This is a genomic window from Halogeometricum sp. CBA1124 (assembly GCF_009741955.1).
Taxonomy (GTDB): Archaea; Halobacteriota; Halobacteria; order Halobacteriales; family Haloferacaceae; genus Halogeometricum; species Halogeometricum rufum.
This window is the reverse complement of the sequence record NZ_WPCD01000004.1, coordinates 1-57671: the sequence shown is the minus strand read 5'-3', so window position 1 is coordinate 57671 and position 57671 is coordinate 1. Positions and strand designations below refer to the sequence as shown.

The window sequence follows — 57671 nt, the reverse complement described above, 5'->3', positions numbered from 1 at the left end:
TCGCTCGACGGTTATCTCCGCGCCCGCCTCCTCGCGCACCGCGTCCAGGGCCGTCTCGATGTCGCCGCGTTCGCCGGCGAAGCACACCTTCCAGTACTCCCTGCCGTTCTCGATGCGCGTGGGTGCGCTGTGGACGAACCCCTGTCTCAGAAGCGTCGGACAGATCATGTCGCCGGGGTCGTACTCGAGGAAGAACTCGCGCGCGACCCGTCCCGGTGCCACCCGTGCGGCGGTCCTGCCGAACCGCTCCTGTAACTCCTGCACGTCGCCGCCGTGTTCGGACGCCGCGATGGTGTCGAGCAGCGTCTCCACCTCCGCCGCGGTGTCGCCGTAGGCGGTGAACAGGCCGTTCACCGTCGTCGCCCCCGTCTCCGGCGCGTGGTAGATTGCGTGCGCGAGGATGCCCCCGGGGTGTCGCTCCGTCGCCTCTATCGCCCAACAGTTCGGGTGCCACAGGTCGAGCGTCAAGCGCGTCCCCGCCCGAGTCGCTTCGCGTACGGCCATGATACGACGGAGTTAGTCCGCTCCCGAATATAGTGTTTGTCTTTACCACGCCGCGCAGTCGCTCGGTTCGTCGGCGGCGATGACGGCCGCCGACGCGGTCCACTCGGCCGACGCCCCGGGACGACGACGACGCGCCGACCCGGGAGCCGTCCATGGGAGGGTCAGCGACTATTAAGTGACCATCGAGAATATTGCCAGTATGACGAACGGCGAAGTGTACCAACACTACATCGGCGGCGAATGGACTGACGGGACCGGAGACGAGACGTTCGAGAGCGAGAACCCGGCGACGGGCGAGACGCTGGGCGAGTTCCGACGCGGGACACCCGAGGACGTGGACGCCGCACTCGCGGCGGCCGACGAGGCCGAGGAGGAGTGGCAGGCGCTCTCGCACATCGACCGCGCGGAGTACCTCTGGGACATCTACCACGAACTGAAGGACCGCCACGAGGAACTCGGCGAAGTCGTCACCAAGGAGTGCGGCAAGGAGATTTCTGAGGGGAAAGCCGACGTCACCGAGGCGTGGCACATGGTCGAGTGGGCCGCCGGCGACGCCCGCCACCCGAAGGGCGACGTGGTGCCCTCGGAGATTCCCGCGAAGGACGCCTACATGCGCCGCAAGCCGCGCGGCGTCGTCGGCTGTATCACGCCGTGGAACTTCCCCGTCGCCATCCCGTTCTGGCACATGGCCGTCTCGCTGGTCGAGGGCAACACCGTCGTCTGGAAGCCCGCCGAGCAGACGCCGTGGTGCGGGCAGATAATCGCCGAGATGTTCGAGGACGCCGACATCCCCGACGGCGTGTTCAACATGGTGCAGGGCTTCGGCGACGCCGGCGAGGCCATCGTCGACGACTCGCGCGTCGACACCGTCCTCTTCACGGGGTCCGCCGAGGTGGGCCACGAAATCGCCTCGAAGGTCGGCGGCGAACCCGGCAAACTGGCCGCCTGCGAGATGGGCGGTAAGAACGGCATCGTCGTCACGGAGAACGCCGACCTCGACATCGCCGTCCACTCGGCGGTCATGTCGTCGTTCAAGACCACGGGACAGCGCTGTGTCTCCTCGGAGCGCATTATCGTCCACGAGTCGGTGTACGACGAGTTCAAGGAACGGTTCGTCGAAGCGGCGGAGAACGTCGCCGTCGGCAACCCCCTCGACGAGCAGACGTTCATGGGCCCCCTCATCGAGGAGGGCCACGTCGAGAAGGTGACGAAGTACAACGAACTGGCAAAGCGCGAGGACGTGAACGTCCTCGTCGACCGGACGGAACTGAACGACGACGAGATTCCCGACGGACACGAGGACGGCCACTGGGTCGGTCCGTTCGTCTACGAGGCCGACGCACACGAGAACCTGCGCTGCACCCACGAGGAGGTGTTCGGCCCCCACGTCGCCCTCCTGCAGTACTCCGGCGACATCGAGGAGGCCGTCGAGATTCACAACGACACCGACTACGGACTCGCGGGCGCGATTATCTCCGAGGACTACCGCGAGATAAACTACTACCGCGACAACGCCGAAATCGGACTCGCGTACGGTAACCTCCCGTGCATCGGCGCCGAGGTTCACCTGCCGTTCGGCGGTGTGAAGAAGTCCGGGAACGGCTACCCGAGTGCCCGCGAGGTCATCGAAGCCGTCACCGAACGGACGGCGTGGACGCTGAACAACTCCAAGGACATCCAGATGGCGCAGGGTCTCTCGGCGGACATCAAGACCAGAGACGACTGATTAGCCGTCTCCCCGCCTCCAGACGCGATAGATTCAATCGAGCGCGCCGAACCCTTCGTCGCGCATCAGCTCGGCAACGCGCTCTGGATGTTGAAACGCGGCTAGCAGGGCGAACTCACGAGCGTCCGTTTTCGATACCTCGTTCGTACCAAGTTGCTCTGCCAGTTCGTTTCGGAATTTGCCTTCTCGATCTGCGACTTTATCTCTGACGTGGATTTCGAGACGCGTATCGCGTTCGTCACCGACGTTATTTCGCCGGACAAAGTACGGGTAGCTTGTTGTAGAGGGGGCCGATGCAGTCATCGACGGGTCATCCTCTGACGTCTCTGATGCCTCTGTGTTGTGTATCGTGGTATCTGGTTTATCAGAGGTAGTTGGCTCGGACTGCTCGGACGCAGTCGAGTCTGTGGGTTGCTCATTGCCGTTCGGGTCGCCTGACTCGTTTTCTCCTCCGAAGTCCAGATTCCCAGACCCGGATTTGAAGTTGCTCATGCTGTCGTCACCTCGTGTTTCTCGTCCGTTTGAAGATCGATAACTCGGCTCTCGTGGTCCTGAATGTTGAGTTCTAGGATCGGTTGCACCTCGGCGTCGAACGTGACTGTCGCGATGAATAAGGCTAGTTCGTAGAGTTTCCGAAGGGTGTCGATTTCCCTCTCACGTATTCGTCGCTGTCCTGGTTCGCTCACCATCTGTCCGTCTCGCTCGAACGTCTTCCACCGTTCTTCTACGACTCTGAATGCGGAGCCTCTGGCCTCCCACATTGCGTCCATGAGACTCTCACGGTTTCCGATCGTGACGGGAGTTGCGAATGCATCTGTCTCTCTGAACTGCTGTTGATACTGTTGGTGAGCGTTCGTCTGTCCGACTCCGGAGGGAACGACACATGAGAGCCCGATTTCGATATCGAGCTGTCTTTCCATGTTTCCGACGAGTTCGTCTAGGCCTTCGAGGCTCAAATTACCCTTTCCAGCCGGTTTTACGGGTGCTACGAGCGTACGTAGGGCGAAGATGGCATTATATAGGAGGTCTTCTGCTCTTGCATTCGGATCGATGAGGATAGCATCGTACTTTTTGTGTAGTTCCTGCTCGTTCCAGAGCAACTCGTAAAGCAGTTCGAACCGAGGGTAGTCCTCTCGGTTCATGTTCTTCATTCCCGTTTCGTAGGAGATCTTTTGCTCTAGATTCGAGGTGAAGTCTCCGAGCATGTCGTGACTCGGAATGATGTCCACGCCCTCGTCCGTCGATTCGATGAGCGCTTCGAACTCTCCGTCTGGCATATCGAGAATATGCTTGACCAGATTGTCCGCGTCGGGATCGCTGCGGCGTGAGCCGACGTCGAAGAGACTGGTAAGATTCCCTTCTTGGGGATCGAGATCCAGTACGAGCGTATTCAGTCCCATCCGTTCTAACGCGACGGCGAGGTTCGCTGTCATCGTCGTCTTGTACGTCCCGCCGGATTCGGAGTACACGACAGCCGTAATCATCGATTTCGGTATCATCCTCCTTACTCATAAATCTGTGTCAGACATACAAGCCAGATATCTGTTACAGATACTTGTAACAGATGCCTGCTACAGAACTCAAATTGCACTCGCGCCAGTTCACGTAGCCTTCATGGCAGATATCTGTCAAGACGTCAATTACAGACTTCAGTTACAGATATCTGGGGATATTATACCAGGAAGGAATCTCCCCGAGAACCTGTCGAAGGCCATCTTAGGGGACAAATTCTCGTGAAATTTATCTGTAACGTAACTCTGTTACAGATGAGTATCTGTAATAAGTTTCTGTACTAATTCGTCGGGACGGGCCGGCATTTGCGCGATAAATCGGATACGTCCGGTAGGCCGATGTCAAATCGTCTGTCACAGATCTCTGTAACAGGTATACTGAACAGACATCCATGGCGGACTTCGATGCAAAGTTACTTCGTAACGACCGAACCCAGCGTGCCACGTAACGGTCGCACAGTCTCAAAGTAGACGGCGGCCGCAGCGAGGATCTGGCCGACACCGGTTTCGCGGTCGCGTTCGACACTCCCGGAGACGAGCGGCTAGCCAAAGAGGAAGAACACGAGTGTCGCGATCCCGGCGACGACACCGCCGAACCACGCGGCGTTAGGCGTTCCAGTGTGCGAGTTGGCGACGTAGAGGGCCGAGTCGACTGTCGCGAGCTTCGCGAAGTACGCGATCAGAATGGGGACGACGAGCAACGTCAGAGTGCGAGAGCGCTCACGAAAGTCTGCGAGCGCGACGCCAAGAATCGCTCGACCGCTCGTCATCCGTCCTCGCCCTCCGTGAGGAGAGGAGGTAGGCGTCTTCGAGCGTCGGATCAACGGCGACAGCGTCCGGTGTCGGGCGGGTCTGGGCTACTGCACGGACGCGGACCCCGTTTCGACGATGGCTCGTACTACTGACCGTGTACTCGCGCCGGAGTGTCGGCAAGTCAGCGTTGTCATCCGTCCACTCCCAGATGCGACCACTCCTCGATCATCTCGTTGGGACGAGCGTGCATGCGCAGGCGGCCGTTATGGAGGACTGCGACGTCCGTGGCGGTCGCCTCGACGTCGGGAACAATGTGCGTCGAGAGGACAGTGATGCGGTCATCAGCGAGGTCGGCAAGAACGTTGCGGAACCGAACGCGTTCGGCCGGGTCAAGACCGACAGTCGGTTCGTCGACGACGAGGAGGGCGGGGTCACTGAGGAGCGCCTAGGCAATGTCGACGCGCTGGCGCATTCCGCCGGAATACGTCTCGAGGCGGTCGTCGCGAGCGTCCTCGGGGTTCACGAGCGCAAGCAGGTAGTCAATACGATTGTCGGGAGCGCGGAGGCCGCGGACAGACGCGAGATATAAGAGGAACTCGGCCGCTGTCAGGTGCGGGTAGACGCCGAAGTCTTGCGGGAGATAACCCACAGCCGCACGAACAGCGGCTGGTGTCTCGACGATATCTGTTCCGTTCCAGAAGACCTTCCCTTCGGCGGGGTCGGTGATGGCCGTGATGATCCGCATCAGGGTCGACTTCTCCGCGCCGTTCGACCCGAGGAGTCCAGTCACGCCGGGGGTGAGCGTGAGCCCGACATCACGAAGCGCCCAGAAGTCGCCGTATCGTTTCCCGATGTCATCGATTCGTAACTCACGTTCGGTCGTGGATCCGCGTTGCGTGGACGGACAGGGCATCCCGCCTCACCAGGGTAGCCTGTCGAGTTAGTATCGGAGCCACAGTTTCAGGCCTAGAAACTCTCGGCTCTCAGAATAGAGATGGCGGTTTGGCGAACTCTCTTGCGACTCGCCGCTGATCTTCACGATACCGGAGTCTCCGGGTCTGAACTAGAGGATGCTGGCATGAGCATCGGAATGGTTCGGGGTACAGCGCCGACCCCGTGCTATCCACTTGACTTTATTGAACTAAAACAAAGTGCAATTGCCCAACCCTGATTCGCCACAGAGAACATCTGAAACGCCAGTATTCGAGATTTCAAGAGAAAACCACTACTGAATATATCATATAGCGCTATACAAAATACTGTCTCTCAAAGTTGACAGAGATTCGGCATGCTCTGAGCTACAAACCACCAACTGCCCGATACTAAACCGGCTCAACCAGAGCGTATTGCTATGATTTTGGTTCTAAGCCTGAACCGTATCAGAAATTGGAACAAAGATGCTCAGCTTTTCACGGCGATATCTCGCTCAGACGTTCGCCCACCATTTCGATGCGGCAAAGAGCAATCCTACCGAGATCGTGATTGCATGAGAGTTGACATCCTCCTCCGCCTGAAGGCGGAGGAATCCCACGGCACCGCACCGCTGGGTTGGGATATTAGGGTTTGCAGTCTACCACTTGTTCCTGCGGTTGGAATCCGCTGGACAAGTCATATAGGTAGACTCCGGGCTGTGCCAACCAGCCGGTACTCCTATCCCCACCCAAACCGAGTGCAGACTCGGAGTTACTTTCTGTGTTGTTGATGTCGAGACGGATGTTCTCCGCCCCGTTCACGTCCGCGTTGAACGCATCGTTGTGTTCCTCACACACGTATAGGCCGCGTTCGACACGCTGATTGTCGTCTTTCCTACCGCAGACGCAACACGTTTTGCTCGTGTTGCTCTCCGACACTTCCACGACCTCGATGCCCTTGACTTTCGCCTTGTATTCGAGTATCGACGTGAACCGGTCGAACGCCCACCCGTGCAGGTCAAGTTCCCGTGCCGCCCCCAATTCTTCGACTCACCGTTCTCATCTTCTCGAACACCAGCAAGTTCCCCGACGTTGATGCGACCCACTTCTTGCTCGACACATCGTTCAACGATGTGTTTCGCTAAGGAGTGGAAGAAGTGGGTGCGGCGCTCTGACCACTTCGCATGGAGTCGAGTGGCTTCTTCCCCACCGGAGTCATCACACTTGGCGATTTCCTTCGGGAAGTAGTAGCCATCCTGCTTCAAGCGATTACCGGGGTACAGGTCGGCCTGTTCGGTACTGTACGCGACTGCCGCAAAGTTACAGATACCGAGGTCAACACCCGCCGTCTCTTTACCGGGAGCGTCGGGTGTCTCCACTTCATGCTTACACACAAGGTGGAGTTCCCATCGCCCCTTTGCCTTGTCGTAGACGGCTCTGACCTGTTGTAGGTTTTCGACGGTGACGCCGGGACGAGTCTCGTAGTCAACAAGGATGTATTCCCACGCTCTCGGATGTTCCTTGTGGTTCGCGCCTTTCGACAGGCGGACTCGCCCGTTTTTGGTGTCGTGACGGATACCTTTCTGCTTCCACGTCACGGTCGAACGGGGGTGTTCTTCGTGGACGCGACGGCCTTCTGAGTCGTAGTAGTTGCGTTTGCGGTAGCCGGGCGGATTCGCACGAGAGTCGGTCTTGCGTTTGCCGTACCACGAGTTGAAGGCTTCAGCGAGTTCCTCCAGAACGCGCTGACTGGACTGCGAGTGCAGTCCCTTGTATTTGGGGAGAGTCTTCAACTCGCCTTTCAAGTCCGAGTCGTCGGGAATTTCGCCCGTGTCCTCCCACACTTGGCGGGAGTGGTAGTTCGCAACGTTCCACAGTTTCGATGCACTCCACCCGTGTCGGTCGAGCGAGTCCTCTACCTGCCGGTGGTTGAGGATTTTCGCCCGGTAGGTGCGGTGGATATGCATCGTGGAACGCCTCCATAACTGGTTATGTAGCGTTCTATTGTAAAAGTTTGGATTCAGGCGTGGAATATCCAGCCGAGCGTTTGTACGGTTGACTGTGTAGGAAGTGTCGGATTCATCCCGCGCCTAAAGGCGCGGGTATTCTCCTTGCTCTTTATAAACAGCCAGTTTTTGATAGTATTATCTCCCTGAAAATATACAATAGAGAATGATTGAGTCTCAGTCGGACGGCGGAAGTCCTGAAGAGACCAGTTTGACGAACTCGCTAGCAGTCTACTCGTTTCAGGTCGGACGCAATCGTGTATGTAGCGAGCAATGGTCAAGATATGGTGTAGTGACTTGCGGCAGCCTCCTCCAGTTCTTCGGATCGAATCAAGTCTGCTATCGTAGTCAGATAAGTGAGTTTTCTTTGACTACGTAATGCGATAAGATGAGCGTCGGTATCCATGTCCCCGCACGCCGTACTCTCCGTAAGATTCCGGTTACCGCAAACAGGCCCGTCGAAGATTTTGTATACAATCGACTCGGCGCGCGAGGGCAGCTAACCCGGGATACCTGAAGTCACAGTCGTGGTAGAGATAGTCAGGGAGAGCGACGCGTCTCCGCTTGGACCTCACGGTCGGCCCGTCATGTAAGACGCGCTGCCGTTCACCGTTCAGGTTTCGACAGCGGGTTTCTAGGGTCTCAAGTCGGTCGTCGACGACGGAAAGCTGAGTACTCGGCGCGGATTCAGTTATCTTCGGCGCAAGCTCGTCTACTATACTGTCAATCTCGTTGAGCGAGCGGCCGAGAGCTGACAACGACTCTCGTTCGTTTCGGAGGCTTCGGCAGAAACTCCCTCGCTTCGACCGCACGTCGGTCACGGCCGACGCTATCGCCGACTTCAGTTCTGGTGACAGCGAGGAGGCGTTCACGAGCTGAGTCGCGATATCCGGTCCGAGCTCGGCGGCCACGTTCTCCGCAAACGTCTCGTCGTAGTCCGACTCGAAGTGGGCCACGCTCATCACAGTCTGACGGTACGCCTCGCAGACGGCCTCGAGTCCCGCACTCCGTTCGCGGTCGATGTCGAGGAGGACGCCACGCCCGTGACCGTCGGACGCTGTTCTCGGTCGTGTTGGCGACGGCTGGATATCGCCGAGTCGGGTGAGGAACCGGCCGAGAGCCCGGCGTTCGGCAGAAATAGCATTCACCTCCTTGTCGACGATTGTTAGTGCTTCGGTGATGTGTGTAGGTGGCATGATTCTGAGCATCCGATCGGTCGCTACGATACGACGGCAAATCCGGACGGACGGTTAGATGGTTGTTACCATCTACCACTCCAGATTCGAGTAAAAATCTTGCCATTGGACAGTGACAGGCTGTCCGAACACGGACAGTCGCTCGCCGTTCCTTCGCTACCCTGCTGAACGGAGGAAACGTATATATCCGCGGCCCCGAGAGTTCGTTGCGAGGCAACACTAGTCATGACTGGCAGCGACGACCGAACGGTAGTATTCACCTGCGGGACGCTGATCGACGGGCTCGACGACCAACCGATCTCTGATGCGTGTGTCGTCGTACGCGACGGCATCATCGAGTCGGTCGGAGGAGTCGGTGAGATTGCCGTCCCGGAGGAGGCGGAGGAAGTGGATCTGTCGGACGAGATCGTGCTCCCGGGTCTCATCGACGCGCACCTGCACATCAACGGTTGGCGGTCGCTTCGACCGTTCGACATGCTGACTCTCGATGTCGCCCTGGGGACGGCACGAGCCACGAAAGATCTGCGGACGCTCCTCTCGTCGGGGTTCACGAGCATCCGCGACTGCGGCGGTCCGACAGGACTCGGTCTTCGTCAGGCCGTCGAGGAGGGGGAGATTCCGGGACCGCGTATCTATACGGCCTGGAAATCGTTCTCGCAGACGGCCGGGCACGCCGACTCGCACTACCTGCCGTACGAGTGGGTGGAGAACGATCCGCACGCCGGACACGTCTTGACCGATGGCGTAGACGAGGCTCGCAAGGAGGTCCGAAAACATCTCCGCGAGGGGGTCGACCTCATCAAGATAATGACGTCCGGGGGAATGCTCTCCGAGAAGGACCACCCCGATCACGCGCACTACACTGAAGCGGAGATTGCTGCGTTCACCGAAGAAGCGCACCGGTGGGACGTTCCCGTCGCCACGCACGCCGAAGGGACCGAAGGTATCAACCGGGCGCTCCGAAACGGCGTCGACACGATCGAACACGGTATCGGAATCGACGACGAGTCGATCGAACTGTTCCACGAGACGGGTGCGATTCTCGTGCCGACTCTCCAAGCGATCTACCGCAACGCCGTCGCCGGTCCGGAGAGCGACGTCCCCGAGTGGTCTAAGCAGAAATCTGCGGCCGCGCACGAGGAACATATCGAATCGATTCGACGGGCGTACGAGGCGGACGTCCCCATCGCACACGCGTCTGATTGTGGTGGGACCGAGGACCACCCACTCGGGACCTATCTGGAGTTCGAACTCCTCGTCGATGAGGTAGGGATGTCGGAGATGGAAGCCATCAAATCAGCCACCTCGGTCGCCGCGCAAGCGCTTCACGACGATTCGATCGGAGCGGTCGAACCGGGACGGCATGCAGACTTGATTGCTCTCAGGGAGGACCCACTCGAAGACATCTCCGCGATCAGCTCGGTTGAGGAGGTGTACAAGGGAGGAGAGCGGGTAATTCTGTAAGTCACGGTGATGCGATCGGCGCCGACCATTCGGCTGGACCCGAAATCGGACGACTCGACACCCACGGCGTCGAGCAACATTCATGTCCCCCCCAGTTGATACGCTGGTATGGCGTACCACGTCGTCGATTTCGACGCTATCGAACCGCATCCAGATCACGAGTCTGACAGACGGACGCTCCAGTCTACGCTCGACTTAGAGCACGTGGGGATGAGCATCTACACGGCCGCACCGGGCGAACAGATCCCGCAGATGTATCACTCCCACGATACACAGGAAGAACTGCTCTACGTCGTTGAGGGCGAGATGCACGTCGAGACGCCGGACGAGGTGTTCGTCGTCGCCGCGAACGACGTGTTCGTCGCGGAACCGAACTCCCCACACCGTGCGTACAACGCCGAGTCAGCTGACCGGCCGCTTCGCGTCGTCGCGGTGGGCGCTCCGATGATCAAGGACGGCCATCGGTACGAGCCGTAACGGACGGAACCGACGCCGAACGACGATCCAATACGTCGGCACCGAAACTATGTCGGGGTTCCCTCGCTCACCGAGACGATGTCGCCACGGCGGTGAGACGTTCGACATCGGAACGAACTTCGGATGACACCCGTGACCGTGACCCAATCATTTTTATACTCGACCTCCGAGCATTGATACGCCTATGAGCACGGTAAAATATGCGGTTCGAAGACTCATCCAAGCCGTGCCGGTCATCCTCGGTATCGCGACGATTACGTTCTTTCTCATCAACGCGATTCCCGGTGACCCGGCTCGCATCCTGATCGGGCCCGGTGCCCCGGCCGACGCCGTCGACGCCGTCCGGGCGAAATACGGTCTTGACCGACCGCTCTGGGAGCGCTACCTGACGTACATGTTCGGCGTGATCCAAGGTGACCTCGGGAGAAGCATCCACTACGGCGGAGCGCCGGTCCTCCAGAAGATCATGGAGCGTCTTCCGGTGACGCTCCTCCTCATGGCGTCGAGTTTCACGTTCGCCATCGGCACCGCGATTCCGCTCGGGATGCTCTCGGCGAAACGACGGAACCAAACCTCCGACCACGTCTCCCGCCTCGTCGCACTGTTCGGCGTGAGCACCCCCATCGTTCTGGATCGGCCTCATGCTGATAATCATCTTTGCGTTCCACCTCGACGTCCTCCCGGCGACCAGTCTCGTGATGCCGTGGGCTGATCCAGCGACGGTGAATAACGCGTCGACGCAGCTCGAGGTGGTCCAGAAGTCGGCGATCCACCTGATCATGCCCTCCATCACGCTCGGGACGCTCTACATGGCAGCCGTGATGCGAATCGAGCGCTCCTCGATGTTAGAGGTACTCAAAAAAACCCTACATCGAACTCGCGCGAGCGTACGGCATCCCCGAGCAGAAGATCGTCCGCAAACATGCGTTCAAGAACGCCCAACTCCCGGTGATCACCGTGCTCGGACTACAGCTCACGTCTGCGCTCGGCGGCGCAGTGCTCACCGAGACGGTCTTCAACATCAACGGTATGGGCCGACTCATCATCACGGCAATCAACAACCAAGACTACCAACTCGTGATGGGGACGACACTATTCTTCGGTGTCACGTTCGTCGTCGGGGTCATCCTGACCGACCTCGCGTACGCGTGGGTAGACCCCAGAGTGAGTTACGACTCGGAGGCGAGCTAATATGAGTACGAAAACCAGCGACACGAAGAAGATACTCACCGACCGGCCAGAGAGCGGTTCGAGCGGTGGAACCGAACCAGCAGACGATCAAGAGCAGATTGAAGCGCGAGTCGGATGGCGGTACACGCTCGAACAGATTCGACGTGACCGGACCGCTCGGATCGGCCTCTACGTAGTCGGGTTCATGACGGCGCTGGCGACGTTCGCCTGGGTCGACGCTGCCATCCTCGACTACACTATCGCAGAGCGGTTCCTGTACCATCCCGAGACCGACCCCGCATCGACGACCACGCTCTTGCCCCCGCCCGGGTTCGAGAACACGTTCGGGAAGGGGACGTGGGCGCACCCCCTCGGGACGGACCACCGGGGTCGAGACATCCTGATTCGACTCATCTACGGGTCCCGGATCGCCATGACCGTCGGTATCGTCTCGACGGGTGTCGGTATGGCCCTCGGTACTATCATCGGTTCTGTCGCGGGGTACTGGGGTGGCTGGGTCGACGACGTCCTGATGCGCATCGTCGAGACGCTGTACGCCATTCCGTTTCTCGTCCTCGTCATCGCGTTCATGGCCGCGTTCGGACGCGACCTCACCTTCGCGATGGTTGGCGTCAGTATCGCGACGGTGCCCGTGTTCGCTCGCCTCATCCGCTCCCGGGTCATCAGCGTCCGAGAGGAGGTGTACGTCGAAGCCGCACGCGCCATCGGCGTCCGCGACAGGAACATCCTCTCCCGACACATCATCCCGAACTCGTTCGCTCCCGTAATCGTGCAGGCGACTCTGCAGGTCGGCGTGAACATCCTCACCGTCGCCGGCCTCTCGTTCCTCGGGTTCGGTGCGCAACCGCCGACGCCGTCGTGGGGACAGATGCTCGCCCAGTCGAGAGGGTTCATGCTCCCCGACCCGTGGTTCAGCGTCTGGCCGGGACTGGCTATCCTCGTCACCGTCGTCGGATTCAACCTGGTCGGCGACGGCCTCCGTGACGCACTAGACCCCAACCTGCGGAACTGACCCCGGGCGACGCACCGTCTCGTCCACCCTCTTTTGCGTTCCTCCCTTCTCGCTTCCTTCGAATCCGCTTTTCGTCTCTCTCGGGCCGTTCGATTCAATAGCCCTCTCGGACACGCCGCCGCCGACGAGTACCTGTATATTTAATAAGGTCCGTGGTGGAGATATGTGGTAGCCACACTCGCACATACTATGACAGACACAATTCTCGAGGTCGAGAACCTCAGGACGCAGTTCTTCACCGAGGAAGGGGTCGTCCAGGCCGTCGACGGTGTCTCCTTCAACGTCGAACGCGGCGAAATCCTCGGTATTGTCGGAGAGTCGGGTGCAGGGAAGAGCGTCGCCGCCCGGTCGATCCTCCGACTCATCGACTCCCCCGGCGCCATCGTGGGCGGGAGAATCACGTTCAACGGGCAACTGCTGTTCGGCGTCAAGGAAGAGGACGACGGCGAGGTTCGCCACCACCCCGACATGTTGTCGGAGACGGAGATGCGCGAACAGGTGCGAGGTCGAGACATCGCGATCATCTTTCAGGACCCGATGGAGTCGCTGAACCCCGTGTTCACCGTCGGAGAGCAACTGCAGGAGTTCATCGAGTACAACCGAGATCTCGGGAGCAAAGCCGCGAATGAGGTAGCGATAGAGATGCTCCGGGAGGTGGGCATCCCGAAACCCGAGAACCGGTTCCACAACTATCCGCACCAGTTCTCCGGCGGGATGCGCCAGCGCGTCTTGATCGCGATGGCCCTCGCCTGCGAACCCGAACTCATCATCGCGGACGAACCGACCACGGCCCTCGACGTGACCGTCGAGAGCCAGATTCTGGACCTCGTCTCCGACCTGCAGGACCGGTACGACACGAGTTTCATCTGGGTGACGCACGACATGGGAGTCGTCGCGGAGATATGCGACCGAGTGAACGTCATGTACCTCGGAGAGATCGTCGAACAGTCGGCCGTCTCAGACCTGTTCAAGAATCCCCAACACCCGTACACCGAGGCATTGCTCCGGTCGATACCCCGCCCCGACGAACGCGTCGAGGAACTCGAACCCATCGCCGGCGTCATGCCGGAGGCGATCAATCCCCCGTCGGGGTGTCGGTTCCACACGCGGTGTCCGGAGGCGCGGGCAGTCTGTCGCGAACACAATCCGGCGGCGCGCAACGTCTCCGAGGAGGGCGCAAGACGGCACCGTGCCGCCTGCCTCAAACACGAGTCGGTGTTCGGCGCCGGCTACGAGGGGAGCGAGCCACTCGAGAGACACGTCGGCGGCGGGTTCGGAGTTGGTCTCACCGGTGAGACCGACCCCGCCGAGGAGGTGACCAATGAGTAGCGACGCCCGACCCGGCGTGGAACTCTCGGACGCCGACGAGGTGGACTTCGGCGAAACGCTCGTCTCGCTCGACGGCGTCGTGAAGCACTACGTCAACGACGGCGGGCTGTTGAGCCTGACGTACGACGACGAGCACGACGGCTTCCCGATACAGACACGAAAGGAACGGGTCAGGGCCGTCGAGAACGTTTCGTTCGACATCAGAAAGGGAGAGACGTTCGGACTGGTCGGCGAGTCCGGATGCGGGAAGTCGACGCTCGCCCGCACCGTCCTTCGGCTGACCGAACCCACTGAGGGGGCGATATACTTCCGAGGAGAGAACCTCGCGGAGATGGGCAAAGAGGAACTCAGAGACAAGCGACGGGACATGCAGATGATCTTCCAGGACCCCCAGTCGTCGCTCAACCCACGGATGAAGGTCGGTCCCATCGTCGAAGAACCGATGAAGACTCACCAGCAACTCGCTGCCGACGAACGGGAGTCCCGAGCCCGTGAACTCCTCGAACGGGTCGGTCTCGACCCACAGCACTACAATCGGTATCCCCACGAGTTCTCGGGCGGCCAGCGCCAGCGCGTGAACCTCGCGCGTGCGCTCGCCGTGAATCCCGACTTCATCGTCTGTGACGAGCCGGTGAGCGCGCTCGACGTCTCCATCCAGGCCCAGGTCCTCAACACGATGAAACGGCTTCAGAAGGAGTTCGGTCTGACGTACCTCTTCATCGCCCACGACCTGAGCGTCATCCGTCACATCTCTGATCGCGTCGGCGTCATGTATCTGGGGCAGCTAGTCGAACTCGCCGATACCGAGGAGCTGTTCAAAAACCCGCAACATCCGTACACGCGGGCGCTCCTCGAATCCATTCCCGTCCCGGACCCCGAGGTGAGGGGGCAGCGGGCGGTTCTGGAGGGAGACGTTCCAAACCCGATCGACCCGCCGTCGGGGTGCCGGTTCCGGACTCGCTGTCCCGACCTCATCGCACCGGAGGAGTACCGCATGACGGAGACGTCCTGGGCGGCCACCCGCGAGTTCATTCGCGAGGTGAAACGACAGGGCTTCGTCGCCGACAGTCGCGCCGACGTCGAAGAGCAGTTCTTCACCGACGGCGTCCCGGACGGCGCCGCCGGCGACCACGTTTCGAGAGCGGTCGACTACGTCGTCGAAGACGACTGGGTGGCCGCAGAGCAACTTCTCGACGAACAGTTCGCTCAGAAGAGCATCTGCGCCCGCGAAGTCCCCGCGTACGAGATAGACGCTGCACACGGCGACAGCCGACACTTCGCCGCGTGTCACCTCCACAAGAACGGCGTCGCAGACGCGGCATCCGAGACATCGAGTTCCGACTGACTGCTACGCCTCCCGGTCTACTATCTCTATCGTCGCTCGCGCACTCGGTCGTCGGTTCCCGGTGGCGACGAACACGGTGAGTTCGTAACTCCCGACGGGCGCGAGTGACCACGTGTCGCCGTCCTTCAGTCGTCCGTCCCAGCTGAACTCGACGACTTTCCGCTCGCCGCCCTTGAACTCGAACACGCCCTGCGAGTCGGGGAAGACGCGGGGTTCGTCGTGCGTCGGCGTTCGTCCGTCGACCTCCCAGTCCCAGAGGAGTAGGCCCGCCGTCCTGACTCCGACGGGGACCGGGAGCCTATTGCGGAATTCGACGCGACAGTCGACCGAGGTCCCCTGGACGTACCGGTCGTAGTCGGTCGTGAGATCGACCGTCAGCGCGGCCCTGGCGAGGGGTTGTGGGACGAACCGCCGCACGGCCTCCCCGAGAAAGTCGTTGCTCTCTTCGAGACCCGTGTCGGCGCGTCTCGGGTTTGGGTCGGAACTCATAGTGGGTGTGAATGAGGGTACGAGCGACCAATAAGTGTCGGTTCGGGCATCGGCTCGAAACCGTGCTTCACTCGTCACACCGGTCAACGGAGCGACGGTCGACCTCCTCACGGCGTTCCTCGAAACCGAATCGAGCGACGGGTAGGTGCTCTGACGCCGCTCACCCGTCCGTCTCGACGTAGACGTTGTTCGACTCCGTGAGCAGTCGGGGGTTCTTGTCGGTCAGGGGCGAGACGGCGAAGTCCTTGACGAAGTCCTTCACCCCCCAGACGGATTTCATCGAGTACGCCGGCATCTGGACGCGTTGTTCGATGACCATCCGCTGGATGTCGGCGTACAACTGACGACGCTCGTCGCGGTCCGTCGACCGCCTCGCCTGTTCGATCATCTCCATCGCCTCGTCGTCCGACCAGTAGTGTCCCTGGTTCGCACCCGCACCGGACTCGTGGTACATGTTGTATATCTGGTAGTCGGGGTTCGGAGAGAGGCCCCAGTCGAGGGAGTAGATGTTGTAGTCGTTCGGGTCGCCCGTGGTGAACCGTTCGAGGAACGTCCCGCGGTCGAGTGTCACCACTTCCGCGTCGTACCCCGCCTCTTTGATACCGTTCGCGATGGAGACCATCATCTGTTTGATGGGCTCCAGCGGTTCGTAGATCATCCGGCAGGTCCAGTCGTCGGGGACGTTAGCCTCCTCGAACAGCGATTTCGCCTTGTCGATATCTTTACCCACCGCCATGCTCTCGAACTCGTCGAGCGGCATATCCCAGGACTTCGCCAGCGCGGTCGGCATCGGCTGATACTGACGGACGCCTACGGGTTTCCAGAATTTCTCGGCGACCTGGCTCAGGTCGACGCAGTGGTCGATTGCCTCGCGAACCTCGGGCTTCGTCGTCTCTCCCGCCTTCAGATTGAACGAGACGAAGCCGTAGTTGAGCGCCTGCGCAGACTGGATAGTGCCATCGGAGATATTCTGGACGGTATCGTACAGTTTCGTGGGCACGTCCTTCATCAGGCCGGCCTCGGTGGTCTTGAACTCCGTGACGCGCGTCGTCGACTCTTTGACGGGGACGAACTCGACGACGTCCAAGTTCGGTGTGCGGTCGCCCCAATAATCGTCCCAGCGTTCGAGACGGGTTATCTCGCCTTCGTTGAACTTGGTGATGCGGAACGGACCCGATCCGATGGGTTGTTCGACCGCGAACTTCTCTGTGTCGCGCTCGCGGACCGCTTTGGGGACTATCTGCATCGCCGCCAGCGCGTGACCGAACGCTCCGTAGGAGAACTGGAGGTCGAACTGGACTGTCGTCTCGTCCACGGCTTCGACCGTGTCCACCATACTCCAGGTCGAAGCCACCCACGACCCCTCCTCTCTCGGAGCGGTGAACGAGTAGACGACGTCCTCGGCGGTGACGGGGTCACCGTTGTGGAACGTCGCGCCGTCGACGATTTCGACGATCCACCGCTTCCCGTCGTTCTCCGTATCGGGCATCCCCGTCGTCAGTTGATCGGAGACGAGATTCAACTCGGAGTCGTAGTTGTAGAGCGTGCTGAACGCTTTCTCTCCGATGATGGCCGAGGAGATTCCGAGGCCCTTCACGGGGTCGAAGTCCGGCGGGGAGTTGCTCTGCAACACTCGCAGCGTCCCGCCCTCTTGCGACTGCGGTTCGTCTGTCGAAGTCTGCGACGTTTCTCTGCCGTCCTCGTTCGGGGTCGCTCCGCCGTCTGAAGCGGTCGTATTCGTAGTCTGCCCCCCGTCTCCCGAGCAACCTGCCACGACGACGGTCGCCCCCGCCCCGAGCGACTGCAAGACACGCCGACGTGGGATGCTGTTCGACTCCCAGTATGAGGTGCTATTACTTCTCATGACTTCAATTAGTATTTGAGTTGCATCTTTTTAATCTTCCTACTGGACGCGAACCGGTTGGCGGTCGACGTACTCGATGCTAACAATTTTATAGCTAGTGGCTGCGATACCTGTGTACGATGCCAGATCGTGAACTCGTTAGAGAGAAAGTCAGACAAACCGTCGACGTGTTACAGGAGACCGACACAGATCTCTGGCTGACGTACTGCCGTGAGACGACCGAGATTGACGAACCCTGCCTCCCACTGCTTCTGGGCTTCGACGTCGTCTGGCCGACGATGGTGTTGATCACCAAGGAAGGGCAGAAGGCAACGATTATCGGCAGTCACGACGCACCGAACGTAAACTCACTCGGCGTCTACGACGTCTATCCCTACGACACCTCCCTGGAGGACGCTTTCGTCGATTTGCTCAAAGAGATCGACCCCAATGAGATCGCCGTCAACTACGCCGAGGACAACACGATTGCCGATGGTCTCACCCACGGAATGTACCGCCGTCTGGAGGGACTCATCGAAGGAACTGGCTACGAGGACCGGTTGGTCAGCGCGGACGAAGTCGTCACTCGTCTCCGAAGCGACAAATCGTCCGTCGAACGCAAGCGGATGGTCCGAGCGGGGGAACTCACCACGAGTCTGCTCGATGAGGTGACGGAGAAGTGGGAACCTGATTGGACCGAGGCAGACGTCGCCGACTACGTTCACAACCGGATGCGCGAACAGGACCTCGGAAGCGCCTGGTCGTGGGACTACTGTCCGACGGTTCACGCGGGTGCCGATTCGGAGATGGGCCACACTATGGCGGGCAACATCACGCTCAGACCCGGACAGGTCCTACACATCGACTTCGGCGTCAAGTACCAAGGGTACACGACGGACATCCAGCGACTGTACTACTACCCGACCGAGTCCGGCGAGCCGATCCCCGACGACCTGCAGGCGGCCTTCGAGGACGTTCGGGCGGCGATAGACGCGGCCTTCGAGGCCCTTGAACCGGGTGCCGTGGGGCACGAAGTGGACGAGGCCGCTCGGACGGAGATCACCGACAGGAACTGGCCCGCGTACTCGCACGCCGTAGGGCATAACGTCGGGCGGAACGCCCACGATGGCGGAACGCTGCTGGGACCGCTCTGGGACCGGTACGGCGACTCTCCGAAAGGCGTCGTCCGAGAGGGGGAGATATACACGCTCGAACTCGGTGTCGAAACCGAATACGGCTACCTCGGCCAGGAAGATATGGCTGTCGTAACAGAAGATGGCGCCGAGTGGTTCATCGAACCGCAGACGGAGTTACGTCGACTGACCGCGTGAGCGGTGCGTGAAACGGAGTACGACGACGCCCGTACGGAACGCTTCTTTCGACATCCTCTGACGTTCCTTGCTTCGAGATGATGGTACGCGGGTTCCCGGTCGTTCGAGAGGCAGAAACCGGCTTCTACGGGGTCAAAGCGGGCCTCTATCTGCATCTCTTGGATATGACACGAAAATATAACATATACATTCGTTTCCCGATAGCGAACAGTTTAGATGGCACGTCGAAACTCTAGTTTGAGAGGGTGTGAGGGAACCCGGCCGGTCTGTCGCTCACGACCGCGCTTCTCGCGTTAAGGGAGACTCGCCTGTGAGACGCTCAAGCGAACCCCAGGGAAACTGATGTTGATTACGATCCTAAATATGTAATGGAAGCGATTCTGGTAAGGCATGCACTCTCCTGAACGGCATCTCGATGGGGCGTCAACGCCCCATCCTCTCTCGTCTCTGGGGTAGTTGGCCACTCAGTCACTCGGCCGAATAACGGTCTTGTACTTGTTACATTTACAGTCCTATGATCGTAAAGTAAAGACTCCGTGATTGTTCTCTGCTTTGGTCGAGAGTTACACTCGAAGACGCGATTCAGAGGACTGTAGGTCTTCGCGGCAGGATCGGTCGGTTCTACCGGTGGCGGCCTTCGTTCTCACGCCCCGTTCGTTATTAAGAAATAATCTAGCTCGACTATTCGCTCTACTTCACTCAGCGCGTGATGAACTAGGGACGAGAATATTGCCCTCTCAAACCCCGAGACCAATACTTCAGGCACTTTGCACCCCTGAATTATGTTTCTTATTATCTATTCTCTGTTCGTTATAGTAAAACACAAGACCGAGAACGGCCGTGTCACGCCGCGAGGCCATCGAAACAATCATGTGCGCGTCGGAATACGTACGCATATGTCCGAGCTGTTGAGTGGCATGACAGCAGTAGTAACCGGCGCAGCGAGCGGAAACGGCCGAGAAATCGCGTTGACGTTCGCCGAACACGGCGCGGACGTCGTTGTCACAGATGTACGCGAAGAACCCAGAGAGTCCGGGCAGCCCACGCATGAACTAATCACCGAGACGACGGACCGCGACGCGGTCTTTGTCCGCTGCGACGTGACGGACCTATCGGACGTCCGCGAGGCGGTCAACGCCGCGGATGCGTTCGGCGGCATCGACGTGATGGTGAACAACGCAGGCATCCTGAAAATGGGGCACATCACCGACCTCAGCGTGGACGAGTACGACGCGGTGATGGACGTCAACGCCAAGGGCGTATTCCTGGGCTGTAAGGCCGCGGCCGAGAAGATGCTCGAAGGCAAGGGTGGTAGCATCGTGAACATCTCCAGTACCGCCGGAATCGTCGGCGGCGCGGAGAACAGTCTCTACTGCGCGTCTAAGGGAGCGGTCCGTCTGCTCACGTACGCCCTCGCCGCGGAACTCGGTCCGAGCATCCGCGTCAACGCGATCCACCCCGGAACGACAGAGACGCAGATGGTGACCGAAGACATCGAGATCATCGGTACGGAGAAGGGCGAGAAGCAACAGGAGGACATCCCCCTCGGTCGGTTCGGAATGCCTGAAGACATCGCCAACGCGGCGGTCTACCTCTCGAGCGACCTCGCCGACTACGTGACGGGCGAGAGCCTACTGGTCGACGGCGGCGTTCTCCACGGCGGTCGCTGAAGAACGACGACCGACTGCCCCGTCAGACCCCTCTACATAGATTTATCACCAACGCACGATAGCGACAAGACATGCCCACGGCAATCATCACCGGGTCGTCTCGAGGTATCGGAAGCGCAATCGCAAAGCGGTTCGCCGTCGACGGATACGACATCGTCGTCAACTACCTCCAAAATGAGGAGGCGGCCGAACGAACGGCAACGGAGATACGCGAGACGAGCGGCGTCGAGGCGCTCGTCGTCCAAGCGGATGTCTCGGACGCCGACGCCGTAGAACGGCTCGTCGACGAGACGGTAGACGCCTTCGGCGGTGTCGACCACGTCGTCAACAACGCGGGAATCGAGGAGTCTTGTCCGCCGCTGGAACTTAGTCAGGCCGAATTCGACCGCGTGATGGACACGAACGTCAACAGCGCGTTCTCCGTGAGCCGACGCGCCGTCCCACATCTCGTCGAATCGAACGAACCCTCTCCCTCGATCACGAATCTCTCGACGTTTCTCGCGCTCAGGGGGTACCCGAACGAACCCCACTACGTGTCGTCGAAGGCGGCACTCCTCGGACTGACCGGGAGCCTGGCACTCGATTTTGCGCCCGACGTTCGCGTGAACGCGATCGCACCGGGGCACGTCGAGACCGATATGACGGATCAGTCGAAAATGGCGGAGAACAAGGCGTCCATTCCGCTGGGACGGTACGGCGACGTCGACGAGATAGCCGACGCCGCCGCCTACCTCCGTGACGCGTCGTACGTCACGGGCGAGACGCTCCGCATCGACGGCGGCGCGTCGCTCCAGTAACGCGCTCGAAACGCCCCTCTCGTTACCGACTTCGGTATCTTCATTAGCGTATCGGCGTACTCACAATTATGCGAATCGCAATTGTAGGCGGGACTGGGGATATCGGCGAAGGACTTGCGCTCAGGTGGGGCCTTGAGACCGATCACGAACTCGTCGTCGGGTCGCGCGACTCGAAGAAAGCGCGTCGACGCGCCGCCGAGTATCGAGATCGAATTGAGGAACGCAGCGCTGAGGCCGCCGTTTCGGGGGCGTCGAACGATGCGGCGGTCGAGGGTGCCGACGTGGCCGTCTTTTCGGTGCCAGCCGCTCACCTGACAGAGACGCTCGATGCCGTCTCGGAGCGGCTGGCGGAGGGGTGTATCGTCGTCGTGCCCGCTGTCTCGATGTCGCGCGACGGCGACGGCTTTCACCTCAATGCCGCCGAAAGAGAGGACAGTACGACTCTCGCGGCCGCCACGGCTGCACCGGACCGCGTCTCCGTCGTCGGCGCTTTTCACAACATCGCCGCCGGTCGCTTAGCCAATCTCGACGCGGCGCTCGAGGTCGATACACTGGTCGTCGCAGACGACTCTTCGGCCGCGGAGACCGTCTCCGAACTGGCTGAACAGATAACCGGCATCCGCGCCTTGGACGCCGGACCACTCGCGACGCGCGCGAAATCGAGGGTATCACGCCGCTTCTCATCAATATCGCCGTCAACAACGACGGGATGCACGACCTCGGCGTCAGGTTCCAGTGACCTCTCGGGTGCCAGCAGGGCCGGGGAGTTCGACGGCGCGGCGGTCCTCGTGCCCCTGGTGAAAAGATAAAATAGACTCACCCTCAACGTAGCTACCGATGACGAAAGAGACAGATACGAATACGGCCATCGCCGAGGCCGTCGACGACGGGGACAGCGTTTATCTCGGCGGGTTCACGCACCTGATACCCTTTGCTTCCGGTCACGAGATGATTCGGCAGGGCTACGAGGACCTGCATCTCATCCGCGCGACGCCGGACCTCGTGCTCGACCAGATGATCGCTGCGGGATGTGCTTCTGCGGTGACCTTCTCCTGGGCGGGCAACCCCGGGGTCGGAAGCCTCCGGGCCTTCCGCCGGGCGGTCGAGGACGGCGTCCCGAACGAAATCGATATCGACGAGTACTCGCACTTCGGTCTCGTATCACGTCTCTTCGCAGGCGCTCGAGACATGCCGTTCGTCCCGGTCCGGACCTTTCTCGGATCGAGCCTCCCGGAGCACAACGAACGCATCCGGACCGTCGCGAACCCGTACGAACCGGACGACGAGGTGGCCGTCGTTCCGCCGCTTCGACCCGATGTCGCTATCGTACGGGCGCAGCGAGCGAGTCCAGAGGGCGACGCTCACTTGTGGGGCATCACGGGCGACGTCGTTGATGCCGCTTTCGCGGCCGAGACCGTCGTCCTCTCAGTCGAGGAGGTCGTCGACACGGAGACGCTTCGGAGCGACCCGAATCGGACCGAGATTCCGGGTACGATCGTCGATTACGTGGTCGAAGAGCCGTACGGGTCGCACCCATCGTACACGCAGGGCTACTACGGCCGCGACAACGAGGCGTACATCGACTGGAACGACGTCTCCGAGACTCACGAGTCCACGCTCGAGTGGCTGTCAGAGTGGGTCCACGGAGTCGATAACAGACGCGAGTACGTCGAGAAACTAGGGGTCGACCGGTTGCTCGATCTCGAACCGACCCGCGATTACGCCGAACCGATCGACGTGGGGCGATACGCATGAGCGACCTCTATTACACCGACACGGAGCTGATGATAACCCGAGCAGCACTGGAATTGGGGAACGACGACACCGTCCTCGTGGGTGTGGGAGTGCCGAATCTCGCGTGTAACCTCGCGAAACAGACGCACGCGCCGGATCTCGAGATGGTGTACGAGTCGGGGACGGTCGACTCGGACCCGGACGCGCTTCCGCTCTCCATCGGGGATCCGGTGCTCGCGACGGGCGCGCGGAGTATCGTCACGATGTACGACGGGTTCGGTCGCTACCTCCAGGCAGGTCGCATCGACGTGGGTTTCCTCGGCGGTGCACAGATCGACCGCTGGGGGAACATCAACTCGACGGTCATCGGGGATTACGACGACCCGAAGGTCCGACTCCCCGGGAGCGGTGGCGCCTGTGAGATAGCCAGCAACGCCCGGCGAACGCTCATCATCGCTCCCCACCAGCGTAGGCGGTTCCCCGAGGAGGTCGACTTCGTCACCTCGCCTGGCTACGTCGGCGGCCGCAAGGGCCGCGACGAACGCGGCCTGCGCGGCGGCCCAGAGGCGGTTATCACGGATATGGCGGTGATGAAGTTCGACGACGCGGGCGAGATGTACGTCGAGACCATTCACCCGGGCGTGACGCGCGAAGCGGTGCAGGAGGCGACAGGATGGGACCTCGCCTTCGCCGACGACGTGACGGAGACGCCGACGCCCGAGGCGGACGAGATACGGCTCATCCGAGAGGAACTGGACCCAGACGGGATCTACACGGGAGGCGACGAGTAGTGCGCGACGTCGCCATCGTCGGCGCGGGTCAGACGCCCTACGGCGCACATCCCCGACAGAGTATCAAGGAACTGTTCGCGACGGCGTACGACGCGATGGTCGAATCGGTCGACCGAGCGTACGACCCCGACGAGGTCGACGCGGCCCACGTGGGGAGTCTGGGCGTCGGCGGCTATCAGCTCGGTATCACGGGCGCGTCAGTCACCTCGCACATCGGACTGACGGGGGTCCCGGTCCAGCGCGTCGAGAACGCGTGTGCCTCCGGGGGATTCGCGCTGCTGAACGCGGTGCAGGCAGTCGGGTCGGGCGTTCACGACGCAGTCCTGGCGGGCGGGGTGGAGAAGATGCTCGACCTCAGCGGCGACCGTTCGAAGTACTGGCTGGGCGTCAGCGGCGACACTGAGTACGAGCGACTCGCGGGCACGACGTTCGCCGGCGTGTACGCCATCATCGCCCAGCGCTACCTCGCCGAGACCGACGCCGAGCACGAACACCTCTCGAAGGTCGCGGTAAAGAACCACGAAAACGGCGCGCTGAACCCCAAAGCGCAGTTCCAGCGCGAGGTGTCTCTGGAGAAGGCGGCGGGTGCACCCGAAATCGCGGACCCGCTGAACCTCTACGACGCCTGTCCGACGACGGACGGGGCGGCGTGCGCCCTCGTGGTCCCCGCTGACGAGGCCACTCGCTACACCGACGACCCGGTGTACGTCACCGGGTTCGGCGGCGGGAGCGACTACCTCGCGCTGCACGACCGGGAGACCATCGTCTCGCTGCCGGCCGTCAGGGAGGCCGCAGACGCCGCGTACGAACGGGCCGGAGTGAGCCCATCGGACGTCGACCTCGCCGAGGTCCACGATTGCTTCACCATCGCTGAACTCCTCGCGTACGAGGACCTCGGGTTCGCAGACAGCGGCGAGGGGTGGCGACTCGTCGACGAGGGCGCCACAGACCGCGACGGGGACCTCCCCGTGAACACGAGCGGTGGGCTGAAGGCGAAAGGTCACCCCCTCGGCGCGACGGGCGTCGGGCAGGTGGTCGAACTGTTCGAGCAGTTGCGGGGCGAGGCAGACGAGAGACAGGCCGATGGAGACGTCGCACTCTCGCACAACGTCGGAGGATCCGGCGGCGCAGCGACGGTGTTCGTGTACGAGGTGGCGCGATGACGCGAGGTATCACGGGGTACGGGATTCGTGTTCCTCAATATCACGATACAGCCGAGGCGTATGAGGAGGCCTACGGGCGGTTCGCCGCCAGAATAGACAGGAAAGCCGTCCCCGCGTACGACGAAGACGCCGTGACGCTGGCCATTGGCGCTGCAGACGATATCGAGGTCGCCGACGTGGGGACGCTCGCCGTCGCGACGACGTCTCATCCGCAGGACGGGACGCTCACGAGCGGCCCACTCGCCCGGGCGGTAGGACTGGACGGCCAGTGCCGAACGCTCGAATTCGGCACCTCTTGGAAGGCGGGCGTCGAAGCACTCGACGCTGCGCTCCGATTCGGCTCGAGCCTCGCAGTGGCGTCGGATGCTCCGCACGCACCGTTCGGAGACGACGCAAACCACGGCCTCGGGGCCGGAGCCGCCGCCTTCGCCGTCGGCGGCGAGGACCCAGTTGCGACCGCGGCCGGGAGCGCTCACTACGTCGGCGCCCATCTGCCAGCGAAGTTTCTGTCCGAAGAGGGCGTGACTGACCTCGGACTCGGCGCGTACACCTCCCAAGGGGTTTTCGAAGCCCTCTCCGAGGTCGTGACGGGAGCGCTCGACGACGCCGGGCTCGGAGTCGATGACGTCGATCACGTGGTACTGCCGCAAGACGACGTGAAGATGTCGTGGCGCGCCGGGCACCGGCTCGGATTCGACGGCGACCAGATGGGTGCGGGGTTCGTGGTCAAGCGACTCGGCTTCGTGGGCGCCGCGACGCCACTCATCGGTCTCGCCGCGTCGCTCGACGCTGCAGACGCCGGCGAGACGGTTCTCGTCGCGGGGTACGGGTACGGTCACGGCGCCAGCGCCCATGTCTTCGAGACGACTGCAGTCGGCGCAGAGACCGAGGTCGGCGTCGAAGCGGCCCTCGAATCCACGGAGGAGCTCAGCTTCACTGACTACGTGCGATACTGGGAGGTGAGCGAGTGATGGGTGCACATGTACCGATACCGATCTACGAGCGGTCGATCGGCCAACGGCTGGCGTTCGAGGGCGAACAGTGCACTAACTGTGGGACAATTGCGTTCCCGCCAAAGGCGGCGTGTCCGGGCTGCCAGAATGACGGGCTCGAGACGACGCAACTCGCGGGAAAGGGTGTCGTGTACTCGTATACGGTCATCGGCAAGGGCGGTGCGCCGCCGGAGTTCACCGCGCAGACCAGCGCTGAGGGACGGTACGTCGTCGCCATCGTCGAACTCGACGAGGGTCCCCGTATCACCGCACAAGTAACCGATGTCGACCCGGACGACGTGGAGATTGGGATGCCCGTGTCGGGCGATATCCGGCGAATATACGAAGAGGAGGGAGTCGTCCGCTACGGGTTCAAGTTCACCCCCGCGTCGGACTGAACTGCGTCGCTTCTCCCCCGTAGTCCGTCTTCGCGGGGTTTCCCGGACTACCGGCGGCCGTGTTTCCTCACGGAGGAAGAAAGGTAGGCCACCCGAGAGTCCCTCGTGATGGCGAATCGGCCATCGTCGGATGGCGTTCTGTCGTTCCAGTCCTACGGGCAGGGCGTCGGTGCGACGCCCTTGCTCGTGGGTGAGTCCACGACCCATGTCAGGCGTGGAGCGGCCGGTTTGCGTGCGGTGGTGCGTCCGTTTCGCTGTGAGCCACGGAATCTGCCGGCGTATGGACTGGGGTACGCCGCTGTAGGCACGGGAGTTGCTGATTCCGGGCACAGGTGGCTCAACATCCTCGTTTCACGGAGGCAAATGATAACACGCCCTTTCCCTATATCAACTTTTTGAGTCCAATACCCCTCGATTCGAGTCGACATCGGGCGCCGACCGCTCCTATCCTCTTCACCGCCGACGGTGAGCCGCATCCTCGGTCTCCTCTTCTCGACGTCGGACCCGCAGATCCTTTCGCTGAAGCGGCGTCAGACCGGAGCCGACGGGGCGGATTCTCACGTACGACGACTGATCGAAGCGACATGAACGAAAGATAACAACAATTATATGCGTGTAGTTGTCAGTTCTCACCGAGATGTGGGATTATATCGATTCGAGACGGCAGCGTTCGGTCTCGCGACGGCGACTCCTCCAGTCTGCAGGAGCAGCGTCTCTCGTCGGACTCGCCGGGTGTTCGGGCGGTGGCGGGACGAGCACCACCGACGGCGCGGGAGACGAGACGGAGGACACCGGCACCTCGAGCGGATCGGCCGACACCCAAACGGGTAGTGACGACACCGAGAGCGTGCTTCGCGTCGCTCAAGTGAAGAGTCCGGCTGGGTGGGACCCGATACTTCAGCTCGGCGGTCCGGCGAGCATCGTCGGCGAGCGTTTCTACAGCAACCTCTACACCTACGGCGAGAAGACCGACATCGTGGAGGGTGACCTCGTCACCGGGATGCCTGACACGGAGAAGGACGGGAAGCGGTGGATCGTCGAAATCGTCGACGACGCGACGTTCCACAACGGCGACCCAGTCACCGCCGAAGATGTCGCCTACTCCTTCCGACAACCGATCGAGGAGGAGACGCGGATGGCAACCACGTACAGTATGGTCGACACCATCGAGGCAGTCGACGAGCGAACCGTCCAGTTCGACCTCAAGTATCCGTCCGGCGCGTTCGTGGACGGTCTCGCCCAGATGGGAATCGTGCCGAAGTCGGTCCGTGAATCCGACCCGCAGGCGTTCGAGCTCAAGTCACCGGTTGGGTCCGGCCCCTTCAAGTTCGTCGACTGGAAGGAGAACGAGTACACGTACCTCGAGAAGTGGGATGACTACTGGGGAGAACGGGAGCCGAACATCGACCGGGTCGAGTACGTCCCCATCAAGGAGCCGACGACGCGCCTGACGAAGTTCAAGTCTGGCGACACGCAACTGATGCAGGGCGTCCCGCCGCGCCTCTACTCGTCGGTGAAGGGTATCAGCGATGCCGAGATTCACCAGACGCCTGCGCTGAGCTACCGATACCTCACGTTCAACATGAAGGAGGGTGAGACGACGAAGCCGAAGGTGCGCGAGGCCATCGATAACGCGTTCAGTATGGACCAGTTCGTCTCGAAGTTCGTGGAACCGGCGGGGGTGCGGCAGTACCAGCCGATTCCGATCCCGACGGCGAAGGCGTGGGACATGCCCATCGACGAGTTCCAGAGCATGGCCGTCGGCAAGGACATCGACAAGGCCAAGTCGCTGTTCGAGGAGGCCGGCGTCCCCGACAACTGGAAGTGTACGATACTCAGTCCTCCGGACAACGTCAGAGAGAACCTCTGTATCTCAGTCGCAAACGGCATCAAGGAGGCGGGCTACAAGGCCGAAGTCCAGCGACTCGACTGGGGCACCTTCCTCGAGAAGTTTGCCTCCGGCGAGAAGGAGGACTACCAGATGTACGCGCTGGGGTGGTCAGTGTCGCCGGACCCCGACTACCAAATGTACGGGATGTACCACGAGTCCGGAGCGGGGACGAACCACGGTCACTTCTGGAGCGACGACGACGTGATGGAGATGATCGAGGAGTCACGCCGGTCCACTTCTCGGGAGCGACGCCGCGAACTGTACATCGAGATCCAGAAGGAAATAATCGAACAGCGCGTCCAGATACCGGGGTGGAATCTCAAGGAGATCTGGGCGGCGAAGAACTCGGTCAAGGACTTCGGCGTCCACCCGATTCCGGGCCAGAACCCCCGCCTCGTCACCCCCTACAACAACGTCTCGCTCGAACAGTAGGCTGGCTCTGCTGGCGTACCAATCTTTTTCAACTCTCACGGAGCAGAGTTCATCGTGTCAACTCTGGACCTCTCGATAGACGATACGCTGAATCTCGTCACGCTCAGCGACATCGAATGGAACGCCGACGGGAGTCGAATCGGGTTCCTTCGATTCGCCGACGGTGAGACGACGTTCGCGGCGCAGGGCGTCGGTGACGTGGCGTCGACGAACGTCTCGCTCCGCGACGGGACGTTCGCTCCGGAGACTCACGTCGACCGACCTGTCTCCGCGTTCGCGTGGCAGCCGAACGAACCGGACCAAGCCTCATCCTCTCGGAAGGCGACCTCCACCTCTTGGACGCCGCCAGCGGGGAGATAGAACGGTTCTCCGGTGCGCCGGACGACCACGGCGTCCCAGTCTGGCACCCCGACGGTGACCGCGTCGCGTACGTCCGCGACCGAACCGTCTGGATACACAACGTCGACGGCCCGATCCGTGCTCTCGACGCCGGCGAGGACTTCGCCCCCGCCGACCTCTTCGGGCCGACTCCGCTTTCGTGGAGTCCGGACGGTCGCCACCTCGGCGTTGTCGTCGAGACGGATCGAGAGACGCTCGGCGTCGCCGTCTACGATGTCACCGACGACGAACTCGTCTGGGAGGCGACGCCGGCGCCAGCAGACGACTGTCTCCGCGGGGATTTCGGTGGGTCGGGGCGAAACACCTCGTGTACGCAGAGGACTCGATCGACGGGTCCGAACGAGTCTACCGGTCGGTTCGACTCGGCGAGGACGACGGTCTCGGCGTCGCCATCGCCTCCGAGTCCGTCGACGGATTGCTCCTGCCGCACACCCCTGTCGGTCACGAGTCCGGGCGACTCGCGGTCGTCTCCGCGCGGACGGGCTACCGCCACGTCTACGCCGTCGACGTGGACGACAGACGAGAGACCGCCGAGAGCGACCGACCGGGGCTGGAGGGGAGGGGGGTCTGTCAGGTGACCGCAGGCGAGTTCGAGGCGCGAGGCGACGCCGACGACCGCCCCGCGTGGGACCCGGACGGCGACCGACTCGCGTACGTGACGAACGAAGTCGACGCCGGGGAACGTCACCTCGAAGTCGCGACCCTCGACGGCGGGTCGGTCGTCTCGCGGACGCGATTCGACGACGTTGAGGGCAACGCGGTCTACCCCGACTGGGCGCCGGACGGCGACCGAATCGCGTGCCACCGATCCGGTCGGTTCACTCCGACGGACGTTCACGTCGCCGACGTCGAGACCGGGGGCATGCGACGGGTGACCGCAAGTCACCCGGATCCGGAACTGTTCGACGCCCTTCCCGAACCGGAACCGGTCACGTTCGAGTCCGAGGACGGCGCGACCGTCTACGGCTACCTCTACTTGCCGCCGGAGACCGAACCAGGCGACGACGTGCCGTCGGTGGTCCTCTGTCACGGGGGGCCCATCGCGCAGATGCGACGCGGGTTCCACCACGGCCGGACGTACGGTTACTTCCACCTGTTCGACCAGTACTTCGTGAGCGAAGGATACGCCGTTCTGGAACTGAACTTCCGGAGCGGTATCGGCTACGGCGACGACTTCGAGCAGGCCATCCATCGAAACGTCGGGGTCGTCGAAGTTGAGGACTGCGTGGCTGCCGCGTCGTACCTCCGCGAGCGTCCGGAGACCGGAGACACTGTCGGGATGTGGGGACGAAGCTACGGCGGGTTCCTCGCGAATATCCTCGCGACGAAGACAGACGCCTACGACTGCGCGGTGAACGTCGCCGGTATCTGGGACTGGCGCACCTGGGAGGAGTGGGCCGTCGATCTCGGTCCGACCCACTGGGGACCGTCCGAAGCCTCGTGGTTCCACAACCGGTTCGGCGGCGCGCCCGACAGCGACGACCCGATCGTTCAGGAACGGTACCGGGTCGGGTCGCCGAACACGTACGTCGACGAGATGGAGACGCCGTTGCTCGCCCTCCACGGGTCGTCCGACAAGAACGTCACCGTCGGCGAACTGGAACACCTCACGACCGAGTGCGTTGAGGCGGGCGTGGAGTTCGACCCCGTCTACTACCCCGACGAGGAACACATGTTCGAGCGTCCCGCAACGTGGCGGGACGCTCTCGGGCGGGTCACCAACTTCTTCGAGACGCATCTGTAGCCCGCTCACCCCCCCGCGACACCGGCCGCGGGCTAGCCGCACAGGAATCTTTTTGTTCGCTCGGCGAGGGTTTCGACCACGATGGAACTGTTGAGCGATCGGGTCGCAGTCGTGACCGGTGGCGGCCGCGGGATGGGACGCGCTGAGGCGGAACTATTTGCAGACCACGGAGCGTCGGTCGTCCTGACGGACGTCGACGAGGAGAACGGCGAAGCGGTCGCCGAGGGCATCAAAGCGACCGGCGGGAATGCCCGGTTCGTCCCGCAGGACGTTTCGGCTGAGGCCGGCTGGGAATCGCTGCTGCGAACGGTCGAGGACGAGTACGGCAGACTTGACATCCTCGTGAACAACGCCGGTATCATCCGTTCCGAGTCAGTGACCGACGAGACAGTCGAGGGGTGGCAGCAGGTCCTCAACGTGGACCTCCAAGGCGTCTGGCTCGGCATGAAACACGGCATCCCCCTGATGACCGCCACCGGCGGCGGGAGCGTCGTGAACATCTCCTCGATATGGGGACTTCGAGGCGGAACCGGGGTCAGCGCGGCGTATCACGCCGCGAAGGGCGGCGTGACGGTCCTGACGAAGAACGCGGCTGTCGGCTATGCGGGCGAGGGCGTCCGCGTGAACTCGATTCATCCGGGGTACGTCCGAAATCCCATGCGAGAAGACGCTGATTCCGGGGACCGAGACGAACCCGAACACGGACCGCCCACCGAAGAGATCCCGCAGAAGCGGTTCGCAGAGGTCGAGGAAATTGCCGAGGCGGCTCTCTTCCTCGCAAGCGACATGGCCTCGTACGTGAACGGCGTCGGTCTCCGCGTCGACGGCGGATTCCACGCAAAATAGTTCGACTGAAGACGGGGAAGATCTCGGTTACTCGAACGCTGGGAGTATCTCGTCGCCGATACGGTGAATCTGTTCGATCTCTTCGTCCAGCGAGTCCGTCATCGTCCCGACGATGAAGTGCGTCGTTCCGGCGTCCGCGTAGGCTTCGACGTCTTCGACAACGTTCTCGGGATCGCCGACGGTGGCGACATCCGGTGCGTCGCCCTCGAGCTCGCCCACGTGGACGCGACAGCGAGCGGATATCTCCGGAACGCCGTCTCTCTCGTAGTCGGTCCACGCGTTCATCAGTCGGTCGCGCGTGTGTCCGACCTGCTCTGCGGTCCGCTCGACGACGGTCCACCCGTCGCCGAACTCGGCCGTGCGGCGCAGTGCAGCGCCGGACGTCCCTCCCACCCATATCTTCGGTTTCTCGTCGGGGAGTGGATGGAACCCAGTTTTCCGGAAGTTGATGTGTTCCCCGTCGAATCCCGTCTCGCCCTCGTTCTCGAATACCGTCTCGAACATCTCGAGGAACTCGTCGGTGTGGGGGCCGCGGGTCTTGAACGGCGCGTCAAGGACTTCGAACTCGGAGCGGAGCCACCCCGGACCGACCCCAAGTTCGAAGCGACCGTTCGAGAGCGCAGAGACGGTGAGCGCCTGCTTTGCCAGCAGGATGGGGTGACGCAGCGGGACGATACAGATGTTCGTCGCCATGTGAATCTCGTCGGTCGCCGCCGAGATGTAGGAGAACTTCCCGAACACGTCGAGACTTGGGTTGGAGATGTCTGCCCAGTCGGGGACGCCGAACTGGTACTCGTCGTAGTCGAGTTCCTCCGGAATGGTGACGTGGTCACCCGTCCACAGCGTCTCGAATCCGGCCTCCTCGGCGGCCTGACCGATGTCTTTCCACGCCGATGGCTGTTCGTACGTGCCGTACCCCGGAATCGCGTACCCGAAGGTGAGATTGTCGCTCATACGCGTGAAATGAGATGGAGCACGAGTCGGCATAACTGTTTGGAAGGGGCGAGGGACGCGTTCGCTCCGCCTGGACGCGGAAAGAGGTGGGGTGAGTCGGGTAGGCACACGCTTATTATCGTTCGTGACTGTCTCGGAGCCATGTCGGAGTTCAGTCGAACGGTCGACGAGTTTCTGGAATCGTACTGGGAGTACCACCCCACTGAGGCGACGCACGTGGGGGTTCACGAGTACGACAACCAACTTCCCGCGACGGGGGCCGAGGCCGCCGCCGAGTGGGGGGAGACGATGGCGACGTTCACTGACCGGTTCGAGGCGTTCGACGGCGCGGAACTGACGCAAGAGGAGGAACTGGACCGCCGATGGGCGCTGGCGGTGTTAGAGAAACTGCGCGTCGACCACGAGATGCGGCCGTGGGAACGCTCCCCGCGCTACTACCTAGACCGACTCGGGAACGGGCTCCACGACCTGTTGCTGGGCGAGGTAGTCTCGGTCGAGGCGCGATTCGAAGCGTTACGGGCGCGCCTTCGGGCGGTCCCGAGATACTTGGAGACGGCGCGGGAGACACTCGAACCGGCCGACATCCCGCCGATATGGGTGGAGTCGGCGCTCGGAACCACCGAGAGTCTCCAGCGGTTCATGAACGAGGGCATCCCGGACGCAGCCGGTGAAGTTCCCTCGATGGAGAGCGACGTCGTCGCGGCCAGTGAAGAGGCGGCGTCAGCAGTCGCCGGGTTCGAGGCGTTCCTCCGCGACGTCGAGAGCGAGGCGGGAGGATCGTTCGCCGTCGGAAGAGACCGGTTCGATCGTCTCCTCGGTGACTACCATCGGCTGGAGATGGACGCCGACGACCTGTACGAGTTCGGCCGCGAGTGGGTCGAGCAGTACGAGGCGGAGATGAGCGAACTGGCCGAGCAGATGGACCCGGGGAGCGACTGGGTGGACGTCCTCGACGACGTGAAAGACGACTATCCGGAACCGGCGCAACTCAGGCAGGCGTACGAGGACGAGACGATGCTGGCCCGAGAGCACTGTCTCGAAGAGGACCTCGTCACGTTCCCGGAGAGCGAAGAGGTGGAGATAGAGTGGACGCCGTCGTACATGCGGAACTGGTACCCCATCGCCAAGCCGTGGACGACAGCGCCGTTCGACGAGGGACTCGCCGGCAAGTGGTACGTCACGCCCGTCGATGAGGACGCCTCGCCCGAGGCGCAGGAGGAACACCTGCGCGACCACAGTTGGGCGTGGATTCGAGCCATCGCCCAGCATGAGATGTACCCGGGTCATCACCTCCACATGGCGATACAGAAGGAGGTCGCCACTCCCCTCAGAAAGCAGTTCACGAGTCCCATCTTCGTCGAAGGGTGGGGACTGTACACCGAGGAACTGTTCTACGAGACCGGGTTCCTCGCCGAACCGGAACTGCGCCTGATGCAACTGCGGAACGGTCTCTGGCGGGCGGTCCGGATACTCGTCGACGTCGGACTCCACACGAGGGGGATGACGCCGGACGAGGCAACGGAGTTGCTCGTCGACCGAGCGCGACTCGAACCGGGGTGGGCCAGAACCGAGGTGCAACGGTACACCATGCGTCCGACGTACCCGTCGTCGTACCGCATCGGTCTCTCCCTCATCATGGATCTCCGAGAAGCCTACGAGGAGCGACTGGGCGACGACTACGACCGCAAGGAGTTCCACGATGAACTCATGGAGTACAGCATCCTCCCGGTCGGGATGATCGCGGAGGAGTTGCTTGCGTAACGCCGGGAGCCTACCTTCTGGACTCGATCCGCCATCTAAACGGATTCGACGCTCGTCGATCGAACCGCCCGACCCGGTCGACAACGTTTATATGAATCGTCTCTGTATCCGTCGTATGGCTGACAGCGATATCGTCGCAGAAAAGACGAATCAGGCGGTCGAGACGCTCGGAGAGACCGATATCGACGCGTGGCTCACCTTCGCCCGCGAGACGCACAACCTCGGAGAGCCCTGTCTGCCGCTGGTGCTCGGCGAGGGCTTCGTCTGGCCCGGGATGGTGCTGCTCACGGCGTCGGGCCGGAAGATAGCCATCACGGAGACGCACGACGCCGACAACGTCCGCGCCCACGGGGTCCACGAGGTGTATCCCTACGAGGAATCGCTCCAAGATGTCTTCGCCGAGGTGATAGCGGACGTCGCGCCGGACCGAGTCGCACTCAACTACTCGAAGTCCGATCCGACGGCCGACGGACTGTCCTACGGGCTCTACCGACAACTGGAGGCGTACTTCGAGGCGGCGGGCGTCGACGCGGAGTTCGTCAGCGCCGAACCGGTCGTCAAGCGCGTTCGCGGGAGCAAGTCGGAGACGGAGACAGAGCGCATTCAGGCGGCCGTCGACACCGCACAGGAGATTCTCCGGGAAGTCCGGAGCAAGTGGCGACCGGAGTGGACAGAGGCAGACACTGCCGACTTCGTCCACCAGTGCGTCGCGGACCGAGGACTCGAGACGGCGTGGGACTCCGAAACGTGTCCGGCGGTCACTGCGGGCGTCGAAGGCGAGTACGGGCACGCCAAACCCGGTGGGGTCACCATCCCGCCGGGAGAGGTGATGCGCATCGACTTCGGGGTGATACAGGACGAGTACGCCTCCGACATGCAACGCGTCTACTACCACCAGCCCGAGGGAGAGACGGAGATCCCGGCTGGGCTTCGCTCCGACTTCGAGGACGCGAAGGGAGCCATAGAGGCGGGGTTCGACCGTCTCGAACCGGGCGTCCAGGGGCACGAAGTCGACGCGGCCGCACGCGAGTATCTCACCGAGCGTGGGTGGCCGGAGTTCCAGCACGGACTCGGCCACCAGGTCGGTCAGTTCGTCCACGACGGTGGCACGTACCTCGGTCCGACGTGGGACCGCTACGGCGACGCGCCCTACGGCCGGGTCCGCGAGGGAGAGGTGTACACGCTCGAACTCGGTATCCAGACCGACTACGGGAGCATCTCGCTCGAAGAGATGGTGCAGGTGACAGCCGACGGCGCTCGATTCCTGACCGACCAGCAGACGGAACTCTGGGTGCTCGAAGCGAACTGAACGGCGGGATGCGGGGGGAGGCGGACGGAGTCCCCGCGAACCAGTCGCTCGACCGCGAGAAAGATATAAATGAGCGAGGACGAAACTACCCAGTAGTTAGCATGAAAGATACTGAGAGAAACGACATCAAGCGCGTGACAGACGAGTACCTGATGCCCGCGGTGTACGGGCAACAGGACTTGGTCCTCGACCATGGCGAGGGAGTCAGACTGTGGGACGTCGACGGCAACGAGTTCCTCGACGCCGTCGCGGGCATCGCCGTCGTCAACACGGGCCACTCGCACCCGAGGGTCGTCGACGCGGTCCAGGAACAAGTGGAGAACTACGTGCAGTCCTCCTACTACTTCTACCACGAACCGATGGCCGACCTGCTCCAGACGCTCGCGGAGCGGTCGCCGGGCGACCTGAAGAACACGTTCTTCGGGAACTCGGGGACAGAGGCGGTCGAGGGGGCGATAAAACTCGCCAAGAAGGCCACCGGTTCGAGCGAGTTCATTAGCCTCAGGGGGTCGTTCCACGGACGGACGCCCGGGTCGATGGCGCTGACGGGGCAGAACAAGTACACCCACACGTTCCACCCGCACGTCCCCGGCGCCTACAAGATACCGTCGCCCAACTACTACCGGTATGGCGACCGTTTCGAGGACGAGAACGAGTTCGGGAAGTGGGCCGCCGAACAGGTCCGCGAAGTCGTCAAGTACGACTCGAACGACGATGTCGCCGCCGTCGTCGTCGAACCGATACAGGGCGAAGGCGGCATCGTGGTCCCGCCAGAGAACTACCTCCCGCACCTCAAGGAGATCTGTGAGGAGGAGGACATGCTTCTCGTAGCCGACGAGGTCCAGACCGGGATGGGCCGGACAGGCGAACTGTTCGCTGTCGACCACTGGGATGTCGAACCCGACATCATGACGATGGCCAAGGGAATCGCAAGCGGTGTCCCCTTCGGCCTGTTCATGGGGACCGAGGAGGTGAGCGAGACGATGGCTCCCGCCGACCACTACACCACCTACGGCGGGAACCCGCTGGCCTGCGCCGCCGCTAACGCCACGTTCGAGGTGATCGAAGAGGAGGGGCTGGTCGAGAACGCCGCCACAGTCGGAGACGAGGCGTTCGACCGCCTCGAAGCGATGGAGGCGGACTACGACATCGTCGGGGATGTCCGCGGGAAGGGCCTGCACATCGGCGTCGAGATCGTCACCGACAGCGACTCCCACGAACCTTCCGAGGACATTGCGAAGGACGTGCGGACGCAGACGCACGAACGCGGCCTCCTCGTCTCGCGTTGCGGGACCCACGGGAACGTCATCCGACTGACACCGCCGCTGACGGTGTCCAGCGACGAGATGGAGGAAATGCTCGACAGGCTGGAGGCGGCCGTCTCGACCGTCGCGAAGGACAACTGAGCATCCATCCCGACGCCCACCCTGTCCGGGAGGCGCGACTGCTCCCCGTCGGCCGCCGGTCTCCGACGATCGCTCAGGGAAAATCCTAAGGAGTGTGCTGACGACTCCGTACTGTATATGTCTTCGAACCACCCGCACATGCCGAACGCCGTCGAGTCGACGAAGCGCGAGATGCTCGACGCCATCGGTGCGGAGGACATGGACGAACTGTACGAACAGATCCCGGAGCGACTACGGTACTCCGGTGACCTTGATCTCCCGGGACCCGAGTCGGAACTGGAACTTCAGCGGCACGCCCGCGACTTGCTCGATCAGAACGAGACCTGCGAGGAGAACCTGAACTTCCTCGGTGCGGGCTGCTGGCAGCACTACGTCCCGCCAGTCTGTGACGAGATAATCGGCCAGCGCGAGTTCCTGACGTCCGAGTGGGGCTCACCGGAGTCGGACAAGGGCCGGAACCAAGCGTGGTTCGAGTTCTGCAGCCAACTCGGGGAACTGCTTGAACTCGACGCCGTCGGACTTCCAGTGTACAGTTGGGGTAACGCCGCCGGGTTCGCGATGCGGATGGCCTATCGTCTGACGGACCGGACGGAAGTGCTCGTCCCCGAGACCATATCGCCGGAACGGCTAGCCGTCATGGAGAACTACAGCAGTCTGTCGTCGCGTGCGGAGAACATCGACCTCGTGACGGTCGCGTACGACCGGGAGACGGGGTTACTCGATGTCGAAGACCTCCGCGAGAAGTGCTCTGAGGAGACGGCCGCCGTCTACTACGAGTCCCCCACGTTCCTCGGGACGTTCGAGTCGCAGGGGGGCGCCATCGCCGACGTCGCCCACGAGAACGGAGCGGAGTGCATCGCGGGCGTCGACCCGTCCACGCTAGGACTGGTCGACAGTCCCGCAAACAACGGCGCGGACATCGTCGTCGGGACAACGCAACCGCTCGGACTCCACATGAACGGTGGCGCCTGCAGCGGCTTCATCGCTAGTCGCGACGAAGAGGAGTACGTCGTCGAGTTCCCGACCCTCCTCCTGAGTGCGACGGAGACCGCCACCGAAGGAGAAATCGGGTACGCCTTCATGCCCGAGCAACTGCACCGCTCCTCCTACGGGCTCCGAGAGGACGGGAACGACTACACCGGGACGTCGGTGTACCTGTGGACCATCGCGAACGCCGTCTACATGTCGCTGCTCGGCCGCCGCGGGTTCAGAGAACTCGGCGAACTCGTCGTCGAGCGGTCCCACTACGCGGCCGACCGACTCTCGCGCCTCGACGGTGTCGACGTCAGACTCTCCTCGTCGTTCTTCAAGGAGTTCGTCGTGGACTTCGAGGGCGCGGACGCGACGGCGGCGGAGGTGAACGAACGGCTGCGGGAGTACGACATCTTCGGCGGGTTGACCCTCGCCGACGACTTCCCCGAACTCGGGGACGCCGCGCTCTACTGCGTCACCGAGATACACACGAGAGACGACATCGACCGGTTGGTCGACGCGGTTTCGGAGGTGATCGAATCATGAGTTCGCCGGACGGAGACGAGGACGTGCAGGGCGTATCGAACGAGCGAACGCCGACCGACGGGGGCCGCGAGGGCCGACGCGGCGGGACGGTCCGCGAGTACCACGCGAAGGTGTGGGACGAACCGTCGATTATGGAGATGGGCAGCGAGGGCCGACGAGGCATCGCGTTCCCGGAGTCGGGGGTGCGCGACAGCGTCGGTACCGCCGACGACTACATCCCCGACTCCGTCGCGAGGGAGGAGGACCCCGCCCTCCCGGAAGTGTCCGAGCCGTGGGTGCTCCGCCACTACCTCCACCTCGCCCAGGAGACGCTGGGATTCACCAACATCAGCATGTGGGGCACGTGTACGATGAAGTACGCCCCGGCGATGAACGAGGAGCTGGAGGCCGAGTACATCTCGTCGCTCCACCCCTACCAGGACGACGACACGCTTCAAGGAATCCTCGAGATGGGATACCGGCTCGACGAGTACCTGCAGGAACTCTCCGGGATGGACAAGTTCGTCTTCCAGCCCGCGAGCGGAACGCAGTCGGCGTTCGTGTTTACGAACCTGCTCCGGGAGTACCTGAAGGACCGCGGCGAACTCGACCAGCGCAACGAGATAATCACGACGCTGTACTCCCACGCGTGCCTCCCCGCGACGGCAGACGTGGCCGGCTTCGACGTCGTCACGCTCCAGCCCGGTGAGAACAGTTATCCGTCGACCGAGGCGCTCGAAGCGGCCGTCTCAGAGAACACGGCGGCACTGATGATGGTGAACCCCAACGATCTCGGAATATACAACCCGAACGTCGACGAGTGATAGACATCGTCCACGATGCAGGCGGGCTCTGCTTCTACGACCAGGCGAACTTCAACAGCACGATGGGTATCTCGCGCGCGCGAGATATCGGGTTCGACGCGTCCCACTACATGCTCCACAAGACGTTTGGCAACCCGAAAGGAGGGCTCGGCCCGGCCGCCGGAGCCTTCGGGTGCCGAGAAGAGCTGACGGAGTACCTCCCAAAGCCCGTCATCGAACGGGACGAGTCCAGCGGCGAGTTCTACCTCGACTACGACCGCCCGAAGAGCGTCGGGAAGGTCCGGGAGTTCTGGGGGAACCTCCCCCTCATTATGAAAGCGTACATGTGGGTCCGGAACATGGGCGCGGAGGGTATCGTCGAGGCGAGCAACATCTCCATCCTCGGCAACAACTACCTCGAGGAACTCCTGAAGGACGTCCCGGGGCTCTCCAAGAGCGTCGAGAACGTCACTGACCGTCGGATGGAGATGACGCGGTACAGCTGGGGCGAACTCCACGAGGACACCGGCGTCAGCACGGTCGACATCCGCCGTCGGTTGACCGACTACGGCATCGACGCGTACTGGATGAGCCACGACCCGTGGACGTACGCGGAGCCGTTCACGCCAGAACCCGGCGAGATGCACTCGAAGGAGAACATCGAGACGTACGCCGAGGCGCTCCGACTCATCGCCGAGGAGGCGTACGAGGACCCCGAGACGGTGAAGACGGCGCCGCACAACCAGTCCATCGACCGGGTCGACGAGGAACGCATCGACGACCCCGATAAGTGGGCGATGACGTGGCGCGCGTACCTCAAGAAGACCGGCGGCCCGAACGGCGAAGCCGACGACTGAACCGCTTCGGCCCGCCGCGGTCATCGCCGGGGGCCCGCAGAGCGGTCCGAAACGGACCGAACGTCGGCGGTCCGCGAATATCCGTCACCGAAATGTATTTTTGAGCGCGACGTGTTGACAAACCTGGTATGTCTGACCGACCGTACCCGCGCGGACTCGCGCACGTAGGGCTCACCGTCTCCGACATCGAGGAGGCGACGGAGTGGTATCAGAAGGTGTTCGGATTCAACGTCGTGATGGGACCGACCACGCTCGAAAACGAGGGGTACTTCGGACGACAAGTTTCCGATCTCCTTGGCGACTTCGACACTATGAAGATTGCACACCTCTCGACGGGTAACCAGATAGGCTTCGAACTGTTCGAGTTCGAGTCGACCGAGGGCGACAACGACCCCGACCCGAGAGAACCGGGGCTCTTCCACGTCTCCATCATCGATCCCGACGTGTCGGGTCTCGCCGAGCGAATCGAGGAACACGGCGGCGACGCCTACTCCGAGGAGTGGGGCGTCAACAGCGAGGACGACGACCTCACGCTGATCTACTGCCGCGACCCGTGGGGGAACCTCGTCGAAGTATTCCCGCACAGCGACGAACGGGTGTACAGCAACCTCGAGTAGGCGAGTCGTCGAACGGGGCGGCGGCGGCGACGTCACCCGCCTTCGACGTCGGCCGTCCGCGCGGCGCCTCCGCGACGCGGCATCCGGGGAACTCGTCCCCTCGGAGAGATCGATCCTGAACCACGGCGACGAGAACTACCGAGTTCAGAGACGGTCCGAAGACGTCCGAATGCTCGGACTCGACGAGTGAGCGGTTGAGCGAATCGTCACTCGATCTTCAGACAGACGTTCTTTATCTGCGTGAAGTTGTGTATCGCCTGCACGCCGTTGTCGCGACCGACACCGCTCTTTTTGAATCCGCCGAACGGCGTTTCGTTACCTCCAGCGAACCACTCGTTGACGTATATTTGACCTGCGTCGACGTCGCGCGCGAACCGGTGTGCCCGCTCCACGTCGTTCGTCATGACGCCGGCGACGAGACCGTACTCTACGTCGTTCGCCAACTTGACTGCCTCCGCCTCGTCGGAGAACGTAGTTACCGTCAAGACCGGGCCGAATATCTCCTCCTGTGCGATTCGCGCGTCGTTGGGAACGTCGTCGAAGACGGTCGGTTCGAGGAAGTAGCCGGGGCGGTCGATCCGTTTCCCGCCGACGACGGGGTCGCCCACCTCGGTCCGTCCGAGTTCGACGTACCGTAAGACATCTTCGAGGTGCGACTTCGAGACCAGCGGCCCCATGTCGGGGTTCTCGAGGCCGGGGCCGATGTCGAACGACTCTACTCGGTCGACGAGTTCGTCGACGTATTCGTCGTGAACGTCCTCGTGGACGATGGCGCGCGAACTGGCCGAACAGATCTGTCCCGCGCCGGTGAATATCCCCCGAACCGTCTCCGTGACGGCATCGTCGACGTCGGCGTCAGGGTACACCACGAGTGGGCTCTTCCCGCCGAGTTCGAGGACGACGTCGGATATCGCGTCTGCGGCGTTCCGCCCGACGTGAACGCCGGTCTCACCGGAGCCGGTGAAGACGATGTGTTCGACGTCGTCGTGGGCAGAGAGTTCGTCGCCGACGACGGACCCCGCACCGGAGACGACGTTGAGGACCCCCTCCGGAAGCACTTCGTTCGCGAGTCGTCCGACTTCGAGTCCGCCCACCGGCGTGAGGTTGGCCGGTTTGACGACCGCGCTGTTCCCCGCCGCCAGCGCGGGTGCGACGCTCCGCCCGAACAGGTAGATCGGGACGTTCCACGGTACGATGTGGCCGGTCACCCCGAGCGGTTCCCGGATTGTATAGTCGACGTAGCCGTCCCCGAGCGGAATCTGCTCGCCCTGCACTTTGTCTGCGATGCCAGCGTAGTACTCGAAGTGGCGTGCGCACCGACGGACCTGACCGCGCGCGTCTTCGAGGGGACGCCCGTTCTCCAGCGTCTCGATGGTCGCGAGTCGCTCCTCTTCGTCGAGAATCCGGTCGGCGACCCGACGCAGGAGTCGGCCCCGCTCTTTCGGTTCGAGCCGACGCCACCGATCGAACCCCTCGGTCGCGGACTCGACGGCGCGGTCGAGGTCTGCTCGGGTCCCGGCCGGAACGGTGGTGAGTACGTCGCCGGTCGCGGGGTCGTGAACTTCCGTCGTCTCTTCGTTCGACGCCTCTCGCTCGGCTCCGCCGCCAACGAGCCCGTACGGCTCTCGCAGCGGAGACGACTCTCTCTGTGTCATCGAGTAACGAGATGGGCCATCGTCACATAGTCGTTGCGATGGTGAGGGACCGTTCAGAAGAGTCTGATGGTCGAACCCAGTCCCGCCTCGACGGCGCGGTCGTAGACGAGGTCCATCGCCGCAGTGTCGAGAGCCGGCATCCCCTTGTGAGTCATGACCGTGCGCTCGTCGGGTGACTCCCGTCCAGGACGCTCGCCGTTCATCACCTCGATGAGGTCGGCGTGGATGTCAGTCTCCTCGACGTCGTAGCCCTCCGCCGTCCAGTTGTCCTCGTGTTCGCCTTCGATCCAACCCAGGTCGCGGTCGTAGTATCCGACCACCCACTTGTCGGCCTCGCTACTGAGCGTGGGTTCAAGGTCGTAGAACCCTGCCGTCGCGGCGACGTGCGTCCCGGGTTCGACCCATTCCTCTCTCACGATGGGTCGGGTCGCCGACGTGACCGTGCAGATGATGTCGGTGCCCGCGACGGCCTCTTCGGCGTCGGCGTAGCGACTACGTCGGCGTCGACTTGCTCCGACATCTCGTCGACGAACGCATTCCTGATCTCGTCGTCGATGTCACACGCTCGAACGGATTCGAGGTCGAACAGTTCGGCCATCATCAGGAGGTGGGTTCGGCCCTGGTCGCCGCACCCGACTATCGTGACCGTCGAGGAGTCCTCTCGGGCGAGGAACTTCGCGCCGACCGCGGCGTGACCGGCCGTCCGCATCGCCGTCACCGACTGTCCCTCCATGATGGCGACGGGGAGCGACGTCTCCGCGTCACTGAGGACGTCGACCGCGTTGATCGTCGGAAGCCCCCGTTCCGCGTTTCGCTCGATGTATCCCAGCCACTTGTGACCCGCCGCGTCGATCGGTTCGATGTAGGAGGGGAACGACTGGACCATCCCGATGCCGTACTCGTCGTCGGCGGAGGAGACATCGAGGTCGAACGGGTTCGACTGTTGGACGACGCCCTCGCCAACCCACCGGAAGGTCTGCTCGACGCGTTCCAGACACGAGGCGGGGTCAAGCGCCTCGTTCACGTCGTCGCGGGTCAGGAATCGCAACTCACCGGGCTCTGTCGAGTGTGTTACCATGTACGTGGTGTCTGATGGGTCCCATTTATCTCTTTCTCTGTGTATCGCTCTCCCTTGCGATGTCTCCCGACGTTTCTTGTCGGTTCCCGACGAACGACGGGTATGACGAACACCGTCGGATTCCTCGTCAACCCCATCGCCGGGATGGGTGGGCGAGTCGGACTCAAAGGAACAGACTCCGAGGAGGTCCTCGAACGGGCTCGTGAGTTGGGAGCCGACCCCATCTCTCCGGGACGCGCCGCGAGTGCCCTCCGAGAACTCACTGGTGCACTCAACGAGGAGTCGCTGTCGCCGAGTCTGGTCAGCGGACCGGGACCGATGGGCGAGGCCGTCGCCGAGGAGTGCGGATTCGACCCGACTGTGGTCGGAGACATCGACGCCGACTCAACCACGGCCGCAGACACGAAGGCAGTCGCCTCGGAACTCGTCAACTCCGGTGTCGACGTCCTCCTCTTCGCCGGCGGCGACGGCACGGCGAGGGACGTGTACGACGCCGTTGGCGACGCCGTGCCGGTGGTCGGAGTCCCCGCTGGCGTCAAAATATACTCAGCCGTCTTCAGCCCGACGCCCGAGGCGGCTGGCGAACTCGTGGCGTCCTTCCTGGGCGGCGAGACAGCGGAGCCGCAACTCCGCGAGGTGATGGATATCGACGAGGAAGCATTCCGCGACGACAGGCTCTCAGCGACGCTCTACGGGTACCTCGCGGTCCCGCAGGAGGAGCGACTTGTGCAGAGTCCAAAGTCGCGGGGCGCGGGTGATGAGACGGCGAGCAAGCGCGCTATCGCCGGCGCGGTCGCCAACTCGATGGAGGAAGGCACGGCCTACGTCATCGGTCCCGGCACGACGACCAAGGGGATACTGACCCACCTCGGTCTGGACTACACCCTCCTCGGCGTCGACGTCGTCCGCGACGGCGAACTCGTCGGGAGAGACCTGAACGAACGCGAGTTGCTGGACCTCCTCGATGGAGTCCCCGCCCACATCGTCGTCGGCGTCATCGGCGGCCAGGGTTTCGTCTTCGGGCGCGGCAACCAACAACTGAGCGCGCGCGTCATCGAGGCGGTCGGCGCCGACAACGTCACCGTCGTCGCGACGGAGGAGAAACTCCTCTCGCTCGGTGGTGACTCGCTGCGCGTCGACACGGGGGACGAATCACTCGACGAGGCACTCACCGGGTACAGACGCGTCGTGACGGGGCGCGGTACGCAAATGGTGGCCCGGGTCGTGCGATGACCGAAACCGGGGCGTACCGGGCGGTGACGCCGCGCGCCCGGGGGCCTGTCGGCGTTCGGACCGTCGTCCACGGGGACAGATTTACGTCGCCCTCGGACGGGTATCAGACGTGATTAAGTTACAATCGTTCATCGTCAGACGCGACGACATGAGCCACGACGAGTTCCGCGACTACTGGCTGAACGAGCACGTTCCGCTGGCGAAGGAACTCCCCGGACTCCGTCGGTACCGGACCGCGGTTCCCGTGACACCCGACCGGAGTCGGTACGACGGTATCGCAGAACTATACTTCGACACCGTCGGGGCGTTCGAGTCGGTCCTCGGTCCCGAGAGCGATACGCCGGCTATCGAAGACGTGGCGAACTTCGAGAAGCGCGCAGACCGCTGTCTGGTAACGGAGACGGTCAGGTACAACGACCCGCGTAGCGACGGGCCGAAACTAAAGCTTGTCGCCGTCGTCTCTCGATGTGAGGGAGTGAGTCACGAGGCGTTCGTGGACGAGTGCTTCCGCGGTGGGATACTCGAACGACCGTCCAGCCTCCGAAAGCTCACGACCGCGGAGCCGGTTGACGGACACGAGACGTACGACGGTGTCGTGGAGTGCTACTTCGACGGCCTCGGCGAACTGGACGCGGCAACGTTCTCGGATGAGACGGAACAGAACGGTTCGGCTGTCGACCTCCCGTTGGACACGTCGCTCGTCGGTGACGTGGAGTCGCACGTCGTCGAGGAACAGGTACACCTCGACGTGACAGAGTGAGCGTACCCTCTGGCGTCTGCGCAGTCAGGTTCGAAACGTAGTTCCCCGACGGTATGGAGGCCGTCGTCAGGAGACGACGCGGCCGGAGAGGCGTTCGGCAGCGATGGTGAGTGCAAGCGAACCGACGATAATGACCGCACCGATGGCGTTGAGCGTCGGGTCGTACGTCCGCTGGACGAGGGCGTAGATGACGACCGGGAGCGTCTGGTCGCCAAAGCTGAGCCAGAAGAACGTCTGGATGAAGTTGTTGAACGAGAGGATGAACGCAAACAGCATCGCCGCGACGATGCTCGGCAGTATCGTCGGGAGCGTTACCTCAAGGTACGCCCGCACCTGCGTCGCGCCGAGGTTCTTCGCCGCCTCTTCGAGGGACTCGTCGAAGCCGTCGAGACCGGCTGCGATGACGAGCGTCGTGAACGGTAGCGTGATGAGGATGTGACCGACGACGAGCGAGGGCCAGCTCCCGTAGATACCGAGCACGTTGAAGAACACTAGCCCGCCTATACCGGTGATGATGAACGGGATGATGATCGGGATGCTGAACAGCATACGGAGCGTGGACTCGTCCAGTACCGAGTTCCGATAATCACCTCTGACCAGTCCGAACCCCGCGAGCGAGCCGACAAGTCCGGAACCGAACGCCGACACCACTGCCAACTGGAGGCTGAACAGGAGCGCATCGATCAGGTCGCTGTTCGTGACGAGCGCCTCGTACCACCGGAGGGAGACGCCGGGCATCGGGAACGATGGTGTCTGTTGCGGCGTGAACGATAGCATCACGACCACGAGAATCGGGACGTAGAGGAACACGAGCACTGCTCCGGCGACTCCCTTCAGGAGGCGACTGGCGGTTCGGTTGCCGAGGTCGACGGTTCCGAGAAGCGCACTGAGCGAGAGCCTCATTCTTCGTCACCTCCGATAGCGGTGGTACCAGATACTTCGACGTTCGAGAACCGCGAAACGACGACGAACAGTGCGACGATGAGGAGGCTGTATATCACTGCGAGCACGCTCCCGAAGTTCCAGTTTTGCCCCCGTCCGAACATCAGACCGATGAAGTTCGCGATCATGTTGTTCTCAGCGCCGCCAAGGAGGACCGGCGCGAGGTACGCCCCCGAGGAGAGGACAAAGACGAACGTAGCTCCCGCCGCGATTCCCGACGTAGTCTGTGGGAGCGTGACCTCGTAGAAGGCCTGAAGCTTGGTAGCACCGAGGTTCTTCGCCGCCTCTATCTCGGAGACGTCGACGCTCATCAGACCAGCGACGATGGGGACAATCATGTACGGTAGCAGCGGGTGTATCAGCCCGATGACGACCGCGTTCTGGGTGAACATGAGTTTGAGCGGGCTGTCGACGACGCTGAGGAGATCGACGAGGACCCAGTTGACGAGGCCGTTGCTGTTCAGAATCAGTATCCACGCGTAGGTTCGGACGACCTCATTCGTCCAGATCGGCGCGATCACCAGCAAAAGGAGGAGGTTGCGGTGGTCGCTGTGGATAACCATGTAGTACGCCAGCGGGTAGCCGATGACGAGCGTCCCGAGCGTCGTCTTCAACGCGATGACGACGGAGTCCACCATGATCGATTGGTACAGCGGTTCGTTCAGGAACCGACGGTAGTGCTCGAACGTGACCGTAAAGTCGCCCGCGAGGGGATCGACGACGAAACTGTAAAGGAACATCGTCATCAGCGACCCGCCCATGACGACGATGATCCAGAACAGACCGGGAACGAGCCGAAGGTCCGGCACGACACCGCTCACCGTCCCATCCTCGCGCATGACGGCCGGGAGCTTCCGTCTGATCGTATCTCTCACGCTCATCGTTACGCCTCCAAGAGCGCGACGTCGTCGACGTCGAACGTGAGCGAGACGCGATCTCCGTCGTCGAACAGCCCGTGCGTTCGCTGTCCAGTGACCTCGACGAGCATCTCCTCGCCTTGGACGTCGACGAGGAACCGCGTCACCTTTCCATAGAAGACGCTCGTCTCGATCGTCCCCAGTATCGACCTTTCGGACTCGTCGGGCGAGATGTCGATGTCCTCGGGACGGACGCTCAGGATGACCCTGTCCCCAGTCGAGACCGATGTCGAGTTCTGTACGTTGGATACGGTCGTTCCAAGGGCGTGCAGCGATACGTCGACAGAGTGACCATCCGACGCGATGACCTCGCCGTCGACCAGGTTCGTGTCGCCGATGAAGTCGGCCGCGAACTCGTTCGCTGGGTTGTTGTACAGTTCCGACGGTGTCCCTACCTGCGTCATGTTTCCGTTGTTCATTAGCAGGATGCGGTCGCTCATGGCGAGGGCTTCCTCTTGATCGTGCGTGACGTAAACGAACGTGGTGTTGAGTTCCTCTTGGATGCGCTTCAGCTCGAAGCGCATCGTCTTCCGGAGTTTCAAGTCGAGGTTCGACAGCGGTTCGTCCAAGAGAAGAATCTCAGGTTCAGTCACGAGCGCACGGGCGAGCGCGACACGCTGTTGTTGTCCTCCCGACAGGTTCGCCGGCTGACGGTCCTCAAAACCAGGCAAGTCGACGAGTTCCAAGTACTCGGCGACGCGACTCTGTCGCTCCTCTTTCGGGACGCCCTCCATCTTGAGACCGAAGCCTACGTTGCCGCCCACAGTCTTGTTCGGGAAGAGCGCGTAGTTCTGAAAGACCATCGCCACGTCCCGTTTGTGGGGTGGGACGGTCGTCACGTCGCTGCCGCCGATTTTGATGCCGCCCTCCGTTGGCTCCTCGAATCCTGCGATCATTCGGAGCGTTGTAGTCTTCCCACATCCGCTAGGGCCGAGAAACGAGAAGAACTCACCACTCGCGACGTCGAATGATACGTCTTCCACCGCAACTGTGGGACCGTACTGTTTCATCAATCCGTCCGTAGAGAGGATTGCACTGGCCATGGGAATACGAATCACTTCCGGTTTGTATACCTTGCTGTTCGATACCGTGCGACGAACAGTTACTGTCGCGAGAATCGTTCCTAGCTACGGATCATCTCCTGTATCTTGGTCGTCCACTGGTCGGACTTGTTCCCAATGAACACCGGATCAAAGATGTCCAGACGGTCTTTGTACTCGACGTTGATGTTCTGCTTGTAGCCTTCCGACTGGTACTTCTCTGGGATGGGGAACGTCGTTGCGGTGGGCACCTCTTTCAGGTACGGTTCGCGGATTTCGGGCTTGAGAGTGTAGTTGATGAACTTCTCCGCGGCGGTGCGTTTCTTCCCCCGCACGCCCCGCGGAACGGCCAATCCGTCAATGTACTGGTACCCCCCCTCTTTCGGAATCGTCGACTTAACCGGGTTGCCGTCGTCGGCGAGAGACGCGGCGATGACGTAGAAGTTGTGACCAGCGGTGACATTACCGTTCGCGAACCCTTGGCTGGCGGCGCCGCCGCCCTCGAACCACGTCCCGACCTGCGGTTTCCAATCGTTCTCCAGCGAGTTCCACACCTTCTCGATGCGTGACTCGTAGTTCGCCTCGAACTCCCGTGGTTCCTCTGGCCAGAACGTCAGGTACGTGGTGCACACACAGTAGTTCGGTCGCTGCGAGAAGCCAACTTCGCCCTCCAGTTCGGGTTGCAGGAGATCCTTCCAACTGGTCGGATCCTCCTCGTACGGCCACTTCTCTGTGTTCCACGTGAGACAGTTCGCACCGTAATGGTTCGGCACGGCGTGCCACGTCCCCGCTTCAGGCTCCCACGGCGTGTTCTCTGGTTTGTAGTCGTCGTAGAGTGTGTCGAGGAGTGGGACGTTCTCCGTCCGGATGGGCTGGAGGAGTTCGTCGTTCAGCGCGGAAGGGACCGCTCGCATCGAGAGCTGGAACAACTGCAGGTCACTGGCACCGGCCTTCTGCTTCGAGATGATATTCCAGTCGTCTTGGAACGTCCCGAGTTGGACCTCGATGCCCGTCTCTTCTTCGAAGGACCTCGCCAGTTCCTTCATCGCTGGCAGGTGGTTCCCGTACGTGAGGAACCGAATTTTCGTTCCGCTCAGCGATCCGCTGCTGCTGCCCACCGTCGTTCCGTCGCCGCCGCCCTCGGTCCCTCCTCCGCCGCCGGAACCGCCGAGACAACCACTCAGGCCGGTGACCGTCGCCGCCGCCGTACCGGTTCCCAGTTGAAGCCACCGCCGCCGCGAGACCCCAGTGTTCGATTCGGTGATAGAGCGCCCTCTGTCTGACTGGTCGCTGTCAACCATGCACAAATGTCTACAAGAGTGGGTTATATATCTTTTCGTGTCTAAGTGACATTTATCTCTGAGAAAGTTCGGCGTGCGACGAACGTCGTTCACCGGATACGTGGGTCGGTGTGGACCGTTACGGTCGAGGGGTTGAAGTCCGGCACGACGGACTCCGCCACCGACGGGAGCGGGACAGGACGGTTCGTTCCCGTGTTGGCCTTACAGTTCGGCTTCCATCTCGCGGAGAGGAGCGACGGCGTCTTCGAGCGCAGCACGCGATTCCTCGCTAAGGGGTCGGTATGGCTTTCGCGGCGGACCGCCGTTCTGGCCACCGATTTCGGCTAGCTCGTTGAGCACCGCGAACTCGTGAGACATAATGGGTGCCCCCTCGAGTCGGTTCATGTCTCCGAACGCCCGCACGATCTTGTCGTGCGCCTCACGGACCCATGGGTCGTCGTGGTTCCCGTCACGGCACTCCTCGTAGTATTTCAAGAAGAGTTTCGGCGCTACCCACGTGAGGATGCCGACGAACCCCTTCCCGCCGCGCATCGAGTCGTACCAGAACGGAGCGTCGTACGGCGAGATGAAGTTGATGTCGTCGGTGACCGTGGCGATGACCTCGTCTCGGTGACCGACGGACATGTTCGACTCTTTGAGGGCTTTGATGCTGTCGATGTCGAGGAGTTCGTCCCGCCAGACGGTGGGCGTGATGTTGCAGTCGGTGACCGGCGGGAAGTTGTAGACCATGATAGCGATTTCGCCCTCGATGGCCTCGTCCACGTCGCTGAAGAACGGTCCGATCCACTCCTCCTCGATGGGGAGCATGTACGGGAGTTCGACCATTGTTCCGTCGGCGCCGGCCTGTTCCGCGTACGTAACGCGCTGGACGACCTCCTGCTGGCTCGTTCCGGACCCGCCGACGACGCAGGTGATGTCGTCCGCCGCGTCGACGCAGACATCGGTCAACTCCTTGAACTCGTCCTCGGAAGGGGCGTTGATCTGCCCCATACTCGACAGTTGAATGAACCCGTGGACTCCCTGCCCCTCCAGATACTCGATGTTCGCTCGGATGGCCTCGTAGTCTATCGACTGGTCGTCGTCGAGACACAGCGGCGAGAGCGCGACGATTCCTTCGATTGGCTTTCGGTTGAACGTTGGCATTAGTGTATTCACCGTAGTAACGTTCCCACCTTCTGAAGCAACTGTCTTTAGCTTTGTCGTCGCGGCGGTTCAAGAAACGCGCGCACGGTCAGCTAACCGGGCTCTCGCGAACGGCCGTTCGGGTTCACGTGATTACCTCCTCGGACGCGTCGGCGTCTCCCGGCGCTCAGTACATTACTTTCCCGGCGGAGATGTTGAGGTCCTGACCGGTCATCTGGTCGGACTGCGACGAACACAGGAAGGCAACGGCGTCTGCGACACTCTCCGGCTTGACGAGTTCGCAGCGAGCGCTCTTGTCCATCTCCCCTCGCTTTACCGCCTCGCTGTCCGTTCCGCGTGCCTTGGCGTACCGCTCGAATACGCGTTCGATTCGCTCCCCTTCGACCGAACCCGGACATACCGCGTTCACGTTGATGTCGTACTCGCCAACCTCGCTTGCCACGGAACGGGTAAAGCCCACCAGCCCCAACTTCGAGGCGGCATAGGGGGATCGCTGAGAGACGGGCCGCTTGCCGGTCACGGAACTGATGTTCACAATTCGACCGTACTCTTGATCTTTCATCACTGGGATTACCTCCCGAGTCATGAGGAACGCACCGCGGAGGTTCACGGCGATGGTGTTGTCCCACTCCTCGACGGTAATCTCCTCGCACGGGAGATTCGGACCGGCTATGCCCGCGTTGTTGATGAGAACGTCGACGGATCCGAACTCGTCGAGCGCTTCGTCTACGGTTCTTGTGACGTCCTCCGGGTCTCGCAGGTCCATCTGAACGGAGAGGGCCGACTGACCTCGGTCGCGCACCATCTGCTCGGTCTCGTTCATCTCCTCCGGGTCGAGGTCCGCAATTACGATGTCTCTCCCCCAGTCGGCCAGTGTGAGGGCGATCTGCCGCCCGAGTCCGCGCCCTCCACCGGTAACTATGGCTGTCTGCTGCTCGCGATCCATGCTATGCCCTTCCACCTTCACCCCATATAATTCCTTTCCTACTATGGACCGAAACATCCTTGCGCACCCGACCAGCCATTCGGTAGTCAGGTGCGTGAGACGTCTATTCTCCTGTGGAAGACCGACTAATCGGGTCGAAAAGGGGATGGGTTGTTCGGAGCACGCTCGTTGAACCGCTCCCCGGGCGGACCGTCTCCTGTATTCAGGAGTACGTGAGAGCCAGTTTGATCTGGTTCACCGTGCTCAAGAGGCTGTCAATCTGGTCATCCTTAATTTCGTTCTCCGGGCCCGCGATGGAGCATCCCGCGAAGACGGTACCGTCGTCGAGGATCACCGGAGCGCCCACGGCACTCAGACCGACGGTACTTTCCTCCCTGTTTATGGCGTACCCCCGGTCACGTATCTCTTGGAGTTCGTCACGGAGCTCGGCCGGGTTCGTTATCGTGTGCTGCGTCGCGCTGGGGAGTCCGTAATAGTCGATTATCTGGTCTATCTGGTCCTCGGGGAGGTGTGCGAGGATGGCCTTTCCGTAGGCGGTCTGGTGGAGAAACATCCGTTTCCCCACTCGCGACCGACTCGGAACCCCGTACTCGCCCTTCTCACGGTAGATGACGACCGCTTGACCGTGTTCTTCGACGACGAAGTGAACGACCTGTCCGGTCTGCTCGGCGAGGGATTTGATCTTGTCTTTGACGATCTCCGAACCGTACCGCTCGTTTCTGACGAACCCCCCGAGATCGAGGAAACGAGCCCCGAGATAGTACTGGTCGTCCACCTGCGTCACGCAGTTCTCCTCGATGAGCGTCGCGAGGTGCTTGTGGACGGTACTCTTCGCCAGTCCGGTCTCGCGGGCGATGTTCGTGACCGTCTTGTCGTCGAGTGTTTTCAGTGATTCGACGATGCGAAACATCGTGTGGATGGACTTGATAGTGTTAGAAGCGGGCGGGTCCTGGCCCAACGGCGTGTTCAGCCCCATGGACTGACATAACGCGAGAATCAACTTAAATGTATTGTGGTGCGTCACCGTTCGGCAACCGATTCCGCGTCGGCATCCGATACACTCTCAGAAATCCGCTCCAAAACGCCTCGATTTCGCTCATATCTACCCCATCTCGGTCGGGGATCCGAAGAATACACAGCAGCGATTCATCAACGTGAATTACCGCTGTGTTTCTCGATAGCGAACCTCTAGATATGGGGCGAGCAAATGGGGTAGACAGCGCTGATTGCGGCCGAATCGGTGCCAGGAGGTGATTCGAAGACCGGGATTTCTCCGTCAGAGCTATTCTCTCTCCCGACCCCAAAATTACGATTCTATTACTGTAATTGTTTCCAAGAGAATGCTTTTCAGCGCTGATCTCTCGCTCTCACCGATTGGAGGAGAGAAGAGACGGAACACGGTCAAGACGTCTGAACCAGGCGTCTTGATGCTCACCGTTTCTACTGACGGCTCCTCGCGTCGCTCTTCAACGACGTATCTACGAACTGCTGTTCGCTTATGGGAAACAGATGTTCGCTTACTGCGAGATGAGGGATCCGGTTGAAAGGACTAAGCGCGACACATGATGTCCAAAGAGGGATGTCGAACCGACGAAGGGGTCGCTGAGACCACAACGCGCGTTTGCCTCGCTAGAGTGTGCTACCGAAAGCAAGCAGCATGGCTGGACAGGTCGATGGCAACGCAACTGCAATCGACGTCGCATCCGCTGCGTAATCTATATGGTGCCTAAGGATTAGGTATGTTCATGGGTATTGGTAGCAATGCTGTCGAAGACGAGACTGAACATGTCGATTCGGCGCTGACTCGGAGGCGAACGCTCCAGACGGTAGGTACTGCGGGTATATTGGCGCTCGCCGGATGTGCAGGGGGGTCTGGAGACGGTGACACGACCAATACGGGCGGTGGTTCGACCGACGCGACGGCGACACAGAGCGACGAGACCGAACAGTCGGACCAGCAGTCCAAGGTCGGTGGTAGCCTCACGGTCGCGCAGGCGGGCGCACCGCCGGACTGGGACCCCGTGAAAGGACTGGGTGTGCCGTCGGCGATCGTCGGGCAGAACTTCTTCTCGACGCTCTACACATACAACGACGCGCTCGAACTCGTCCCCGACGACTTGGCCGCGGGACTCCCGGAACCCGAGCGCGATGGGCAGCGGTGGACCGTCGAGATAGTCGACAACGCCAAGTTCCACAACGGAGATCCGGTGACGGCCGAAGACGTGATGTACTCCTTCCAGGCACCCATCGACGAGGGATCGTGGGTCGCGTCGTCGTTCAACATGATCACCGACATGACGGCCGTCGACGAGACGACGATCCAGTTCGACCTCGAGTACACTTACGGCGCGTTCCCAGGTTCGCTGGGGTCAATGCAGATCGTCCCGAAAGCGGTCCGCGAGGCCGACGTCGACAAGTTCAGCAGGGAGGAACCGATCGGGTCTGGGCCGTTCGTGCTCGACGGGTGGAAGGAGAACGAGTTCGCGACCATCAAGCGATGGGACGACTACTGGGGCGAGTCAAAGCCGAACCTCGACGAGGTGACGTTCGTTCCGATACCCGAGTCGACGACGCGGGTCACGAACTTCAAGACGGGAGAGAGCGCCATCATGCAGGACATCCCGCCGAAGCTCTTCTCCACCGTCGAGAGCATTCAAGACGGGCGCATCGCCGAAACGCCCGCCCTGTCGTACACCTACATGACCTTCAACCTGAAGGAGGGGGAGACGACGAAGCCGAAGGTGCGCGAGGCCATCGACTACACCTTCGATATGGACCAAGTTGTCGAGAAGTTCGTGGAACCGGCGGGGGTGCGGCAGTACCAGCCGATTCCGATCCCGACGGCGAAAGCGTGGGACATGCCTATCAATGAGTTCGAGCAAATGGCTGTCGGCAAGGACATCGACAAGGCCAAGTCGCTGTTCGAAGAGGCCGACGTGCCCGGCAACTGGTCGTGTAAGATCCTCTGCCCCCCGGACGACGTCCGCGAGAACATGTGCGTCACCATCGCGAACGGTATCAAGGAGGCCGGCTACAAGGCCCAGGTCCAGCGGCTCGACTGGGGTACCTTCCTCGAGAAGTTCTCGACGGGGAACAAGGATGACTTCAACATGTACTCGCTCGGATGGTCGGTGTCGCCGGACCCCGACTACCAGATGTACGATATGTACCACATCTCGGGGGCGGGAGCCAACCAGGGACACTACTGGAACGACGAGGAGGCGATGCAGATGATCGAGGAGTCGCGGAAGACAACCGACCGCGAGAGACGCCGCGAACTGTACATCGAGATCCAGAAGATGATCATCGAACAGCGCGTCCAATTGCCGGCGTGGAACCCGAAGGGAGTCTGGGCGGTGAAGGACCACGTCGAGGACTTCCAGATACACGCCATCCCGTCGCAGAACCCCCAACTGTTCACGGACGAGCACAACATCTGGGTCGACGAGTAACCCCTCGAACACACTTATTAGGTCTCGTCTCCGTTCGACAATATGGCGGCATTCACCCTAGCCGACGCGCTATCGATAACGCCGATTGCGGACCCGATATGGAACGACGACGGGACCCGAATCGGTTACCTGCGGACAGTCGACGGCGAGACGCGCTTCGCCGTACAGTCGGTCGGCGACGTCGAGACGACGGGCGTGGGTCTCGACGATGGAACGTACGAACCAGCAGCAGAGACAACGGCCACCGACGTGACTGACGCCGCGTGGCGACCTGGAACCGCCGACGAGGCGATGATTGTCTCCGACGGTGACCTTCTGCTCGTCGACACGGCGACGGGGTCGACGTCGCCGTTCGTGCAGAGCAACCAGACGAACTCGGTACCGGTGTGGCACCCGAGCGGAGACAGCGTCGCGTACCTTCGCGACGGGTCAGTCTGGATTCACGCCGTCGACGGAGGCGTTCGGAGCGTCGACGACGTCGCCGTTCCAGATATCTTCGCGTTCGGGACGCCGCTGGAGTGGGATCCGAGCGGTCGGTACCTCGCAACGCTCGCCGCGCCGGGAGAGACGCTCGGGGTCGCCGTTCTCGACGCGGAGACCGACGACGTCGTCTGGCAGGCCGTGCCCGGTCCGGACGACGACTGCCTCAGGGGTGCGTTATGTTGGGTAGGAGAGGGACATCTCGTGTACGCGGAGGACTCGGCCGACGGGACCGAACGGATCTACCGGTCGGTCCGGATCGGCGAGAACGACGGACTCGGCGTCGACATCCTCTCGGAGTCCGTCGACGGATTGCTCCTGCCGCACGACCCCGTCGGCCACGAGTCCGGGCGACTTGCGGTCGTCTCCGCACGGACGGGCTACCGTCACGTCTACCTCGTGGACGTTGACGACCGCCGTGGCGCCGTCTCGAAGTCACGACCGGGGTTCGTCGGAGAGGGCGTCGTGCAGGTGACGGCTGGCGAGTTCGAGGCGCGCGGCGACGCGATGGACACGCCGTCGTTCTCCCCAGACGGGTCTCGACTGGCATACGTGACGAACGAGGCGGACATCGGCCAGCGACACGTCGAGATTGCGACCACGGTCGACGGACGCGTGACCGAGCGAACGCGGTTCGACGGCATCGGCGGCAATGCCGCTGGGACGGCGTGGTCGCCCGCGGGCGACCGGATACTGTTTCTCCGGGGCGGCCAGCAGTCTCCCGTCGACGTACACGTCGCGAACGCAACCGCCGAAGCGGTGCGACGTGTGACGGCCTCCCACCCCGAACCGACTCGGTTCGAGGGACTGCCGACGCCCGAACGGGTCACATTCGACACTCCCGACGGCACCGAGATAAGCGGTTACCTCTACCTGCCGCCGGACATTGACGACAGAGGCGAGGTCCCGTCGGTGGTCTACTGCCACGGCGGCCCGATTAGTCAGATGCGCGACGGCTTCTCTGCACGCCCCGGTCACGTCCACGCGTTCGACCTCGTCCTCGCGTCGTCCGGCTACGCGGTAATGGAGCTGAACTTCCGGAGCGGTATCGGCAGAGGCAGAGAGTTCGAACAGGCGATACACCGAAACGTCGGCACCGTCGAAGTCGAGGACTGCGAGGCGGCCGCATCCTACCTCCGCGAACGTCCGGAGACGACCGACCGGGTCGGACTGTGGGGAATCAGTTACGGTGGTTTCCTCGCGAACGCGCTGGCGACGATGTCGAATGCGTATGACTGTACGGTCAACGTCGCCGGCATCTGGGACTGGCGGACCTGGTGCGACTGGGCCATCGATCACGGGGTTACTCACTGGGGAGTCGGCGAGGAGACGTGGTTCTACAACCGGTTCGGAGGTGCACCCGACAGCGACGACTCGGTCGTGCAGGAACGGTACAGAGTCGGATCGCCGAACTCGTTCGTCGACGAGTTGGAGACGCCGTTACTCGCTCTCCACGGCATGGACGATCGAAACGTGCCGATCGAAGAGACAAACGACCTGCTCCAGCAAGCCGTCGAGGCCGGTACCAGCGACTATGTGGAAGTAATGTACTACCCGGAAGAACAGCACGGGTTT

At 62.0% G+C, this 57671-nt stretch carries 45 protein-coding genes and 5 pseudogenes (1 of these 50 running past the window's edge); 31 read left to right on the top strand and 19 right to left on the bottom strand.

The features are described from left to right. A protein-coding gene (locus GJ632_RS01230) for a helix-turn-helix domain-containing protein (RefSeq protein ID WP_089806143.1) crosses the window boundary here: on the bottom strand, nucleotides 1-504 show its 5' portion. 225 nt of this gene lie to the left of the window's left edge; the window shows 504 of its 729 coding nt (coding positions 1-504); its start codon is at nucleotides 502-504; its stop codon lies off the left edge, out of view. Nucleotides 505-703: 199 nt separating this feature from the next. Here GJ632_RS01230 and GJ632_RS01225 point away from each other — a divergent pair, with 199 nt between their 5' ends. Further along, entirely contained in the window at nucleotides 704-2230 is a 1527-nt protein-coding gene (locus tag GJ632_RS01225; RefSeq protein ID WP_191451770.1) for an aldehyde dehydrogenase family protein, read from the top strand. A gap of 33 nt (nucleotides 2231-2263) precedes the next feature. Here GJ632_RS01225 and GJ632_RS01220 read toward each other — a convergent pair whose 3' ends face one another. From GJ632_RS01220 to GJ632_RS01195, 6 genes and pseudogenes are all read right to left on the bottom strand, one after another. Further along, on the bottom strand, nucleotides 2264-2722 hold the full coding sequence (locus GJ632_RS01220; protein WP_191451768.1) for an acyl-CoA dehydrogenase: 459 nt from the start codon (nucleotides 2720-2722) through the stop codon (nucleotides 2264-2266). Next, nucleotides 2719-3714: a ParA family protein gene (locus GJ632_RS01215; protein WP_191451767.1), complete on the bottom strand. Its 996-nt coding sequence runs from the start codon at nucleotides 3712-3714 to the stop codon at nucleotides 2719-2721. Before GJ632_RS01215 ends, GJ632_RS01220 begins: the two co-directional genes overlap by 4 nt. 569 nt (nucleotides 3715-4283) lie before the next feature. Beyond that, a complete protein-coding gene (locus GJ632_RS01210; protein ID WP_197427801.1) occupies nucleotides 4284-4511 on the bottom strand; it encodes a hypothetical protein in 228 nt (75 codons plus the stop codon). Beyond that, nucleotides 4462-5407: pseudogene (locus GJ632_RS25695) on the bottom strand (ATP-binding cassette domain-containing protein). Before GJ632_RS25695 ends, GJ632_RS01210 begins: the two are co-directional and overlap by 50 nt. A 643-nt stretch (nucleotides 5408-6050) precedes the next feature. Further along, nucleotides 6051-7372 (bottom strand): annotated as a pseudogene (locus GJ632_RS01200) (RNA-guided endonuclease InsQ/TnpB family protein). A gap of 479 nt (nucleotides 7373-7851) precedes the next feature. Continuing rightward, nucleotides 7852-8619, bottom strand: coding sequence for a hypothetical protein (locus GJ632_RS01195; RefSeq protein ID WP_191451763.1), 768 nt, complete (start codon nucleotides 8617-8619; stop codon nucleotides 7852-7854). Between the two features lie 213 nt (nucleotides 8620-8832). Here GJ632_RS01195 and GJ632_RS01190 point away from each other — a divergent pair, with 213 nt between their 5' ends. The 6 genes and pseudogenes from GJ632_RS01190 to GJ632_RS01165 all read left to right on the top strand — a co-directional run bounded on the left by GJ632_RS01190 (nucleotide 8833) and on the right by GJ632_RS01165 (nucleotide 15425). Beyond that, nucleotides 8833-10071, top strand: a complete 1239-nt coding sequence (locus tag GJ632_RS01190; RefSeq protein WP_191451760.1) for an amidohydrolase family protein — start codon at nucleotides 8833-8835, stop codon at nucleotides 10069-10071. 108 nt (nucleotides 10072-10179) lie between these two features. Next, nucleotides 10180-10548, top strand: coding sequence for a cupin domain-containing protein (locus GJ632_RS01185; RefSeq protein WP_191451758.1), 369 nt, complete (start codon nucleotides 10180-10182; stop codon nucleotides 10546-10548). Nucleotides 10549-10732: 184 nt separating this feature from the next. After that, nucleotides 10733-11739, top strand: a pseudogene (locus GJ632_RS01180) (ABC transporter permease). Nucleotide 11740: 1 nt separating this feature from the next. Next, entirely contained in the window at nucleotides 11741-12751 is a 1011-nt protein-coding gene (locus GJ632_RS01175) for an ABC transporter permease (protein WP_191451756.1), read from the top strand. A gap of 189 nt (nucleotides 12752-12940) precedes the next feature. After that, the gene (locus GJ632_RS01170; protein ID WP_191451754.1) at nucleotides 12941-14080 is read left to right on the top strand and encodes an ABC transporter ATP-binding protein; all 1140 of its coding nucleotides are present in this window, start codon (nucleotides 12941-12943) and stop codon (nucleotides 14078-14080) included. After that, nucleotides 14073-15425 (top strand): ABC transporter ATP-binding protein, encoded by a 1353-nt coding sequence (locus GJ632_RS01165; protein WP_191451752.1) that lies wholly within the window; start codon nucleotides 14073-14075, stop codon nucleotides 15423-15425. The genes GJ632_RS01170 and GJ632_RS01165 overlap by 8 nt, the downstream gene beginning before the upstream one ends. Nucleotides 15426-15428: 3 nt before the next feature. Here the strand turns inward: GJ632_RS01165 and GJ632_RS01160 are convergent, their stop codons facing one another. Both GJ632_RS01160 and GJ632_RS01155 read right to left on the bottom strand, forming a co-directional pair. Beyond that, nucleotides 15429-15914, bottom strand: coding sequence for a hypothetical protein (locus GJ632_RS01160; RefSeq protein WP_191451750.1), 486 nt, complete (start codon nucleotides 15912-15914; stop codon nucleotides 15429-15431). Nucleotides 15915-16074: 160 nt separating this feature from the next. After that, nucleotides 16075-17544, bottom strand: coding sequence for an ABC transporter substrate-binding protein (locus GJ632_RS01155; protein WP_197427799.1), 1470 nt, complete (start codon nucleotides 17542-17544; stop codon nucleotides 16075-16077). A gap of 401 nt (nucleotides 17545-17945) precedes the next feature. Here GJ632_RS01155 and GJ632_RS25065 point away from each other — a divergent pair, with 401 nt between their 5' ends. From GJ632_RS25065 to GJ632_RS01085, 13 genes and pseudogenes are all read left to right on the top strand, one after another. Next, nucleotides 17946-19088, top strand: a complete 1143-nt coding sequence (locus GJ632_RS25065) for a M24 family metallopeptidase (RefSeq protein WP_197427797.1) — start codon at nucleotides 17946-17948, stop codon at nucleotides 19086-19088. Nucleotides 19089-19984: 896 nt separating this feature from the next. Beyond that, the gene (locus GJ632_RS01145; protein ID WP_191451778.1) at nucleotides 19985-20758 is read left to right on the top strand and encodes an SDR family oxidoreductase; all 774 of its coding nucleotides are present in this window, start codon (nucleotides 19985-19987) and stop codon (nucleotides 20756-20758) included. A 71-nt stretch (nucleotides 20759-20829) separates the two neighbouring features. Next, nucleotides 20830-21555, top strand: coding sequence for an SDR family NAD(P)-dependent oxidoreductase (locus tag GJ632_RS01140; protein ID WP_191451744.1), 726 nt, complete (start codon nucleotides 20830-20832; stop codon nucleotides 21553-21555). A gap of 68 nt (nucleotides 21556-21623) precedes the next feature. After that, nucleotides 21624-22294 (top strand): annotated as a pseudogene (npdG, locus tag GJ632_RS01135) (NADPH-dependent F420 reductase). 98 nt (nucleotides 22295-22392) lie between these two features. Then, a complete protein-coding gene (locus tag GJ632_RS01130) occupies nucleotides 22393-23310 on the top strand; it encodes a CoA transferase subunit A (RefSeq protein ID WP_191451742.1) in 918 nt (305 codons plus the stop codon). Beyond that, nucleotides 23307-24080 carry a CoA-transferase subunit beta gene (locus GJ632_RS01125; protein WP_191451741.1) on the top strand — a complete coding sequence of 258 codons (774 nt, stop codon included), beginning with the start codon at nucleotides 23307-23309 and terminating at the stop codon, nucleotides 24078-24080. The genes GJ632_RS01130 and GJ632_RS01125 overlap by 4 nt, the downstream gene beginning before the upstream one ends. After that, nucleotides 24080-25243 carry a thiolase domain-containing protein gene (locus GJ632_RS01120; protein WP_343160948.1) on the top strand — a complete coding sequence of 388 codons (1164 nt, stop codon included), beginning with the start codon at nucleotides 24080-24082 and terminating at the stop codon, nucleotides 25241-25243. Before GJ632_RS01125 ends, GJ632_RS01120 begins: the two co-directional genes overlap by 1 nt. Next, the gene (locus GJ632_RS01115) at nucleotides 25240-26214 is read left to right on the top strand and encodes a 3-oxoacyl-[acyl-carrier-protein] synthase III C-terminal domain-containing protein (RefSeq protein WP_191451737.1); all 975 of its coding nucleotides are present in this window, start codon (nucleotides 25240-25242) and stop codon (nucleotides 26212-26214) included. Before GJ632_RS01120 ends, GJ632_RS01115 begins: the two co-directional genes overlap by 4 nt. Further along, nucleotides 26214-26633, top strand: a complete 420-nt coding sequence (locus tag GJ632_RS01110; protein WP_191451735.1) for a Zn-ribbon domain-containing OB-fold protein — start codon at nucleotides 26214-26216, stop codon at nucleotides 26631-26633. Before GJ632_RS01115 ends, GJ632_RS01110 begins: the two co-directional genes overlap by 1 nt. Before the next feature lie 637 nt (nucleotides 26634-27270). After that, nucleotides 27271-28956, top strand: coding sequence for an ABC transporter substrate-binding protein (locus GJ632_RS01105; RefSeq protein WP_191451734.1), 1686 nt, complete (start codon nucleotides 27271-27273; stop codon nucleotides 28954-28956). 54 nt (nucleotides 28957-29010) lie between these two features. Continuing rightward, nucleotides 29011-29316: a hypothetical protein gene (locus GJ632_RS01100; RefSeq protein ID WP_191451732.1), complete on the top strand. Its 306-nt coding sequence runs from the start codon at nucleotides 29011-29013 to the stop codon at nucleotides 29314-29316. 346 nt (nucleotides 29317-29662) lie between these two features. Next, complete coding sequence (locus tag GJ632_RS01090; RefSeq protein ID WP_343160947.1) at nucleotides 29663-31099, top strand: prolyl oligopeptidase family serine peptidase; 1437 nt, start codon at nucleotides 29663-29665, stop codon at nucleotides 31097-31099. Nucleotides 31100-31180: 81 nt separating this feature from the next. Beyond that, nucleotides 31181-31945 carry an SDR family NAD(P)-dependent oxidoreductase gene (locus GJ632_RS01085; protein WP_191451726.1) on the top strand — a complete coding sequence of 255 codons (765 nt, stop codon included), beginning with the start codon at nucleotides 31181-31183 and terminating at the stop codon, nucleotides 31943-31945. A 27-nt stretch (nucleotides 31946-31972) separates the two neighbouring features. Here GJ632_RS01085 and GJ632_RS01080 read toward each other — a convergent pair whose 3' ends face one another. Then, entirely contained in the window at nucleotides 31973-32899 is a 927-nt protein-coding gene (locus GJ632_RS01080) for a TIGR03619 family F420-dependent LLM class oxidoreductase (RefSeq protein ID WP_197427794.1), read from the bottom strand. A 141-nt stretch (nucleotides 32900-33040) separates the two neighbouring features. Between GJ632_RS01080 and GJ632_RS01075 the strand changes: the two genes are divergently transcribed. The 7 genes from GJ632_RS01075 to GJ632_RS01050 all read left to right on the top strand — a co-directional run bounded on the left by GJ632_RS01075 (nucleotide 33041) and on the right by GJ632_RS01050 (nucleotide 41149). Continuing rightward, a complete protein-coding gene (locus GJ632_RS01075) occupies nucleotides 33041-34660 on the top strand; it encodes a DUF885 domain-containing protein (RefSeq protein ID WP_197427793.1) in 1620 nt (539 codons plus the stop codon). Between the two features lie 115 nt (nucleotides 34661-34775). Further along, nucleotides 34776-35969, top strand: coding sequence for a Xaa-Pro peptidase family protein (locus tag GJ632_RS01070; protein ID WP_197427792.1), 1194 nt, complete (start codon nucleotides 34776-34778; stop codon nucleotides 35967-35969). A gap of 101 nt (nucleotides 35970-36070) precedes the next feature. Next, nucleotides 36071-37375, top strand: coding sequence for an aspartate aminotransferase family protein (locus tag GJ632_RS01065; RefSeq protein ID WP_197427791.1), 1305 nt, complete (start codon nucleotides 36071-36073; stop codon nucleotides 37373-37375). A gap of 117 nt (nucleotides 37376-37492) precedes the next feature. Then, nucleotides 37493-38893, top strand: a complete 1401-nt coding sequence (gcvPA, locus tag GJ632_RS01060) for an aminomethyl-transferring glycine dehydrogenase subunit GcvPA (RefSeq protein ID WP_191451718.1) — start codon at nucleotides 37493-37495, stop codon at nucleotides 38891-38893. Next, complete coding sequence (locus tag GJ632_RS21770) at nucleotides 38890-39696, top strand: hypothetical protein (protein ID WP_197427790.1); 807 nt, start codon at nucleotides 38890-38892, stop codon at nucleotides 39694-39696. Before gcvPA ends, GJ632_RS21770 begins: the two co-directional genes overlap by 4 nt. Beyond that, nucleotides 39693-40532 (top strand): hypothetical protein, encoded by an 840-nt coding sequence (locus GJ632_RS21765; protein ID WP_197427789.1) that lies wholly within the window; start codon nucleotides 39693-39695, stop codon nucleotides 40530-40532. Before GJ632_RS21770 ends, GJ632_RS21765 begins: the two co-directional genes overlap by 4 nt. Before the next feature lie 128 nt (nucleotides 40533-40660). Beyond that, nucleotides 40661-41149 (top strand): VOC family protein, encoded by a 489-nt coding sequence (locus GJ632_RS01050; protein WP_191451716.1) that lies wholly within the window; start codon nucleotides 40661-40663, stop codon nucleotides 41147-41149. A gap of 206 nt (nucleotides 41150-41355) precedes the next feature. On the opposite strand, the gene GJ632_RS01045 is transcribed toward GJ632_RS01050, so the two are convergent. Beyond that, nucleotides 41356-42804, bottom strand: coding sequence for an aldehyde dehydrogenase (locus tag GJ632_RS01045; RefSeq protein ID WP_191451714.1), 1449 nt, complete (start codon nucleotides 42802-42804; stop codon nucleotides 41356-41358). A gap of 53 nt (nucleotides 42805-42857) precedes the next feature. Then, nucleotides 42858-43882 (bottom strand): annotated as a pseudogene (locus GJ632_RS22755) (ornithine cyclodeaminase family protein). A 102-nt stretch (nucleotides 43883-43984) separates the two neighbouring features. Between GJ632_RS22755 and GJ632_RS01030 the strand changes: the two are divergent. Further along, nucleotides 43985-45115 carry an ATP-NAD kinase family protein gene (locus tag GJ632_RS01030; protein WP_191451709.1) on the top strand — a complete coding sequence of 377 codons (1131 nt, stop codon included), beginning with the start codon at nucleotides 43985-43987 and terminating at the stop codon, nucleotides 45113-45115. Nucleotides 45116-45224: 109 nt separating this feature from the next. Next, a complete protein-coding gene (locus GJ632_RS01025; RefSeq protein ID WP_191451707.1) occupies nucleotides 45225-45875 on the top strand; it encodes an EthD family reductase in 651 nt (216 codons plus the stop codon). Between the two features lie 66 nt (nucleotides 45876-45941). Here GJ632_RS01025 and GJ632_RS01020 read toward each other — a convergent pair whose 3' ends face one another. From GJ632_RS01020 to GJ632_RS00990, 7 genes are all read right to left on the bottom strand, one after another. Then, the gene (locus GJ632_RS01020) at nucleotides 45942-46778 is read right to left on the bottom strand and encodes an ABC transporter permease (protein WP_191451706.1); all 837 of its coding nucleotides are present in this window, start codon (nucleotides 46776-46778) and stop codon (nucleotides 45942-45944) included. Then, nucleotides 46775-47578 (bottom strand): ABC transporter permease, encoded by an 804-nt coding sequence (locus tag GJ632_RS01015; protein ID WP_197427788.1) that lies wholly within the window; start codon nucleotides 47576-47578, stop codon nucleotides 46775-46777. Before GJ632_RS01015 ends, GJ632_RS01020 begins: the two co-directional genes overlap by 4 nt. Nucleotides 47579-47700: 122 nt before the next feature. After that, nucleotides 47701-48777 carry an ABC transporter ATP-binding protein gene (locus GJ632_RS01010; RefSeq protein WP_197427787.1) on the bottom strand — a complete coding sequence of 359 codons (1077 nt, stop codon included), beginning with the start codon at nucleotides 48775-48777 and terminating at the stop codon, nucleotides 47701-47703. 80 nt (nucleotides 48778-48857) lie between these two features. Further along, nucleotides 48858-50075 (bottom strand): PotD/PotF family extracellular solute-binding protein, encoded by a 1218-nt coding sequence (locus GJ632_RS01005; protein WP_191451702.1) that lies wholly within the window; start codon nucleotides 50073-50075, stop codon nucleotides 48858-48860. 201 nt (nucleotides 50076-50276) lie between these two features. After that, a complete protein-coding gene (locus GJ632_RS01000; protein ID WP_191451700.1) occupies nucleotides 50277-51218 on the bottom strand; it encodes a dihydrodipicolinate synthase family protein in 942 nt (313 codons plus the stop codon). A gap of 166 nt (nucleotides 51219-51384) precedes the next feature. Continuing rightward, the gene (locus GJ632_RS00995) at nucleotides 51385-52164 is read right to left on the bottom strand and encodes an SDR family NAD(P)-dependent oxidoreductase (protein WP_191451698.1); all 780 of its coding nucleotides are present in this window, start codon (nucleotides 52162-52164) and stop codon (nucleotides 51385-51387) included. Between the two features lie 202 nt (nucleotides 52165-52366). Beyond that, on the bottom strand, nucleotides 52367-53140 hold the full coding sequence (locus tag GJ632_RS00990) for an IclR family transcriptional regulator (protein ID WP_191451695.1): 774 nt from the start codon (nucleotides 53138-53140) through the stop codon (nucleotides 52367-52369). Between the two features lie 868 nt (nucleotides 53141-54008). Here GJ632_RS00990 and GJ632_RS00985 point away from each other — a divergent pair. Both GJ632_RS00985 and GJ632_RS00980 read left to right on the top strand, forming a co-directional pair. Beyond that, complete coding sequence (locus GJ632_RS00985) at nucleotides 54009-55616, top strand: ABC transporter substrate-binding protein (RefSeq protein ID WP_197427786.1); 1608 nt, start codon at nucleotides 54009-54011, stop codon at nucleotides 55614-55616. A 42-nt stretch (nucleotides 55617-55658) separates the two neighbouring features. Continuing rightward, nucleotides 55659-57671 (top strand): prolyl oligopeptidase family serine peptidase (locus tag GJ632_RS00980; protein ID WP_191451691.1); only part of this gene is annotated, 2013 nt, incomplete at its 3' end.

What these genes read in the sequence shown, in the direction of transcription:
- GJ632_RS01225 (WP_191451770.1), top strand. Translation starts at nt 704, where the DNA reads ATGACGAACGGCGAAGTGTACCAACACTACATCGGCGGCGAATGGACT.
- GJ632_RS01220 (WP_191451768.1), bottom strand. Translation starts at nt 2,722, where the DNA reads ATGAGCAACTTCAAATCCGGGTCTGGGAATCTGGACTTCGGAGGAGAA.
- GJ632_RS01215 (WP_191451767.1), bottom strand. Translation starts at nt 3,714, where the DNA reads ATGATTACGGCTGTCGTGTACTCCGAATCCGGCGGGACGTACAAGACG.
- GJ632_RS01210 (WP_197427801.1), bottom strand. Translation starts at nt 4,511, where the DNA reads ATGACGAGCGGTCGAGCGATTCTTGGCGTCGCGCTCGCAGACTTTCGT.
- GJ632_RS01195 (WP_191451763.1), bottom strand. Translation starts at nt 8,619, where the DNA reads ATGCTCAGAATCATGCCACCTACACACATCACCGAAGCACTAACAATC.
- GJ632_RS01190 (WP_191451760.1), top strand. Translation starts at nt 8,833, where the DNA reads ATGACTGGCAGCGACGACCGAACGGTAGTATTCACCTGCGGGACGCTG.
- GJ632_RS01185 (WP_191451758.1), top strand. Translation starts at nt 10,180, where the DNA reads ATGGCGTACCACGTCGTCGATTTCGACGCTATCGAACCGCATCCAGAT.
- GJ632_RS01175 (WP_191451756.1), top strand. Translation starts at nt 11,741, where the DNA reads ATGAGTACGAAAACCAGCGACACGAAGAAGATACTCACCGACCGGCCA.
- GJ632_RS01170 (WP_191451754.1), top strand. Translation starts at nt 12,941, where the DNA reads ATGACAGACACAATTCTCGAGGTCGAGAACCTCAGGACGCAGTTCTTC.
- GJ632_RS01165 (WP_191451752.1), top strand. Translation starts at nt 14,073, where the DNA reads ATGAGTAGCGACGCCCGACCCGGCGTGGAACTCTCGGACGCCGACGAG.
- GJ632_RS01160 (WP_191451750.1), bottom strand. Translation starts at nt 15,914, where the DNA reads ATGAGTTCCGACCCAAACCCGAGACGCGCCGACACGGGTCTCGAAGAG.
- GJ632_RS01145 (WP_191451778.1), top strand. Translation starts at nt 19,985, where the DNA reads ATGTCCGAGCTGTTGAGTGGCATGACAGCAGTAGTAACCGGCGCAGCG.
- GJ632_RS01140 (WP_191451744.1), top strand. Translation starts at nt 20,830, where the DNA reads ATGCCCACGGCAATCATCACCGGGTCGTCTCGAGGTATCGGAAGCGCA.
- GJ632_RS01130 (WP_191451742.1), top strand. Translation starts at nt 22,393, where the DNA reads ATGACGAAAGAGACAGATACGAATACGGCCATCGCCGAGGCCGTCGAC.
- GJ632_RS01125 (WP_191451741.1), top strand. Translation starts at nt 23,307, where the DNA reads ATGAGCGACCTCTATTACACCGACACGGAGCTGATGATAACCCGAGCA.
- GJ632_RS01115 (WP_191451737.1), top strand. Translation starts at nt 25,240, where the DNA reads ATGACGCGAGGTATCACGGGGTACGGGATTCGTGTTCCTCAATATCAC.
- GJ632_RS01110 (WP_191451735.1), top strand. Translation starts at nt 26,214, where the DNA reads ATGGGTGCACATGTACCGATACCGATCTACGAGCGGTCGATCGGCCAA.
- GJ632_RS01105 (WP_191451734.1), top strand. Translation starts at nt 27,271, where the DNA reads ATGTGGGATTATATCGATTCGAGACGGCAGCGTTCGGTCTCGCGACGG.
- GJ632_RS01085 (WP_191451726.1), top strand. Translation starts at nt 31,181, where the DNA reads ATGGAACTGTTGAGCGATCGGGTCGCAGTCGTGACCGGTGGCGGCCGC.
- GJ632_RS01080 (WP_197427794.1), bottom strand. Translation starts at nt 32,899, where the DNA reads ATGAGCGACAATCTCACCTTCGGGTACGCGATTCCGGGGTACGGCACG.
- GJ632_RS01075 (WP_197427793.1), top strand. Translation starts at nt 33,041, where the DNA reads ATGTCGGAGTTCAGTCGAACGGTCGACGAGTTTCTGGAATCGTACTGG.
- GJ632_RS01070 (WP_197427792.1), top strand. Translation starts at nt 34,776, where the DNA reads ATGGCTGACAGCGATATCGTCGCAGAAAAGACGAATCAGGCGGTCGAG.
- GJ632_RS01065 (WP_197427791.1), top strand. Translation starts at nt 36,071, where the DNA reads ATGAAAGATACTGAGAGAAACGACATCAAGCGCGTGACAGACGAGTAC.
- gcvPA (WP_191451718.1), top strand. Translation starts at nt 37,493, where the DNA reads ATGTCTTCGAACCACCCGCACATGCCGAACGCCGTCGAGTCGACGAAG.
- GJ632_RS21770 (WP_197427790.1), top strand. Translation starts at nt 38,890, where the DNA reads ATGAGTTCGCCGGACGGAGACGAGGACGTGCAGGGCGTATCGAACGAG.
- GJ632_RS01050 (WP_191451716.1), top strand. Translation starts at nt 40,661, where the DNA reads ATGTCTGACCGACCGTACCCGCGCGGACTCGCGCACGTAGGGCTCACC.
- GJ632_RS01045 (WP_191451714.1), bottom strand. Translation starts at nt 42,804, where the DNA reads ATGACACAGAGAGAGTCGTCTCCGCTGCGAGAGCCGTACGGGCTCGTT.
- GJ632_RS01030 (WP_191451709.1), top strand. Translation starts at nt 43,985, where the DNA reads ATGACGAACACCGTCGGATTCCTCGTCAACCCCATCGCCGGGATGGGT.
- GJ632_RS01020 (WP_191451706.1), bottom strand. Translation starts at nt 46,778, where the DNA reads ATGAGGCTCTCGCTCAGTGCGCTTCTCGGAACCGTCGACCTCGGCAAC.
- GJ632_RS01015 (WP_197427788.1), bottom strand. Translation starts at nt 47,578, where the DNA reads ATGGGCGGGTCGCTGATGACGATGTTCCTTTACAGTTTCGTCGTCGAT.
- GJ632_RS01010 (WP_197427787.1), bottom strand. Translation starts at nt 48,777, where the DNA reads ATGGCCAGTGCAATCCTCTCTACGGACGGATTGATGAAACAGTACGGT.
- GJ632_RS01005 (WP_191451702.1), bottom strand. Translation starts at nt 50,075, where the DNA reads ATGGTTGACAGCGACCAGTCAGACAGAGGGCGCTCTATCACCGAATCG.
- GJ632_RS01000 (WP_191451700.1), bottom strand. Translation starts at nt 51,218, where the DNA reads ATGCCAACGTTCAACCGAAAGCCAATCGAAGGAATCGTCGCGCTCTCG.
- GJ632_RS00995 (WP_191451698.1), bottom strand. Translation starts at nt 52,164, where the DNA reads ATGGATCGCGAGCAGCAGACAGCCATAGTTACCGGTGGAGGGCGCGGA.
- GJ632_RS00990 (WP_191451695.1), bottom strand. Translation starts at nt 53,140, where the DNA reads ATGGGGCTGAACACGCCGTTGGGCCAGGACCCGCCCGCTTCTAACACT.